This is a genomic window from Micromonospora sediminicola (assembly GCF_900089585.1).
GTDB classification, from domain to species: domain Bacteria; phylum Actinomycetota; class Actinomycetes; order Mycobacteriales; family Micromonosporaceae; genus Micromonospora; species Micromonospora sediminicola.
Window position 1 is genome coordinate 3968474 of record NZ_FLRH01000003.1, and the last position, 56928, is coordinate 4025401.

Consider the following 56928-nt stretch of genomic DNA (forward strand, 5'->3'; position numbering starts at 1 on the left):
CACCTCGCGGACTCCCGGCGTCAGTGGCCGTCCGAAGAACATCCAGTCGTACGAGTCCATGAAGGGCGCATGGATCTCGAGCCAGCTTGCGCGGTCCTTCTCCAGCACGATCCAGGGTGAGGGGACCTCGTTGAACTCGTCGGCCCACACGACCTCGGGGATCTCCCACGCCTCCTGCCAGGACCGGACCCGGTCCCGGTTGGCCAGGAACATCGCTCGCAACTCGTCGTGCCGGCGGCGCCGTCCGAACACTGTCGATCACTCCCCGTAGTCCCAGTCGAGGCCCCAGATACGGACGTTGCCCTGATAGTCGCCGGTGACGACGGTGCTGAAGGAGCCGTCGGCGCGTACCGTCTTCACCCAGACGAGGTGACCGTGCAGCGTGCGGATCCGCCGTCCCGCCCGCAGATCCCAGACATCGACGGTCTGCTCACCCGGGTCACCCGCGACCGCGAACGCACCGTCGGCGGACACCGCCAGGTTGTCGATCCGATGGACCGTGCCCTCGGGATCGTCGAGGTTTCTCCCGTCGAACACCAGGTCTCCGGTCGCGGCGTGCCAGACGACGAATCCCTTCTGGGCGGCGATGGCGGCGAGGCGACGGCCACCGGTGAAGGCCAGACGGGCCGAGGAACTGTGCTTGACCCGCTGAAGGTCGTACAGCGGGCGCCGGCCGTCGGGGCGCCACGCGGTCAGGCGGGTCATCTCGGCCATCAGCAGCACACCGGAGGCGAACCGGATCTCCGTGTGCGCGTCGACGCGGGGGAAGGTCCGCACGGACTTTCCGGTGTCCATCGACCGGACCTCCACGGTGGTCATGTCGCCCGTCCGCAGTTGCACGGCGACCAGGCGAGACGTCTCGTCGGCCGTGACACCGTCGATCGTGCCGCGCCCGGTGCGGACCGTGGCGACGCAGGCGGCGGCCTCCAGCGACCACACCGTCGCCAGGCCGTACCCGAATCCGACGGTCAGCAGGTCACCGCAGAGGTCGAGCGTCGTCTCACCCTCGTCGCGAGGCAACGCGCCGGCGACCCGGAACCGCGGCTCGAACGTCGCGGTGTCGTGGCAGGCGACCGACCCGTCCGAGTAGCCGACGACCAGGTCACGCCCACCCCTGGCGAAGCGCAGCGTGGTGGCGGGGTTCCGTTGCCGGGTCACCGAACCGGCCTTCTCGAGCGTCTCCAGGTCGAAGATCTCGACCTCGTCGATGTTGGCGGGAAAGGCGAACAGTCTCCCGTCCTCGCTGACGTCGTAGGTGCCCCGGGTGAGCATGACGTCGGACAGTTCCTGCTCCACCCAGACGCCGGCCAACGCGGTGCGCCGCAGGTCCCGGCCGGCGGCCCGGGACGCACGGCGCAGTCGGGGATGACGGCGATAGCCGGGAATGGCCCTGGCCTCGCGGATCGCGTCGGCGGCGCGCCGTCGCTCCCCGGACCGGATCAGCGCGTCGATGTCCGCCATGACCTGCTCGAACGCCCGTTCCTCGCGGGCGAGGACACCGACCGGGCGGGGCGGCGCGTACGACCACGGGGCGAGGTGCCCGCTGAGCGGCATGGGCAGGCGGGACAGCGAGGTCCGACCGCGAGGGTAGCCGCCCGACTCGGCGACGACGGCGTACCCGCAGTCGCCGCTGAACGCCGCCGCGTCTCGACGCGTACCCCGCTCCCAGTCCTTGCCGAAGGTGCGGACGCACCGACGGTTGGCCAGTTCGAGCACCTGGAGGTCGCCGGTCCCGGGGTCGAGCAGGGCCCAGCCCGCCCGGCCCGACACGCCGAGCAGGTCGTATCCCATCACCCAGGGGATCTCCCACCGTCGCGGCCCGTCCCAGACCCGCATGTCGACCGCCATCAGGGAACGGAACGCGGCCCTGAGGACCGTGGAACCGTCCGCGGCCAGGGCGACCTTCTGGTCGTCGGGCCCCAGCTCGTCCGGAGGCATCTCCAGGCCGCGCATCCGGGTCCGCCGCAACGGCCACCACTGCTCCACCCGGTGATCGACGTCGGAGTGGGCGCGCCCCAGGGAGGCCGAGACGAACACCTCGGCGTCCCGGCCGAGAATGACGCGGGTGACCCTGCCCTCGTGCGGCCGGACGTCGGCGACCGGCTCCCACGTGTCGGCGCGGAGGACGAGCACGCGACCGTCGGCGGTTCCCACGGCCGCGAAGGCACCCTCGGGGCTGAGCGCGACGGCGGTTGCGCCCTGCCACCGGCCGTCGAGATCGGCGGTGCCGTCGGTGAGACGCCACCTCTGCACCAGGGAGTCCTGATAGCAGACGAGGAGCCGGGTGCCGGCCTCGTCGACGGCGACGTCGACCGGGGTCCGGCCGGGGTCGCCGAGTTCGGCGACGACCCGGCCCGCGAACGCGTCCCAGATCCGCACCCGCCCGGAAACCTCGGCCACCACCACGTGCGTCGCGTCGTGGTCGCAGGCCATCGCCACGACCGTGCCGGACGTGCGCCCGAACACCTCCAGGGTGCCCCTCGGCTCCAGCCCGCCGCAGCGTTCGCGCGCGGCCGCGATCTCGGGCGAGCCCGGGTGTTTCCGGTCCGCCTCGGCCAGGTGGCGCGCGGCGGAGACACCGTCACCGCGTTCCATGTGCACCATCGCGGCCAGGTGGTCCGCCTCCCAGGAGTCGCCGGTGGCGCGCAGCTCCGACAGCAGGGTCTCGTCGGTGACCACGCCGTTGCCCCACCGGATCAGCCCGTGGTTGTAGACCGCGCGGACGTTGTTCGGGTCGATCGCCTTCGCCCGCTCGAACAGCTCGACCGCCCGGTCCTGCTCGCCGAGGTCCCACAGCGACAGCGCCTTGTTGGACAGACCGTCGGCCCGCAGCGACGGCGGGACCGCGTCGGGGTGCGGGTAGGGGCTCGCGGTGGCGTGGGCGTACACGTCCAGCAGGACGGCCTCCGCCTGCGCGGTGTCGCCGACCCGGGACCGAGGATCGGGGTCGAGGCAGCCCGCCAGCAGGTCGCGCAGCGCCGGCGGGAGATCGTCGCGCAGCGCCGCCAGCGCGTCCGCACCCTCGTGGCCCCACCGCCAGAGCCGGCGCCCGTGCAGCACCTCGATCACCGTCAGCGCCCAGGACCACATGTCGCTGGCCCGGCCGATCCGGCCCTCCGGATCGACCTGTTCGGGCGAGCAGTACTGCGGGGTGAAGCCGCCGAGCGTCGCGTACCCGGTCTCGTCGCCGCCCTGCGCGGGCGAGGAGACCGACGCCTTCGCCTTGGCCGTCCCGAAGTCCGTCACCCGCGCCGTCTGCCCGTCGTACATGACGTTCGAGGGCTTGACGTCCTGGTGCACCAGACCCGCCGCGTGGGCGTGCCCGATGCCGCGCAGCATCTGGATCCCCACGTCGAGGGCCCGCGGCAGGTCCCGGCACCGCCCGTCCCGGACCGCCGCGGTCAGGTCGCCGCCCGCGACCCACTCCGCGAAGATCACCGGGTACGCGCCGACGCGCTGCACGTAGTTGCAGCCGACCACGTTCGGGTGCGGGTCGAGATCGGTCCAGGCCTGCGCCTCCTGCGCGAGCAGGTCGAGGATCCCGGGCGCCGAGGCCAGGTCGGGCCGCGGCGTCTTCACCGCCAGGTCGACGCCCCAGCCGAGGTGATGCGCGCGGTAGACGAAACCCGTACCGCCGGTCTCGACCACCTCCTCGATGCGGAACGTGTCGAGAACGGTCTCCCCCGGCCGCCACCGGATGACCTGCCCCGCGTCCACGCCGAAGCCCTAGTCGACGAGCGCCACGTAGATCGGGCTGCCCAGCAGCGTGCCGTTCGGGCCCGGCTTCTCGGCCAGCCGCTTCGCGACGAACTCCACCCGCTGCGCCGGCCCCGGCAGCGCGGCCCCGATCTGCGCCAACGACTCGTGGAAACGCTCGTCGTCGAACTCGCCCGGGTCGCCCCGCAGGTCCCGGAGCTTGCGGAACAGGTACGGCGGGACCGACCCCACCGGTTCGGCGTCACCGCCACCGACCACGTGCGACGCCGACCCGCCGAGGACGACGACCTGGTCGTCGAGCGTCCCCGCGAAGACCACGATGCCGGCGGTCGGGAAGACCTGCCAGCGCATCTCCACACAGGCCTGCACGTAGGGGCGGTCCTCGTACGCGGCGCCGATCTGGTCGGCGTCCTGCAGGTGCCGGATCACCTTCTCCAGCTTGTCGAGGTCGTGGCGCTCGGGCAGCACCGCCTTGCGGCTGTAGCGGACGACCTTGAGGTCCACGGCGAGCTCGGTCTCGTGCTGCGCGGAGGAGGCGACCTGCGCGGCCAGGAGCCCGACCTTGAGATGCGACAGATAGAGGTAGTACTTCAGGCTCAAGATGCACTCCGGTTACGGGGAGACGTCCGAAGCCCACCCTACGTGGCGCACGCACGCGTCGCTGACCCGCACAATCGACGAGATCGCCGTCGTGGTCACGCCCACCCGCATGCACGGCTTGCTCGACGGTCGTCAGTCCGTGACCCGCCGCCTCGTCACGTCGTCCCGCACATCCGTGACAGACTGCCGCGGTGGACGACCTGACAGCTCAGGTGCGAGAGTTCGCCGAGGAACGGGACTGGCAACAGTTCCACACCCCCAAGAACCTCGTCATGGCCCTGGCCGGCGAGGTCGGCGAACTGGTGGCCGAGTTCCAGTGGCTGACCCCGGAACAGGCGAACGCCGTGATGGGCGATCCGGAGGCAGAGGCCCGGGTCCGCGCGGAGGTCGGTGACATCATGATCTACCTGACGCGGCTGGCGGACGTCCTCGGCATCGACCTTCGGGAGGCAGCCGTCACCAAACTGGCCGAGGTCGCCATCCGCTATCCCGTCGACGAGGTGAGAGGCTCCGCGACGAAGCGGTAGCGGAGCGTGCGAGGAAATGATCTCTTCGATACAGTCCACCCGTACAGGCGCGTAGCGACGGGCTTCCGGCCGCAACCGGACATGCCCCCCATGCGCACGATCACTTCGTGCTGCCCGGGGGCAAGTCTTGTCTGCGTTCCGCACCTCCGCCGACGGCCTGCTGCGCCTCGCGACCGACGGTGGCCTGGCCGACCGCATCGCGGACCACATCGGGCACAACGTGAGTGCGGCCGAACGCCGGTCATGGGAGCGCAGTCTCACGGTGCTCGGGCAGGATCTGGCCGACGCCGGCCTGGGTCAGGTGGAGGTACTGGCCGAGTACCAGCTACCGCTGACGAGCAAGCGGGTCGACGTGGTGCTCGCGGGCCCTGGAACGTCAAGAGCGACCGTAGCGTCGGTGACGCGCCGGGTAGCGCATTCTGGGCCACCGACCCGAACGGCTTCGGTCAGGTGGGGTGCGTCTACACGGCCCAGGGCTTCGAGTACGAATGGTCGGGCGTGATCGTCGGGCCGGACCTGATTGCCCGCGACGGCCGGCTGGTGACCAGGCGGACCGAGTCGAAGGACCCGGCTTTCCGCAGTCGGAAGCAGCTCAGCGACTTCGAGGCGGACCGACTGATCCGGAACACCTACAAGGTGTTGATGACCCGAGGCATGCGCGGCACCGTCCTCTACTCCACAGACCCCGAGACGCGCGCCTATCTGGCTTCCCTGGTCCAGGTGAAGCGGCTGGTAGAGACGACGTACGAACCCGTCGTCGACGAAGCCACGATGCACGGCTGAGGCGCCCCTGGCCCGGTGGTTCGTCCCTGAACGGCTGGACCAGAGGTGGCAGGCGGAGTGGGATGCCGCAGCCGACACCGCAGCAATGAGGCGGTATTCGGAACCCGAGCGGGGGCGTTCTTCGGCGGTGTCCTGACCGCCGACACCCCGACGACGGCCACCCGGCACGAGCTGTACCGCCTCACATGTCGTGACCGGGGCGGATGGAGTGCCATGCCGCCCGTACGTGGCTGCGCATGACCGATTCCGCCCAGTCGGGGTCGGCGGCGGTGAGCGCCGCCACCAGTTCGTGGTGGTGAGCCAGGCTGCGGCGCAGGGCCTCGGGGCTGTAGTGGGAGAACGTCCGCCAGACGAGCGGCATCTGGATCACCGAGGAGACCACGCCGGCCAGGCGGCTGTTGTCGGACGCCTCGAGGATCGTCCGGTGGAACTGGTTGTTCAGCTCGGTGAGTTCGTCCACGTCGGTCGGTCGTCCGCCCGGCGCGACCTCGTCCATCCGGTGGGCCAGCGCGTCGAGCGCGGCCAGGTCGACGGTGCCGGTGACGGCCGCCAGTCGGCAGCCCCAGGGCTCGAGCACGGACCGCAGGCCGAAGATCTCGTCGAGGTCGTGGATGCTCCAGGCCTGGACCTGCACGCCGCGGTTGCGTTCGTGCCGGACCAGCCCTTCGGCGGTGAGCCGCCGGAGCGCCTCGCGGACCGGCGTCCGGCTCACCCCGACCGACTCGGCCAGCTCGCCTTCACGAAGCCACTCGCCGGCTGACCGCTGCCCGGACAGGATCTGGTCCCGGATCAGCCGGTAGGCGTGGTCGGCGGCGTGGCCGTTGTCGGCCTCCCGCAGCCCGGTGCGGTCACTCATGATGCTCCGCACGGTAACAACGCGCCAGGTTGTATGCAATGAGCCCACGGACCATTGACACCGCAAGCGTCACGAGCCTATTTTTCCCGCACAGCCCGATGTAACGCCGGTCACAGGGCAGGCTGATTGCATGCAAAAGACGCTGATTGAGGGGTCCATGAGCACTCCACTGCCGCTTGACGACATCCGGGTGATCGAGCTCGGCCAGCTGCTGGCGGGGCCGTTCTGCGGCCAGCTCCTGGGCGACTTCGGCGCCGAGGTGATCAAGGTGGAGGACCCGGGCCGGGGCGACCCCATGCGGCAGTGGGGGCGCGAGAAGCCGTACGGGAAGTCGCTCTGGTGGCCGGTGGTGGCGCGGAACAAGAAGTCCGTGACCGCGGACCTGCGGACCGACGAGGGACAGGACCTGGTACGCCGGCTCGTCGCCCGGGCGGACGTACTGATCGAGAACTTCCGGCCGGGCACGCTGGAGCGGTGGGGCCTGGCCCCGGAGCGCCTGTGGGAGATCAACCCCGGCCTGGTCATCACCCGGGTGACCGGCTTCGGTCAGACCGGCCCCTACTCCTCCCGCGCCGGATACGGCTCGATCGGTGAGGCGATGGGCGGGATCCGGTACGTGACGGGCGACCCGGATCGCCCCCCGGCCCGAGCCGGCGTCTCCCTGGGCGACTCCCTCGCGGCGACGTTCGCCTGCCTGGGCACCCTGGTGGCGTTGCACCAGCGCGGCCGCACCGGTCGGGGCCAGGTGGTGGACTCGGCCATCTACGAGGCCGTGCTGGCGATGATGGAGTCACTCATCCCCGAGTACCAGATCGCCGGCTACCAGCGGGAGCGGACCGGGACCACCCTGCCGAACGTGTCCCCGAGCAACGTCTACCCGACCGCCGACGGCGAGATGGTGCTGATCGCGGCGAACCAGGACACGGTGTTCCGCCGCCTCGCCGAGGCTATGGGCCGGGCCGAGCTGGCCACCGACGAGAGGTACGCCACGCACGGCGCCCGCGGGCGGTGGATGGAGCAGCTGGACGGCCTGATCGCCGAGTGGAGCTCCACGCTCACCTCCGACGAGCTGCTCGAACGGCTGCACGGGCACGGCGTGCCGGCGGGCCGCATCTTCCGGGCCCGGGACATGTTCGCGGACCCGCACTTCGCCGCCCGGGAGGCGATCGTCCGGCTGACCCATCCGGACCTGGGCGAGTTCGCCATGCACAACGTCGTACCCAAGCTCTCCGACAGCCCGGGCCGGGTCCGGCACGTCGGTCCCGAACTCGGCGAGCACACCGAAGACATCTACCGCGACCTGCTGGGACTCGACGACGGCGCGATCGCGTCGCTGCGTTCCGCCGGCGTCATCTGAGGAGGAACCATGACCTACCGGCTCGGTGTGGACGTGGGGGGAACGTTCACCGACATCCTGCTGATCGACGAGGCGACGGGAGACACCTACCGGGCCAAGACCTCCTCCACCCCCGAGGACCAGTCCGTCGGGGTGCTGCGGGGCATCGAGCGGGCCTGCGCGGCGGCCGGCGTGCCCATGTCGGAGATCGCCGAGGTGTTCCACGGCACCACGGTCGCCACGAACGCGATCCTCGAGGGCAAGGGCGCGCGGGTCGGGCTGGTCACCACCGAGGGCTTCCGGCAGGTGCTCCAGATCGCCCGGTCGTTCGTGCCGGGGGGCCTCGCCGGCTGGATCATCTGGCCGAAGCCGGAGCCGTTGGCGGCCCTGGAGGACACCGTGGAGGTGCGCGGCCGGATCGGCGCCGACGGCACGGTGGTGACCGACCTGGACGAGGCGGACGTCCGCGCGAAGCTGCGCCGGCTGCGTACGCAGGGCATCGAGGCGTTGAGCGTCAGCCTCATCAACTCCTACGCCAACCCGGAGCACGAGCGCCGGGTGGCCGAGCTGGCCGGCGAGGAGCTTCCGGGCGTACCGGTGTCGTTGTCGTCGTCGGTGCTGCCGGAGCTGCGCGAGTACGAGCGGACCATCACCACCGTCGCGAACGCCGCCGTGCAGCCGCAGGTGGCGCGCTACGTGGCGAACCTCGAGGCGCAGCTGCGCGAGTCGGGGGTGGCCGGACGGCTGTGCATCCTGCGCAGCGACGGCGGTCTGGTCTCCGCGGCCGTCGCCGCGGACAACCCGGTGAACCTGCTGCTGTCCGGCCCCGCCGGCGGGGTGACCGGCGCGACCTGGGTGGCGGAGCAGGCCGGCTACCGGGACTTCCTGACCTTCGACATGGGCGGCACCTCCACCGACGTCGCCCTGGTCCAGGGGTTGTCGCCGCGGGTGGGTCGGGAGACCACCGTCGGCGACCTGAAGGTCCGGGCCACCTCCGTCGACGTTCGTACGGTGGGCGCCGGAGGCGGCTCCATCGCCCACGTGCCACCGCTGACCCAGGCGCTTCGGGTGGGCCCGCAGTCGGCCGGCGCCGCCCCCGGTCCGGCCGCGTACGCGGCGGGCGGCGACCAGCCGACGGTGACCGACGCGAACGTCGTGCTCGGCTACCTGCCCACCGACCTGGCCGGGGGCGAGATCACGCTGGACCGCGCGGCGGCGCGGGCGGCCGTGAAGTCGATCGCCGACGCCACCGGGCTGGAGTCGGTGGAGGCCGCCGCCGCGGGCATCGTCGACATCGTCAACGAGAACATGTTCGGCGCGCTGCGGCTGGTGTCGGTGCAGCAGGGCTTCGACCCGCGCGACTACGCGCTGGTGGCCTTCGGTGGAGCCGGTCCGCTGCACGCCAACGCCCTGGGCCGGCTGACCGGAGCCTGGCCGGTGATCATCCCGCCGTCGCCCGGGGTGCTGTGCGCCTACGGCGACGCGACGACCAACCTGCGCGACGAGTCGGTACGCACGCTGGTGCGCCGCTTCGGCGAACTCACCGATGCCAGCCTGCGCGCCGTCCTCGACGAACTCGCCGGCAAGGCGTGCGCCACCCTCGCCGAGCAGGGCGTCCCCACCGGGGAGCAGCGGGTCGTCTACTCCGCCGACCTGCGCTACCACGGGCAGGGCTTCGAGATCCCCGTGGCCGTCGACATCGACGCCTTCGACGGCGCCGGCGGTGGGCTCGCCGCCCTGCGGTCGGCGTTCGACGCCGATCACCAGCGGCTGTTCTCCTTCGTCCTCGACGCCGAGCACGAACTGGTGACCGTCCGGGCCACCGCGCACGGTCCGCGGCCGCAGGTCGCCGCGCCCGAACTCGAAGCCGGAGACGGTGACCCGAGCGCCGCGCTGCGGGCCCACCACCGGATCTGGGTCGACGGCGCCGAGGTCGAGGCCGGCGGCTACGACCGGGCCCTGCTGCGCGCGGGCGATGCCGTACCGGGCCCGGCGATCATCACCGAGATGGACTCCACGACCCTCGTGCTGCCCGGTCACACGGCCACCGTGCACCCCAGTGGCAGCCTCCTCATCCGTCCCGTCGACACCCCCACGGAGAGCTGACCATGGCACGCCTCATCGAGACCGCTACCGGACCACTTCGCTCCGTGGACGTCGACCTGGTCACCCTCGACCTGATCGAGAACGGACTGCGCAACGCCCGCTACGAGATGGACGAGGTGCTCTTCCGGACCGCGCTGTCGCCGGGAATCCGGGAGCAGCACGACGAGTTCCCGCTGATCGCCAACCGGGACGGAAAGATGATGGTGGGACAGTTCGGGCTGTCCATCCCCGACTTCCTGGAGAACTTCGACGGTGACATCGAGGAGGGTGACGTCCTGCTGACGTCGGACCCGTACTCCTGCGGGGCCGCGATCAGCCACGCCAACGACTGGCTCGTGGTGCTGCCCATCTTCTTCGAGGGACGGATCGTGGGCTGGGCGGCGATGTTCGGGCACATGTCCGACGTCGGCGGCAAGACCCCGGCGTCGATGCCGACCGACGCCCGCACCATCTTCGAGGAGGGCGTGGTCATCCCGCCCTTCAAGCTGTACCGCAGGGGTGTGCTCGCCGAGGACGCCCTGCGGATCATCCTCAACCAGGTGCGCAAGCCCGACTGGAACCGCGCGGACCTCAACGGGATCGTCGCGGCCTGCCGGACCGCCTCCCGTCGGGTCCAGGAGATGTGCGCCCGGTTCGGGGTCGACACCTACGACTCCGCGCTCGACCAGCTCCTCGACCGCAACTACCGGGCCATGAAGGTGCTGCTCGAGACGGTGTTCGCCGAGGGCGAGACGCTCTCGTTCACCGACTACATCTGCGACGACGGGCTCGGCTACGGGCCCTACGAACTCAAGCTCAGCCTGACCCGCACCGGCGAGAAGGTGCTGCTGGACTTCACCGGCAGCAGCCCGCAGGCGCAGGGACCGATCAACTACTACATCAACGAGAACCTCGTCCGGATGTTCTTCGGCATCTACATGATCACCGTCGCCGACCCGCAGATCCTCTGGAACGACGGCTTCTACCCGCTGGTCGACGTCACGATCCCCGACGACTCGTTCTGGAAGCCCGCGTACCCCGCCGCCCTCAACGCGCGCAACCACGGCATCGGGCGCGTCTTCGACCTGTTCGGCGGCCTGCTCGGCCAGACCAACCCAGGGCTGCTCAACGCCGCCGGATTCTCGTCGTCACCGCACTTCATGTACTCGGGCACCTACGGGCCCGGAGAGCGCAAGGGCGAATGGTTCCAGCTCTACTCCATCGGGTTCGGCGGCATCCCGGGCCGGCCCGTGGGCGACGGCCCGGACGGCCACTCGCTGTGGCCGTCGTTCGTCAACATCCCGTGCGAGTACCTGGAGTCCTACTACCCGCTGCGCGTCGAACGCTGGGAGACCGTCGCGGACACCGGCGGCGCCGGACTGCACCGCGGCGGCAACGGCGTCGACGTGGCCTACCGGTTCCTGGAGGCCGGCACGATCGCGATCCACGACGACCGCTGGCTGACGTACCCGTGGGGCGTCAACGGCGGCGAGCCGGGCGCCCGTGGCCGCAAGTGGCTCGAACGCGCCGACGGCCGCACCGAGATCCTGGGCAGCAAGGTGCACGACGTGCCCGTGGCCCCGGGCGACGTGCTGCACTTCGTCACCTGGGGCGGCGGCGGCTGGGGCGACCCGCTCGCCCGCGACCCGGAACTGGTCGGCCTCGAGGTCCGCCGGGGCCTGGTCACCCCCGCGGGCGCCCGTCGCTACGGCGTGGTCTGCGACGAGGCCGGCGCCGTCGACGTCGCGGCCACCGAGGAGGTACGGGCCGAGCTGCGCCGCGGACGCCCCGACCCCCTGCCCACGTTCGACATGGGGCCGCCGATCGGGACGGTCCTGGACCGGTGCCTGGAGGAGACGGGCCTTCCCGCTCCCCGGCCGCCCGTCGCCCGATGAGCCCCGCGCCGGCCGCCGGCGAGGACGGATTCGGGGGTGCGCTCCCGCCCGGCGCCCGTCCCGCCGTGCTCGTCATCGACCTGATGCGGGCCTACTTCGACCCGGCCAGCCCGCTGTGCCTGCCGTCCACCGACTGCCTGCGGTCGGCCGGCCGGGTCGTCGCCGCGGCCCGCGGCCACCGGATCCCCGTGCTGCACACCCGCGTCGCCTACGGGCCCGGCGGTGTCGACGGAGGTCTGTTCGTCCGGAAGGTCCCCGCCCTCCGGCAGCTCTTCGACGGCGGTGGCGCGATGGGGCAACCGATGCCGCAGGTCTGCCCCGCCGACGACGAACTGGTCCTGGTCAAGCAGTACGCCAGCGCCTTCTTCGGCACGTCCCTGGCGTCCACCCTGCGCGCGGCGCACGTCGACACCGTCGTGCTGGTCGGCGTCAGCACGAGCGGCTGCGTACGCGCCACCGCGGTGGACGCGATACAGCACGGCTTCGTCCCGCTGGTGGTCCGGGAGGCGGTCGCGGACCGCGCCGCCGGCCCGCACGAGGCGAGCCTGACCGACCTGCAGGCCAAGTACGCCGAGGTGATCAGCGAGGCCGACGCCGTCGCCTACCTGTCGGAGGACCGATGACAGCCGGCATCGACATCGTGGAGGTGTCGCCCCGCGACGGCCTGCAGAACGAGGCGACGGTCCTCACCACCGACGACAAGATCGAGCTCGTCGACCGGGCGGTACGGGCGGGCGCCCGACGGGTCGAGGTGACCAGCTTCGTCAACCCCGCCCGGGTCCCTCAGATGGCGGACGCGGACGAGCTGATGGCCGCGCTCCCCCGCCACGACGCCGTCCGGTACGCGGGCCTGGTCATGAATCGCCGCGGCCTGGACCGGGCCCTGGTCGCGGGCGTCGACGAGATCAACGTCGTCGTCGTGGCCACGGACACCTTCTGCGGCCGCAACCAGGGCATGACCACGGCGCAGGCGTGCGACACGGCGGCCGAGCTGGTGCGGACGGCCGGCGCGGCGGGGGTGTTCACGACGGTGACCGTCGGCGCGGCGTTCGGATGCCCGTTCGAGGGCGAGGTTCCGCTGTCCCGGTTGCGGGAGGTGCTCGCGCGGGTGCGGGACACCGGCCCCGACGAGCTGGCTCTCGCCGACACCATCGGGGTGGCCGTACCGTCCGACGTCACCGACCGGTTGGCGCTCGCCCGGGAGGTCACGGAATCGCGGACGCCACTGCGGTTGCACCTGCACGACACCCGGCACACCGGCGTGGCCAACGCGGTCGCGGCGGTCCGGGCGGGCGTCACCACCCTCGACGCCAGCATCGGCGGAGCAGGCGGTTGCCCGTTCGCGCCGGCGGCGACCGGAAACGTCGCCACCGAGGATCTCGTCTACCTGTTCGACCGGATGGGGCGGTCCACCGGTCTTGACCTGGGGACAATCACCTCGACCGCCTCCTGGCTGGAACGCAGACTCGGTAAGCAGCTCCCGGGCGCGCTGCTGCGGGCGGGGCCGTTTCCCGCCTGAGCCCGGCCCGGCGACGGTTCTTCCCGGTCGGCGACGGCGGAACGCTCGCACGGTGACCGGTGCACCGGTCACCGCCCACCGTCCCCGCCGCCGGAACGGCGGCCGGCCGGATCACCAGTCCCGGGTCCATTCCGGCGGCGGTACGACCGCGAGCTGCGGCTCCCCGCTGATCGGCTCCAGCGCGTGCACGATCCGCAGGTCCCCGTCGGCGGCGGCATCCTCGTCGGTCAGCACCCGGCCGCTGCTGCCGTCGGTGCTGACCAGCAGCCACCGGTCGGGATGGATGCTGCCGTCGTCGACGAGCGCCCGTACGCCGAAGGTCCGGGCCAGGGTGACGGCGAGGTCCCGCTCGCCCTGGCCGGTGGCGTCGGCGAGTGCGGTGTCACCGGTCAGGATCCAGCCGAAGCCCTCGTCCTCGTCGGGTGGCGTCAGCATTGCCACCGGGCGCGGATCGTCCACGGCCCGGTCCTCGATCCGCCCGACGTAGACGGCCTCCGACGCGACGCCGTACTCCTGGTGCAGGAACCGGCGGAGGGCATCCGCCGGCAGCTCGCCCTCGAAGTGGATCTGATACCTCACCCGCTACCCCCGGGGCCTCGGTGAGCAGACCCTACGACGCGGCAGAATACAACCCCGGCACGGTCGGTGAGGGGCCGCGAGCACCTGACCACCACACCGTGCGTGGTGCGCCACAGTGCTTGCCCCGCCGGACGATCGCGTAGTTGGCTCGACGGCATGGCCCGCATCGCGTACCACGACGCGGACGCCGAGGCGTTCGCCGCGACCCGTCACCTCCCCGACGACGGCCTCACCGCCTGGCGCGCGGCCGTCACCCGCCACCTCGACCCGCGTCCCGGCATGCGGGTGCTCGACCTGGGCGCCGGCACCGGCAGCTGGGCCCGCGCCTTCACCACCTGGTTCCCCGGCGTCGAGGTCGTCGCCGTCGAGCCGTCGGCGGCGATGCGCGCCCGCTGCGCGTTCGCCCCACTCGTCGCGGGCGACGCCCGGAACATCCCGCTGGCCGACCGGAGCCTCGACGGCGTGTGGCTGTCCACCGTCATCCACCACGTGCCCGACCTGGCCGCCGCGGCGCGCGAGCTGCGCCGGGTGCTGCGGCCCGGCGAACCCGTGCTGATCCGGTCCGCATTCGCCGGGCGGCACGAGGCGATCACCCTGTTCCGCTTCTTCCCGGAGGCGATCCGCGTGCTCGACTCCTACCCCGGCATCGCCGACGTGGAAGCCGCCTTCGCCGCCGCCGGGTTCGCCACCGTCGCGGTCGAGCCGGTTCCGCAGGTCACCGCGCCGTCGCTGCGGGAGGCGGCCGCCGGCCTGCGGCGGGAGGCGCACACCCCGCTTCAGCTGATCACCGACGACGAGTACGCCGCCGGGACGGCGCGTCTCCGCGAGGCCGCCCGGGTCGAGGTCGGACCGGTGATCGACGCGCTGGACCTGCTGGTTCTGCGCCGCGACGGCAGGTGAGTCGTTACCGATATCAGCTCGACAGGGGGCGGTGGGCCGTACCCCGCCCGGCGCGGGGCGAGCCCTCGCGGGGCTGCCCGGCGGCGGCGCCGGTTCGGCACCGGGCGCACGGTCGCGGAGCTGCCCGGCCGGGGCAGGCGCCGGACGGGCGGACGTCGACTGTGGACGCGGTTAGGGTGAGCGGATGGGAACCCGCCGATGGACGGTCGTCGGCGCGCCGTCGAGCGCCGGCGCGCACACCCCCGGTGTCGAGCGCGCCCCGGCCGCCCTGCGCGCCGCCGGCCTGCTCGACCTGCTGGGCACGGCCGTCGACGTGGAGGACGCCGGCGACACGGACGGCTTCCGGTGGCGGCCGGATCCGGCGTACCCCCGGGGTCAGAACGCGGGCGCGGTGGCCGGCGTCGCCGCGGAGGTGGCCGCGGGCGTCGCGGCGGCGGTGGGCCGGGGGCGGACGCCGCTGGTGCTCGGCGGCGACTGCACCGTGACGATCGGCCTGGTGGCGGGGTGCGCGCGGGCCGGCCTGTCGCCGGCGCTGGTCTACGTGGACGGCGGGCCGGATCTCTACACGCCGCTGACCCGGCCGAACGGGAACCTGGACGCCACCGGCCTGGCGCACCTGCTCGGGCTGCCGGGGACGCTGCCGGAGGTGGCGGCGGTCGGGCCGAGTGTGCCGCTGCTGTCGCCGGAGCGGGTGGTGGTCTACGGGGACTCCCTGCCCCGGGGAGACCACGAGCGGGAGCTCGTGGCGGAGCTGGGGCTGGCCTACGTGCCGGCCGAGGAGGTGCACGCCGACCCGGGGGCGGCGGCACGCCGGGCCCGGGTGGTGGCGGAGGGCGCGGCGGACGGGTTCGTGGTGCACTTCGACGTGGACGTGCTGCGGTTCGTCGACGCGCCACTGGCCGACGTGCCCGAGCCGTTCGGGCTCAGCCTGGCCGAGGCGGCGGCGACGTTGGCGGAGCTGGTGGCGAGCCCGCGGTTCGTCGGGTTGTCGGTCACCGAGATCAACCCCGATCACCTGCCGGACGGTGAGATGCTCCCCCAGTTCGTCCGCGCGTTGGCCGGGGCGCTGAACGGGGGCTAGGCGTCCGCAAGGTGCAGCGGCAGGACCTTCGCGGTGCTGATCGCCAGCGGGCGGTCGAGCACCTGGTCCCGGGGCACGAAGACCATCGCCTGCCCCTCGCCGAGCACCACGTCCTCCTGCCGCGCGTCGGTGACACCGCGGAAGACGTACACGGTGACGTCGTGCCCGAAGCCCTCCTCGTAGGGGCGGGGGCCGCTCCACAGCAGGTGCAACTCGCCGGCGGTCAGGCCGGTCTCCTCGCGTAGCTCCCGACGGGCGGCCTGTTCCGGCGTCTCCCCCGGCTCGATGCTCCCGCCGGGCAGGCTCCACTGGTGCGGCGACACGGTGGTGTTCCCGTCGCGGTGCTGCATCAGCACCGCGCCGGCCCGGTCGACGAGCAGGACGAGGGCGACGTCGTAGAAGGCCACGGCCCCGAGGATGCCACACTCCCCCACTTTCCTCCGATGCGGACGAAAGTTCCGATAGAAGCACCGAAAGCTATAGACATATAGACATGCCTTTTGTAGCGTCGGCCACATCCCACGACCTGCCCGACCCGTCCCGAGCAAGGAGAGGCAGTTGACTGGACGACTCGCACTCGCCGTGGCCACGCTCACCGTCACGGCCCTCGTCGCCACCCCCACCGTCGCCACCGCCGCCCCCGGCACCGCCGCGCCACCACCGGACAGCGCCTTCCAGAAGGTGACCCTCAACGACCATCCCGGCGAACCGATGGACCTGGCGGTGCTGCCCGACCGCCGGGTGCTGCACGTGACCCGCGCCGGCGAGGTCTGGCTGCACAACCCCGCCACCGGCCGCAACACGGTCGCCGCCACGCTCGACGTCTACCGGCACGACGAGGAGGGCCTGCAGAACGTCGCCGTCGACCCGAACTTCGGCCGGGGCGGCAACAACTGGGTCTACCTCTACTACTCGCCGCCGATGGACACCCCGGTCGACGACCCGGCCACTCCCGACGTCAACGAGGGCGACGCCCCGGCCTGGGGCACCGAGGCGGACTTCGCGCCGTTCCGGGGCGTGCTGCGCCTGTCCCGGTTCCGGCTGGTGAAGGACACCCTCGACCTGCGCACCGAGCAGAGGATCCTGGACGTGCCGGTCGACCGGGGCATCTGCTGCCACGTCGGCGGCGACATCGTCTTCGACGCCAGGGGCAACCTCTACCTGTCCACCGGCGACGACACCAACCCGTTCGAGTCCGGCGGCTACGCGCCGATCGACGAACGACCGGGCCGCAACCCGGCGTACGACGCGCAGCGCACCGCGGCCAACACCAACGACCTGCGCGGCAAGATCCTGCGGATCAGGGTCGGCGCCGACGGGTCGTACTCGATCCCGGACGGCAACCTGTTCCGCCGGGGCGCCCCGGGCACCCGTCCGGAGATCTACCTGATGGGCGTGCGCAACCCGTTCCGCATCGAGGTGAACCGGAACACCGGTGAGCTGTACGTGGCCGACTACTCCCCCGACGCCCGCGAGGCCGACCCGACGCGCGGACCGGCCGGGCACGGCAAGTGGCTCGCCACCCGTCGGGCCGGCAACTTCGGCTGGCCCTACTGCGCCACCGCGGAACTGCCCTACGTCGACCACGACTTCGCCACCGGAACGTCCGGGGCGCCGTTCGACTGCGCCGCGCCGGTCAACGACTCGCCGCACAACACCGGGCTGCGCAAGCTGCCCCCGGTGCAGCAGCCGCAGGTGGCGTACACGTACGGCGACTCACCACAGTTCCCCGAACTCGGCGACGGGGGCATCGGCCCGATGGCCGGCCCGGCGTACGACTTCGACCGCCGCGCCACCCGGGGCCGCACCGCGGTGGCCTGGCCGTCGTACTACGACGGGCTGCCGCTGTTCCACGAGTGGACCCGCGACTACGTCAAGGCCTTCCGGCAGGACAAGCGGGGCGCGGTGACCGGGATCGAGCCGGTGCTGCCCTCGGTCGTCTTCGACAACCCGATGGACCTGGAGTTCGGCCCGGACGGCGCGCTCTACGTGCTGGAGTACGGCGACGGTTACTTCAGCGAGAACCCGGACGCGCAGCTCGCCCGGATCGACCACATCGGCTTCACCGGCAACCACACGCCGGTGCCGGCGGCGTCCGCCACCCCCACCGCCGGGGTCACCCCGCTGACCGTCACCTTCTCCAGCGCGGGCACCACCGACGCCGACGGCGACCGGCTGCGCTACGAGTGGTACCTCGACGACGACGACCGGGTCGACTCGCGCGCGCCGAACCCGACGTTCACCTACCGGGAGAACGGCCTCTACCGGGCGACGCTGACGGTCACCGACCAGGTGGGCCGCTCCGCGTCGACCGAGGTGCAGGTCGTGGTCGGCAACGCCCCGCCGGTGGTCGAGCTGGTCGATCCGGTCGAGGGCCAGCCGTTCGCCTTCGGCGACACCGTCACCTTCCAGGTGCGGGTGACCGACGACCAGCCGGTGGACTGCGCCCGGGTCACCGTCACCTACATCCTCGGCCACGACAGCCACGGCCACCCGCAGACCACGGCCAGCGGGTGCACCGGCTCGATCACCACCACCGTCCCGGAGGGACACGACCCGGAGACCGACAACCTCACCGGCGTCTTCGTCGCCAGCTACACCGACGCCGGCAGCGACGGCCTGCCTCCGCTGACCGGCACCGACCAGGTCGTCCTGGTCCCCTCCGCGTAGGAACCGCGAAAAGGAGAAAGCCATGTGCTACGGATTCGACGGGGAGGCCGCGCTGCGGCAGTCCCTGGACCGACGCAACCTGCTGCGCGGCTCGCTGGCGGCGCTGGCCGGTGTCGGGCTGGCCTCCGGGCTCGGCGCGACCGCCGCCCAGGCCGGCGGGCACCACCACGGGCGGCGGCACGTGCCGAAGGAGCTGATCAGCATCCAGCTCTGGACGGTCCGCGACGCGCTCAACGGCTCACCCGGCTACGACGCGACGCTGGCCCACCTGGCCCGGATCGGCTACCCCCGGGTGGAGCTGGCGCTGGGCTACTTCGGCCGCACCGCCGGGCAGCTGCGCCGGTTCCTCGACGGCATCGGCATCAAGGCCAGCTCCAGCCACGACGGCATCGCCGCCGACGCGGCCGGGCTGGAACAGAAGATCGCCAACGCCCGCACGCTGGGCCAGCGCTTCATGGTGGTGCCGTACCTGAACTCCGACAAGGAGGACGACTGGAAGCGGTGGGCGGAGCAGATGAACGTCGAGGCCGCCGCGGCGCGCAAGGCCGGCCTGCGCTACGGCTACCACAACCACGCCCACGAGTTCACCATCGACTTCGGCAACGGCCGACGCCCGTGGGACGTGCTGACCGAGGAACTCGACCCGCGCCTGGTCCACCTGGAGATCGACCTCTACTGGGCGGTGACCGGCGGCATCAACTCCGGTGAGGGCCTCGAGGACCCGGAGGGCTTCGCGCTCGACGTGATCCGCTGCGCGCCGCAGCGGGTCCTGCAGTACCACGTGAAGGACCGCGACCCGGCCACCGGCGACATGGCCGACCTGGGTACCGGGATGATCGACTTCGCCCGCATCTTCCGCCGGCACCAGGTGCTGGAGTACATCGTGGAGAACGACACCCCGGACGTGACCCCGCAGCAGACCGCCGCCGTCGGCTACCGCTACCTGCGCCGGCTGACCTACTGACGCACGCCCGGCGACGCCGGGGCCGGCCCACCGCCGGCCCCGGCGTCGCGCGTGGTGGGGCCCCCGGCCGCCGCCGGACGTGGCACGCTCGGGTGGGTCACGCACCGACCGAGGGGGTACGCGATGACCGACGAGCCGGACGAGGTCCACTACGACCGTCTCTACCGCGACACCCAGCGCCCGCCCTGGGAGATCGGCGGCCCGCAGCCGGCGCTCGCCGCGGTCCTTGACACCGGGGTACGCGGCCCCCGCGTGCTCGACGTCGGCTGCGGCACCGGTGAGCTGGCTCTGGCGTTGGCCCGGCGGGGCCTCGACGTGACCGGTGTCGACCTCTCCCCGGTGGCGATCGACCTGGCCCGGGCCAAGGCCGCCGAGGCGGGTCTGCCGGTGCGCTTCGAGGTGTGCGACGCCACCCGGATCCCGGTGCCGGACACGCCGTACGACTCGGTGTTCGACTCCGGGCTGCTGCACACGCTGGACCGCCGCGGCGCGGCCGTCGGCGACTACCTGGCGCTGCTGCCACGCCTGACCGCGCCGGGCGGCGCCGTGTTCGTGCTGGCGGTGTCGCCGGAGGCCGGCCAGGACTTCGGCCTGGCCGCCGACACCCTGCGCGCGGCGTTTCCCGAGCCGACCTGGACGGGGACCACTGTCGCGCCGATCGACGTGCTGGCCCGGGTCGAGTCCGGTGAGTTGCGCCTGGCCGGCAACCTCCTGCGCACCGTGCGCTCCGAGGCGTCGTGACGGATCTCGGCAACCAGTCGCGGTACTGGAACTCGACCGGGACGTCGAAGACCTTCGGACACCCGGTCGATCCCGCGTGGCTGGACGGCGTCGACCGGCGGGCCCGCGTCCTCGACTACGGGTGTGGGTACGGCCGGCTGGCAGGGCTGCTCGCGGAGTGGGGCTTCGAGAACGTGGAGGGGGTGGACGTCGCTCCCCGCCTCGTCGCCCGCGCCCGGGAGCGGCATCCGGGCACGCGGTTCACGGTCCTGGACCGTCCGCCCCATCTGGATGTTCCTGACGGCGGTGTCGACGTGGTGCTGCTGTTCGCCGTCTTGACCTGCCTGCCCGACGACGCCGCGCAGCGGGCCCTGGTGCGGGAGCTGCACCGGGTGCTGCGGCCCGGTGGACGGCTGTACCTCAGCGACCTGTGTCTCCAGGACGACCTCCGCAACCTTGCCCGGTATGAGCGGTTCGCCGGAAAGTACGGCACCTACGGAATCTTCGAGACCGGTGACGGGGCGGTGTGTCGACACCACACCGTGGACTGGTGGGACGATCTGCTGGCTGATTTCACCCTGGTCGCCGGCCGGGAGGTCGCGGTGGAGACGATGAACGGCCACCCGGCCCGGGCCACCCAGCGACTGCTGACCAGGCCGTGAGTGCGGGACGGCGGGGCGCGCAGGCGGGTCAGCGGCGCCAGTGCTGGCGCGGGGCGTAGCCGTCGCGGCGCAGCCAGTGCTCGGTGTAGACGATCCGGTCCGCCTCGACGACGACGAGCGTCTCCTCGGGCGGCTCGGACAGGGGGCGGCCGCGCTCGACGTGCTCGTTCTGCCAGCGGAACGCCGACCAGTGGTGCGCGTGGTCGGGGTGGTCGGGGGTGAGCACCCGGGCGGTGCCGAAGACCTGCGCGCCGCGGCTGCTGGCCAGCCCGACCAGGGGCGCGAAGACGGCGACGGACACACGCGGGTCGGCGGCGATGTTGCGCATCTTCGGTGAGCGCGGCGCGGCGGTGAACATCAGCGCGAAGTCGAGCGGGTAGTAGCGCACCGGGGTGGCCAGCGGCCCGTCCGGACCGGTGGTGGCGAGCACGCACATGTTCTGCGACGACAGCAGGTTGAGGATGCGTTCCTCGAGCCGGTCCCGGTCCAGCTTCCCGGTGGGTGTCGGCCCGGCCAGCCACGGGTTCGTCACCGGCACGACGTGTCCTCGATCATGGCGGCACCCTACCGGGCCGCTCATCCACGGGTTGGCCGGCACCGGGGGTCACGCACCGAGCTTGGCGGTACTGGCTCGCACGACCACCTCGCCGTTCATGCGCACGATCCGCCGGCGGCGGCCGGTGTTCTCGGTGAGCGCCATCTCCATCGCCTTCTCGCCCAGTTGTTGCAGCGGCAGCGCCACGGTGGTCAGCGGCGGGGTCAGGTCGCGGACGACCGGGATGTCGTCGAAGCCGGCGACGGACACGTCGCCGGGCACGGACAGGCCGTGGTCGCGCAGTGCCGCGTACGCGCCGATGGCCATCACGTCGGTCAACGCGAACACGCAGGTGGCGTCCAGTCCGCGGGTGAGCAGCTCGGTCATCGCCTGGTAGCCGCCGTCGCGGGTGAACGGCCCCTCGACCACGGCGGCCGGGTCGAGCCTCACCCCGGCGGCGGTCAGCTCGTCGCGGAAGCCGCCGAGGCGGTCGATGACGGTGGTGAGCGCGCGCGGGCCGGAGAGCACGGCGAAGCGGCGGTGGCCAAGCCCCAGCAGTGTGCGGGCCATGGCGGCGGCGCCGGCCCGGTTCTCCGGGAGCACGCTGTCGACCTTGAGGCTGCGGTGCCGGCTGACCACCGCGACCCGGCCCCCGCCGTCGAGGTAGGGCTTCAGCTCGGCCTCCATGGCCCGCTCCCAGCGGGTGTCCTCGAAGCCGGAGCCGATGAGCAGGATGGCCGGGGCGCGCTCGGCGCGCAGCATCGACACGTAGGCGATCTCCCGCTCCGGGTCGCGGAACGTGCTGGCCAGCATGACCAGCAGGTCGTTGGCGCCGGCGACGCGCATGACGCCGCCGGCGACGGCGGCGAAGTAGGGGTCGGTGACGTCGTGGCAGATGACGCCGACGGTGCGGTGGGAGGCGCCGGCCAGCGCCCGGGCGTGCGCGTTCGGGGTGTAGGCGAGCTGCGCGGCGGCGGCCAGGACGCGGTCGCGCAACTGCGGGGTGACGCGCATGCCGTTGAGCGCCCGGGAGGCCGTGGCCAGCGAGACGTCGGCGGCTCTGGCCACGTCTTCCAGGGTCACGTGCGTCCGTGGCTGCATCGATATCCCCCTACGGAACGTCTTGACCCGGCTGTCGGGGCGTGGCTACCGTAACATCCTGAAAGCGCTTACTGAAAGCGCATTCAGGAGCGTGACCGACCACCCCGGAAGGACACCCACGTGGAGCGCACGTCTATCGGGATCATCCTCAACGGCGTGACCGGACGGATGGGCTACCGACAGCACCTCGTCCGATCCCTGCTCGCCATCCGCGAGCAGGGCGGCCTGCCCGCCCGCGACGGCAGCCGCATCTGGCCGGAGCTGACCCTGGTGGGCCGCAACGAGGCCCGGCTCGCCGAGATCGCCGCCCGGCACGGGCTGGACTCGTACACCACCGACCTGGACGCGGCGCTCGCCGACGACGCCCACCGGATCTACTTCGACGCGCAGGTGACCGCCCAGCGGGAGAAGGCGATCCGGGCGGCGATCGAGGCCGGCAGGCACGTCTACACCGAGAAGCCGCTCGCGGAGGGGCTGACCGCTTCGCTGGAGCTGGCCCGGCTCGCCGCGGCGAGGGGCGTGAAGAACGGCGTGGTGCAGGACAAGCTGTTCCTGCCCGGGCTGCGCAAGCTCAAGCGGCTGGTCGACGGCGGGTTCTTCGGCCGGATCCTGTCCGTGCGCGGGGAGTTCGGCTACTGGGTGTTCGAGGGCGACTGGCAGGACGCGCAGCGACCCAGCTGGAACTACCGCGCCGAGGACGGCGGCGGCATCACCGTCGACATGTTCCCGCACTGGCACTACGTGCTGGAGCAGATCTTCGGCCCGGTCACCGCCGTCACCGCCGTCACCGCCACGCACGTGCCCGAGCGGGTGGACGAGAACGGGGTCACCTACCGGGCCACCGCCGACGACGCCGCGTACGCGATCTTCGAACTGGCCGGCGGCATCGTCGCGCAGATCAACTCCTCGTGGGCGGTCCGGGTGTACCGGGACGAGCTGGTCGAGTTCCAGGTCGACGGCACGCACGGCAGCGCGGTGGCCGGGCTGCGCGAGTGCCGCATCCAGCACCGCGGCGCCACCCCGATGCCGGTGTGGAACCCGGACCTGCCGGTCACCGAACCGTTCCGCGCGCAGTGGCAGGCCGTGCCGGACAACGCCGACTACGACAACGGGTTCAAGGTGCAGTGGGAGTCGTTCCTGCGGCACGTCGTCGACGACGAGCCGTTCCCGTGGGACTTCATGGCCGGCGCCCGCGGGGTGCAGCTCGCCGAGGCCGGCCTGCGCTCCGCCCGGGAGGGCCGGCGGATCACCGTCGAGGAGATCGCCCGGTGACCGCGCGGATCACCCTCCCGCTGCCCGGCGGCGGCACCGAGTCGCGCACGCTGCGGGAACCGGCCGGCTGGCAGCGGCCGGACGGACCGCCGGCCAGCCGGATCGCGTACGCGGCGGCGCACGTGGTCGCCGATCCGTACGCCGACAACGCACCGGACGCACCCGCGCGACTGGACTGGGACGCCACCCTCGCCGTACGGCGCGACCTGTGGTCGTGGGGGCTCGGCGTGGCCGAGGCGATGGACACCGCGCAGCGCGGGATGGGGCTGGACTGGGCGGCCACCCGCGAGCTGATCCGGCGCAGCGCCGCCGAGGCCGCCGCGTGCGGCGGACGGATCGTCGCCGGGGCCGCCACCGACCAGCTGCCCGGCGTGCCCGACACGCTCGACGAGGTCGTCGCCGCGTACGCCGAACAGGTCGGGTACGTGCAGGAGTGCGGCGCGGTCGCGGTGGTGATGGCCAGCCGCCAGCTCGCCGCGCTCGCCACCGGTCCGGACGACTACGTGCGCGTCTACGAGCGGGTGCTGCGCGAGGCCGGCGCGCCGGTGGTGCTGCACTGGCTCGGCGACATGTTCGACCCGGCCCTGGCCGGCTACTGGGGCTCGACCGACCTGGACGAGGCCACCAAGACATTCGTCGCGCTGGTGCACGCCCACGCCGACGTCGTCGACGGGGTGAAGGTGTCGCTGCTGGACGCCGACCGGGAGGTGCGGCTGCGCGAGCTGCTGCCGCCCACGGTGCGGGTCTACACCGGCGACGACTACCACTACCCGGAGCTGATCGAGGGCGACGGCCGCCGGTCCAGCCACGCGCTGCTCGGCGCGTTCGCGGCGATCGCCCCGGCCGCGTCGGCCGCGCTGCGCCGGCTCGACGCCGGGGACCCGGCCGGTTTCCGGGCGATCCTCGACCCGACCGTGCCGCTGTCCCGGCACGTGTTCGCCCCGCCCACCCGCTACTACAAGACCGGCATCGCGTTCCTGTCCTGGCTGAACGGCCTGCAACCCGGCTTCACCATGGTCGGCGGCCTGCACGGCGGGCGCGGCGTCCCGCACCTGGTCGAGGCGTTCCGGCTGGCCGACAGCGCCGGGCTGCTGCTCGACCCGGAGCTGGCCGCGCGGCGGATGCGCGCGTACCTCGACGTCGCGGGCGTGGCCGGATGACCGCCGACCCGCGGCTGGCGAAGCTGTCGCTCAACCAGCGCACCACGCGACGCTGGTCGGTGCGGGAGGCGGTCGACGGCTGCGCCCGCGCCGGCATCCCGGCCATCGGGCTGTGGCGCGAGCCGGTCGCCGAGATCGGCGTACCGGCCGCCGCGACGCTCGTCGCCGACGCCGGGTTGCGGGTGTCGTCGCTGTGCCGGGGTGGTTTCCTCACCGCCGACGGCGATGCCGCCCGGGGCGAGGCGTTGGCCGACAACCGACGGGCCATCGACGAGGCGGCCGGGCTCGGCACCGACTGCCTGGTCCTGGTCGTCGGCGGCCTGCCGCCGGGCTCCCGCGACCTGTCCGGCGCCCGGCAGCGGGTCGCTGACGCCCTGGTCGAGCTGGCCCCCTACGCGGGCGAGCGCGGGGTACGCCTCGCGTTGGAGCCGCTGCACCCGATGTACTGCGCCGACCGGGCGGTGCTGTCCACGCTCGGGCAGGCGCTCGACCTGGCCGAGGCGTTCCCCGTCGAGCAGGTCGGCGTCGTGGTGGACACGTTCCACGTCTGGTGGGACCCGGACGTGTGGCGGCAGATCGCCCGCGCCGGGCACCGCATCGCGAGCTTCCAGGTGTGCGACTTCCTCACCCCGCTGCCGGCCGACGTGCTGCTCGGACGGGGCATGATGGGCGACGGGCACATCGACTTCCCACCGCTGCGGCGGGCCGTGGAGGCCGCCGGGTACACCGGCGACACCGAGGTGGAGATATTCAACGCCGAGGTGTGGGCGACCGACCCGGACCGGGTCCTCGCCACCATGGCGGAGCGCTACGTCGAGCTGGTGCTGGCCGACTGAGGCGGTCGCCGCCGGTGGCACGAGTCGGGCCTGTCGGACGAATCAGGTGGCCGCGGGGCCCGGAACGGGGCAGGATCTGATCATGACGTCCGCCCACCCCTGGATCACCACGCCCATCACCACCGACCTGCTGCGCGGGGCGCTCGACCTGGAACGCACCGCGCACGGCGTGCTGCCGCACCGGCTGCCCGCGCCGGCCCGGGCCCGCAACACCGACCCTCAGGTGGCGATGGCCGAGGCGATGCCCTCCGGCGTACGGCTGGTGTTCCGCAGCCGCGCCACCGCCGTGGAGCTGGACGTGCTTCCCACCAAGATGGTCTACCGGGGCACCCCGCCACGGCCCGACGGCCGCTACGACCTGCTGGTCGACGGGCGTCTGACCGGGCAGGCCACCGCCGACGGCGGCAAGGTGCTCACCATCGACCTGACCACCGGTACGGCGACCACCGAGCCCGGTCCGGTCGGCACCGTCCGCTTCACCGACCTGCCCGCCACCGACAAGGACGTCGAGATCTGGCTGCCGCAACGCGAGATCACCGAGTTGGTGGCGCTGCGCACCGACGCGCCGGTGGAGACCGTCGGCGGCCGGGGCCGGCGGGTGTGGCTGCACCACGGCAGCTCGATCAGCCACGGCTCGGACGCGGAGAGCCCGACCGGCACCTGGCCGGCCATCGCCGCCGGCCTGGCCGGGGTGGAGCTGATCAACCTCGGGTTCAGCGGCAGCGCGCTGCTCGACCCGTTCACCGCCCGGGCCATGCGGGACACCCCGGCGGACCTGATCAGCGTGAAGATCGGCATCAACCTGGTGAACAGCGACGTGATGCGGTTGCGCGCGTTCACCCCGGCGGTGCACGGCTTCCTCGACACGCTGCGCGACGGGCACCCGGACACCCCGCTGCTCGTCGTGTCGTCCATCCTCTGCCCGATCCAGGAGGACACCCCCGGCCCGGGCGCCGCCGATCTCAGCACCGGCACGTTGCGGTTCCGCGCCACCGGTGACCCGGCCGAACAGGCCGCCGGCAAGCTCACCCTGCGGGTCATCCGCGCCGAACTGGCCCGGATCGTCGCGACCCGGGCCACCGAGGACCCGCACCTGCACTACCTGGACGGGCTGGACCTCTACGGCGAGGCGGACTTCGCCGAGCTGCCGCTGCCCGACGAGCTGCACCCCGACCCGGTCGCGGACCGCCGCATCGGCGAGCGCTTCGCCGCGCTGGCGTTCGGCCCCGGCGGTCCGTTCGCCGCCGACGCGGGACGGTGACGACGACGTAGGCTGCGGCGGTGACGACACCGGCTCGCATCCTCGTCTACGGGGTCTACGGCGCCGGCAAGTCGACACTGGCGCAGCGGCTGGCCGAACGCCTCGACCTGCCGTGGTGCCCGGTGGACGACCTGCTGTGGCAGCCCGGCTGGGTCGAGGTGCCGGTCGACGAGCAGCGCCGGCGGATCGAGGCGGTCTGCCGGCGCGACCGCTGGATCCTCGACGGGGCGTACCACGGCTGGCGGGACGTCGTGCTGGCCCGCGCCGACCTGGTCGTCGGCCTGGACTACCCTCGCTGGCTCTCCTTCTGGCGGCTGCTGCGACGCACCGCCCGCCGCCTGGTCAGCGGGGAGGAGATCTGCAACGGCAACCGGGAGTCGCTGCGCAGCGTGGTGTCCCGCGACTCGGTCCTGGTGTGGCACGTCGCCGCGTTCGGCCGTGCCCGGCGACGGATGCGTGCCTGGCACGCCGACCCGGCCGGGCCGCCGGTGCTGCTGTTCCGCGACCCGGCGGCCCTGGACCGCTGGATGGCCGGCCTGCCCGCCACCGCCGCCGGACGGGCTGGTCGGGTCGGTCGGGCTGGTCGGGCGCCGCTCGACGGTGTGTGATGAGGGCAGGATCCGGGTGACGCCGGACCCCTCGGCCGGAGGAGGACGCATGGCACACGGCCCGGTGCTCGTCATCGGTCTCGACCCCACCCGCTTCCCGGACTGGGACCCGGAGCCGGTCCTGGCCGCGATGGCACGCGGCCACGCCCGGTTCGCGAAGCACGGGATCGAGGCGGACCTGTGCCTGACGGCGGCCGACGCGGACGGCGAGCAGACCATCGTGGCGGCGCTGACCCGCACGGAGTACGCCTGCGTGGTCGTCGGCGGCGGCATCCGCAAGCACGAGCCGCTGCTCGGCTTCTTCGAGCGGGTCGTCAACCTGATCCGGCGACACGCCCCGGGCGCAGCGATCGCCTTCAACAGCACGCCCGAGGACACCGTGGACGCCGCGCGGCGCCACGTGCGCTAGATCGCTCCGCGCGACGGCCCCGTCGGCGCGGTCTCGCCGGGCCTGGTGTGTCACTGTCCGTAACGACGCGTCGGGGCACCGTCGCTTCGCACCGATATACCGCTGGGTCATAATCATGACTGAGCGGTATATCGGTCTCAGGTGACCACTCGTTCTCACCGCGACGGTACGGTTTTGGAGTGGATCCGGGACGCTGCCTTCTCTTCCTGGACGTCGACGGCACCCTCATCCCGTTCGCCGACCGGCCGGGCGACCGGCCCCTGACGCCGACGGGACCGGACCACGGCAACCCGCTCCTGCACCGGCTCGACCCCGACGACGGGGACCGGTTGACGGCGCTGGGCTGCCGCCTGGTCTGGGCGACCACCTGGCTGGACGACGCGAACGAGGTCCTCGCGCACCGGCTCGGCCTCCCGGCGCTGCCCGTCGTGACGTGGCCGGACGACGACGAGCAGCCGGTCGGTGGGCCGCACTGGAAGACCACCCACCTCGTGCGGTGGGCGGCCGGACGGCCGTTCGTGTGGCTCGACGACGAGATCACCGACGCGGACCGACGATGGATCGCACGCCACCACCGGGCACGGGCACTGGCCCACCGGGTCGACCCGTCCACCGGGCTGACGGAGACGGACCTGGCGGTGGTGCGCCGTTGGCTGGACGCGCCCGGCCCGGTCGCCTGACCGGAGCCGGCAGCCGTCGGCCAGCCGGCCGGCGCCGGTCAACCGGCCGCCGGGGCGGGCTGCGCCTCGGCGACGCGCCGCGTGGGATCGCCTCCGCCGAGGCCGCGAAGCCGGTCGGTGAGCAGGAAGTCGGGCCACCGGAACCGGGAGGCGTGTTCCCGCTCGGCGAGCACGAACGTGCCACCACGACGGTCGGGCCGCCAGCCGTTGCGCAGGGCGTACCCGACGACGGCGCGCACGTCGGCCGGCGTCGGGTAAGCGCCGTCGGTCGCGCACGCGGACCACGGTGTGCCCCAGGCGGTGGACAACAGATCGGCCTGGAGCGCCTCGCCGGTCTTGCCGGCGCCCCACACCCGCAGCCGGATGCACCGGTGGCAGTCACCGCTGCCCGGCACGTGCCGGATCTCCGCACGCCAGGTGACCATCCGCCCGTCGATCCACAACCGCCGCAGTCGCGTACGCATGGAGGCCATGCTGCCCGGCGCGTCCGGGCCGGACCACCTGGTTACCCGGGCGGCCGATCCGGGTCAGTCCGTCGGCACCCAGGCCAGCGGCGTCATGCCGGACAGGGCGGTCGCCCTCAACCCGGCGTCGGACACCGTCCACAGCACCCCGTCGACCACCAGCGACCGGCGGATCGGCGTCCACTCCCCGCCGTCGCGCAGGGACGTCGGATGCTCGACCGTGCCGGCCACGGTGAACCCGGTGTCGGTGACCCGCAGCACCAGCACGCCGTGGCTCGGCCGGCCCTTGCCGCCCTCGGCGCCGGCCCGGTCGGTCGCCACGCCGGGCCGGCCCACCGGGACGGCCACCAGCCGCTCCGGCGCCCAGTAGAGGAACGCGTGCGGGTCGGACTCCACCTCGGACCAGCCCCCCGCGACGTGGTGCTGGGCGATCCGGGACGTGTGGGTCGGGTCGGCCACGTCGAAGAGGGACACCTGCGTGCCCTGGACCTGACCCCGGGCGGACGCCTCCTGCCCGACCCCCAGCAGCCGACCGTCCCCGGCCGGATGCAGGTACGACGAGTAGCCGGTGATCTTCAACTCGCCGGTCACCCGGGGCGCCGCCGGGTCGCGCAGGTCCACCGTGTACAGCGGATCGACCTGCCGGAACGTCACCACGTAACCGGTGTCACCGAGGAACCGGACGGAGTGGATCCGCTCGCCCCGGCCCAGCCCGGTGACCTGACCGACCCGGGTCAGCGCCGGGCCGTCGGCGCGCAGCACGTACACGCCCGACTCGGAGCGGCCGCCGCCGCCCCAGACGTCGCCGGTGGTGGTCGCCACCCGCAGGTGGCCGTTCCACTCCGACAGGGCGTACTGGTTGATCAAGAAGCCCGGCACGGAGCCGGCGGCGACGTAGCGCGGGGTGCCAGCGGAGGTGTCGAACTGGAAGATCTCCGTGCCGGTCGACCCGGACCCGCCGTCGCGCGCCCGCCAGCGCTGGTCGTTGACCACGTAGAGGCGCGGGCCGGTGCCGTAGACGGTGTCGCCGTCGGCGACCACTGTCACCGGGTCGCCCGTGCCGAGGGCGCCCGCGCCGAGGTCGAAGCTGAGCACGGTCACCAGGGAGGCCCCGGAGAACCGGGGCGGCCGGCTGACCCGGTCGCAGCCGACCTGCCCGGTGGTGGTGCGGCCGCCCTCGCGGACCTCGTACCGGGGCAGCCAGTCGTCGATCGTGGCCCGGTCGACGACGGCGCGGTTGGCGGCGGTGCGCTGCGCGTCGGTGCCCTTGCGCGGCTGCGGGAACGTCAGTCGCGGCGTCGACCGGATCACGACGCGGGCGGTCGCGCCGACCTGCCGCGCGTCGACCAGGCTGCCGTCGATCCGGTACTCGGCGACGATCCGCGGCGCGCCGGCCAGGTCGACCAGCACCAGGCGGGGCCGACCCACCTCGGCCGGGCCCGGACGCGCCCGGTCCGCGGCCGGCTTGGTGACCCACGGGGCGCGCAGCAGCACGAGCGCGCGGTCGCCGTGCAGCAGCAGATCGCCGTCGGCACGGGCGAACCGTTCGGTGGTGCGGTCGAGCGCGAGCCGGCCGGTCAGCCGGCGGCTCACCGGGTCGATCACGGACAGCACACCGCGCCCGAGCGTGACGATGCGTCGTCCGTCGGTCTTGACCAGGTCCGGCTCGTCCACGCCGGCCTCGTGCACGGTGGTGCCCGAGTAGCCGCCCGCGCCCGCCGCCGGGGCCTGCTTCGCCACGGCCCCGTCGGCCCGCTCCGCCGCGGCCATCGGCACGGCACTACCGAACGGGTCGAGGCCCCACGGGCCGACCGCGGCCTTCGCCGCGGTGCGGAGCTGCCGCAGCGCCTCGGCACAGGAGTCGAAGGCGACCAGCCGCAGCCCGCCGGCCGGCAGCACCCGCTCCCGCGGCGGGGGCGGAGCGGGCGCGGGCCCGGTGCAGCCGGCGAGGGTCAGCGCGGCGACCACCGCCCATCCGATGGCTCGGGTTCTCCCACAGGTCATGACTCGTCAGACGACGTCACACCGGGCGCGGTTCCCGCGCGGCGCGGTTCAGCCGCCGGCCATCGCGCCGAGCACGATGAACGGCTCCTTGCCGGCGACCACCTCCTCGGGCAGCGGCGCGTCCGGCGACTCGTGGGACAGGTCCAGCTCGCAGGCGTAGAAGCGGACGAACGGACGACGCTCGCCGCTGTGCCGGTCGCGGATCGTGCCCAGCAACATCGGGTACGCGGTCTCCAGCGCGTCCAGCACCTCCCGCTGGGTGGGCGGGCCGGCCACCTCGACGCGTACCTCGCCGGTGACGTGCGCCAGGTTCTTCAGGTGGGCGGGCAGCACCACCCGGATCACGGCAGCACCTGGACCTCGACGGAGAGCACCGCCGGCAGGTCCCGCACGATCGGCGCCCAGGTGTCACCGGCGTCGGCCGAGTGGTAGACCTGGCCACCGGTGGTGCCGAAGTAGATCCCGCACGGGTCGAGGGTGTCGACCGCCATGGCGTCGCGCAGCACGTTGACGTAGCAGTGCGACTGCGGCAGGCCCTCGGTCAGCGGCTCCCAGTGCTCGCCGCCGGTGCGGCTGCGGTAGACGCGCAGCTTGCCCTCCGGCGGGTAGTGCAGCGAGTCGCTGGTGATCGGCACCACGTAGATCGTCTCCGGCTCGTGGGCGTGCACCGCGATCGGGAAGCCGAAGTCCGTCGGCAGGTCGCCGCTGACCTCGCGCCAGCTCGCGCCGGCGTCGTCGGTGCGCATGACGTCCCAGTGCTTCTGCATGAACAGCGTGTCCGGCCGGGACGGGTGCTGGGCGAGGCGGTGCACGCAGTGGCCGACCTCGGCGTCGCCGTCGGGGATCTCCCCCGAGCGGAGGCCCTTGTTGATCGGCAGCCAGCTCGCGCCGCCGTCGTCGCTGCGGAACGCGCCCGCGGCGGAGATCGCGACGTAGATCCGGTCGCGGTCGGCCGGGTCGAGCAGGATCGTGTGCAGGCACATCCCGCCCGCGCCAGGCTGCCAGGAGGGGCCGGTCGGGTGCTGGCGCAGGGCGGTCAGCTCCGACCACTTCTGCCCGCCGTCAGTGGAGACGTAGAGGGCGGCGTCCTCGCCGCCGGCGTAGACCGTCTCGGGGTCGTGGCGGGAGGGTTCGAGGTGCCAGATCCGCTTGAACTCCCACGGCCGGGGAGTGCCGTCGAACCAGAGGTGCTGCCCGACCTCGCCGTTGTAGGCGAAGTCGTTGCCGACCGTGTTCCAGGTCCGGCCGCCGTCGTCCGAGCGCTGGATCAGCTGCCCGAACCAGCCGCCGGACTGGGACGCGTAGAGCCGGTCCGGCTCGACCGGCGAGCCGGTCAGGTGGTAGATCTCCCAGCCACCGAAGTGGGGGCCGTCCACCGTCCAGTCGTCGCGCCGACCGTCCGACGTCAGGATGAACGCGCCCTTGCGCGTGCCGACAAGTACCCGTGTGGTGGTCACGTCTTCGCCTCCGTTCGACCGTTCTCCAGGGTCTGACCGTGCGCCGTGCCGAAACTCATCGCTGTCGTACTCCCCGGGTACGACAATCGGCGTGCGGACGGGCGGCGGCAAGGCTGCCGCGCCGGCCGTCCGGTCTGTCGGTGGGGGCCGTTAACCTGCGTCGCATGAGCGGCCCCGGAGACGTACCGTCCGCATACCTCGACCGCCTGCGGCCGGTCTGCCTCGGCCTGCCGGAAACCTACGAGGAGCCGGCCTGGGTGGGCACCCGCTGGCGGATCCGGTCGCGCACGTTCGCCCACGTGCGCACCGTCGGCCCCGACCACCAGACGGCCGACGCCCGGGCCGCGACGGGCGACGGTCCGCTCTGCGTGCTGACGTTCCGCTCCCCCGGCGACGAGATCGCCGGGCTGCTCGCGGTCGGGCCACCCTTCTACTCACCCGGCTGGGGCGCCGACGTGGTCGGGATGGCGCTCGACGACGCGACCGACTGGACCGAGGTCGCCGAACTGCTCACCGAGAGCTATTGCGTGCTGGCGCCGAGGAAGCTGGTGGCGCTCGTCGACCGGCCGGGGTGAGTCAGCCGAGCTTCCTGCGCAGCGTCTCGAACGCCAGGTCCGGCCGGCGTGGCAGGCCGAAACGCTCGTCGCCGTAGGGGAACGCGCTCCGCTCGCCGGTGCGGGTGTAGCCGCGCCGCTCGTACCAGGCGATCAGGTCGTCGCGCTGGACGATGACGGTCATCCGCATCTCGCCGGCGTGCCACTGCTCCCGGGCGTACCGCTCCGCCTCGGCCAGCAGCTCCCGACCCAGCCCGCCGCCCTGCCGTCCCGGCGACACCGCGAACATGCCGAAGTAGACGTGATCGTCGCGGCGTTCCAGCTGACAGCAGGCGACCGGGGCGTCCTGCTCCGCCAGGACCAGGACCACGCCGTCCCGGGCGGTCACCGCGGCGGACACCATCTCCGGGTCGGTGCGCTGCCCGTCGAGCAGGTCCGCCTCGTGGGTCCAGCCCGCCCGGGCGCGCTCGCCCCGATAGGCCGACTCGATCAGGTCGACGAGCGCGGTGACGTCGGCGGGTCCGGCGACCCGGACGGCACGGGGTGCGGGGCTGGTCATCGCTGGTCTCCACGGTCGCGGCGGCGTACCGGGCCAGCGTACGCAGGCCGCGGTGCGGCGCACCCGGCGGCACGGGGCGGCCGGGACCGGCGCGGCATGGTTGACTGCCCGGCATGGAGGCGACCGTCGGATCCCTCGGCCTGCCGGCCGTGCTCGACCTGCCGGCCGGGCCGGTCCGGGGCGGCCTGGTGGTGCTGCACGGCTCGCACGCCGACCAGCGGTCCTATTTTCTCTACGCGCACCTGGCCCGGCTGCTGCCCCCGGCCGGCGTCGCGGTGCTGCGCTACGACCGCCGCCCCCGCGTCGACGGGCACGACGTGCCGTTGGCCGACCAGGCCGAGGACGCGGCGGCCGCCCTGGCGGAGATGCGCCGGCACGTCGGGGCGGTCCCGGTCGGCATCTGGGGGTTCAGCCAGGGCGCGTGGGCGGCGGCGGTGACCGCCACCCGCGACCCGGTGGACTTCCTGGTCCTGGTCGGGTGCAGCGGGGTCAGCCCGGCCGCGCAGATGCGCTACGGCACCGCCGAGCAGTTGCGCCGGCACGGCTACGGCCCGGCCGACGTGGCCGAGCTGGCGCGGCTGCGCGAGGTGGCCGAGGGCTTCCTGCGCGGCGACGTGCCCCGGTCGGTGGCGCAGGCGGAGCTGGACACCGCCGTGCGACGGCCCTGGTTCCCTCTGGCGTTCCTGCCCGACGAACTGCCCGGGACGCCCGGCACCTGGGCCGACATGGACTTCGACCCGGCCCCGGTCCTCGCCCGGCTGACCTGCCCGGTGCTGCTCTGCTATGGCCAGACCGACGCGTGGACCCCGATCGAGGCGAGCCTCGCGGTGTGGCGACGGGAGGCCCGGGACGCGGAGCTGACGGTGGCCCGGCTGGCCGGCTGTGACCACGCGCCCACCCTGGGCGGGGGCGACGACCCGGGCAGCGTGAGCCCGCAGTACGAGGCGGTCCTGCTCGACTGGCTCGACCGGCGGCTGTCGCCGGCCGGCTGAGCCCGACGGCTCAGTCGCGGACCCGCAGCCCGTCCAGGAGCAGGCCGACCACCCGGCGCGCGTCGTAGCGGGGGTCGCTGTCCGCGCCGACGCACAGGTTCCCGACCGCGCGGAGCAGCTGGTAGGCGTTCACGTCCGCGCGGATCTCGCCGGCCGTCGTGGCGGCGTCGAGCAGGCCGGCGCAGACGGGCACCAGCCGGTCGACGAAGTAGGTGTGCAACGCCTCGAACTGGGCGCTGTCGGCGCGCAGCGCGGCGGCCAGGCCGTGCTTGGTGACCAGGAGGTCGACGAACCGGTCGATCCACCCGGTCAGCGCGGCGTGCGGGCTCTGCGCCTCGGCGAGGCAGGTCGGCCCGGCCTCGGCGCACGCCTCGACCTGGTGCCGGTAGACCGCCACGACGAGGTCGGCCCGGGTCGGGAAGTGCCGGTAGACGGTGCCGACGCCGACGCCGGCCGCGGCGGCGATGTCACGGACCGGGGCCTCGACGCCGGACGCGACGAAGACCGCGGCGGCGGCGTCCAGCAGGGCCTGCTCGTTGCGGCGGGCGTCGGACCGTCGTCGGGCCTGGCCGGTGGTGTCGGTCACACCGTCCGTCCTCTCCTCGGGGTTGGCAAAGCGGAACAGCGTTCCGTATCGTTACCGGAGCAACGTTCCGCCTAGCCATGATGCCAGGCGGGAGGGCGATCCACCCAGGCAGGGCCGCGAACCACCGTGGCCGTCGGAAGGGAAACACCATGCAGTACCGCACCCTCGGCCGCACCGGCGTGCAGGTCAGCACGCTCGCGCTCGGCACCATGAACATCGGCCCGATCGGGGGCACCACGCAGGCGGAGGCCGACGCGCTGGTCGGCGCCGCGCTCGACGCCGGCGTCAACCTCGTCGACACCGCCGACGTCTACGGCAACGGACTCTCCGAGGAGATGGTCGGGCGGGCCCTCGCCGGACGGCGCGACGACGTGGTGCTGGCGACCAAGGCGGCCCTGCCGATGGGCGAGGACCGCAACCGCCGGGGCGGCTCCCGGCGCTGGCTGGTCACCGCGCTGGAGGACAGCCTGCGCCGGCTCGGCGTCGACCACGTGGACCTCTACCAGATCCACCGTTGGGACCCGACCACCGACGACGAGGAGACCCTGGCGGCGTTGACCGACCTGCGTCAGGCCGGCAAGATCCGCTATTTCGGCACCTCCACCTATCCGGCGCACCGCCTGGTCGAGGCGCAGTGGACGGCCCGCGAGCACCACCTCGGCCGGTACGTCACCGAGCAGCCCAGCTACTCGATCCTGCAACGCGGGATCGAGGCGCACGTCCTGCCGGTCACCCAGCGGTACGGGCTCGGCGTGCTGGTCTGGAGCCCGCTGGCCTCCGGCTGGCTCTCCGGCGCGATCCGGGCCGACCGGGAGATCGCCACCCACCGGTCCACGTTCATGCCGCAGCGCTTCGACCCCGCAGTCCCGGCCAACCGGGCCCGGATGGACGCCGTGGAACGGCTGGCCACGGTCGCCGACGAGGCGGGCCTCACGCTGATCCAGCTCGCCCTCGGCTTCGTCACCGCGCACCCGGCGGTGACCGGCGCGCTCATCGGTCCCCGGACGACCGAGCACCTGCGCGCGCAACTGGCCGCCGCGGACACCGTGCTCAGCCCCGACGTGCTCGACGCGATCGACGCGATCGTCGCCCCCGGCGTCGACCTGGCGCCGCACGAGAAGAACGACACCCCGCCGGCCCTGCTCGACCCGGCGCTGCGCCGCCGCTGACGTCGCGCCCGGCTACGCTGCCGCCGTGGACGACGCGCTGCCCCCGTACGAGTTCGCCTTCCCGGGCCCGCTGCGCGACCGGCTGGTCGCCGCGGTGCTCGACGGGAGCAAGACCAGCACCACCGGGCTGCTCCAGGACTACGAGATCGAGGGCGAGCCGCTGCCGTCGGCCGGCACCCGGCACGCGGTGGTCGACTCCGCCGGCCGGCCGGTGGCCGTGATCGAACTGGTCGAGGTCCGCGTCGCCCGACTCGGCGACGTGGACCTCGACCACGCCCGCGCCGAGGGCGAGGGGTACCTGTCGGTCGCGCAGTGGCGGGCCGGGCACGAGGCGTACTGGCACGGCGCGGACTACCGGGCCTGGCTGGGCGACCCGGGGTTCACCGTGGACGACGACACGCCGGCCGTGCTGGAGCGGTTCCGGTTTGTCGAGCCGCGGTGACGCGACTCAGACCGGCGTGCCGGGCGGGGACTTGAGCAGTGACGCGGCCTCTGCGAGATGACCGCCGCGCCCCGAGCGCCGGGCGGCCGCCGCCATCCGGACCAGGTCGATGTTCACCCCGGCGGCCCCGCTGGGATCGTGCACCGTCAGCCGCACGTCCAGGCTGACCGCCGTCTCCCCCCAGCCCCGCGCCTCGAGGTTGAGGTGCGCGACCTTCCGGGAACCGAGGTGCGGCAGGTAGCCCAGCGGCGCCATCTCCACCCGGTCGGAACCCAACGCGTTGAGCTTCGACTGCGTCTTGGTGTTCGCGCGGCGGGACGGCGTCGGACCGTCGTCGCACGGTCAACCACGGCTGCACCTGACCGTCGGCACCGTCAAGACCCACATCGGACGCCTGCTGGCCAAGCTCACCGCACGGGACCGGGCCCAACTGGTCATCACCGCCTACGAGACGGGTCTGGTGACGCCGGAACGCCGGTGAGCGGACGGGTTCAGTCCGGCGGCAGGTGGGTGGCGACGTCGACGCGACCCTGGGCGCGCGCCCGCGGGTCGGGGCGCGGCGAGGTCCACCACGGCCCCGGGTCACGGGCGACGACCAGGTCCTTGTCGCCGACGGGCCGCACCGACCACCGGTCCGCCGGCCACGACAACCCCCACGACCGGGGCACCAGTTGCGCGCCGAACACGTCGAGGACGCCCCGCTCCTCGAACTCCCGCTCGTCGACGGCGGTCGGCAGCACGCCGGGCCGGTCCTCCGGCCGGTGCCACGGCCCACCCAGGTCGAGCAGGCCCCGGGCGCGGCGCGCGAAGCCGTACCGGGACCGGGGAGAACCGACCTCCAGGGCCTGGACGATCCGCGCGGTCGCGTCGGTCGCGTCCGGCCCGAGGTGGTCGGCGGCGCCGGTCGCGAACACCAGATGGCCGGTCTCCGGCACGAACCTGACCAGGCGGAACCGCCGGCCGTCGGCCACCAGGATCTGGGCGGGATGCCGCGGCGACACGGCCAGGCCGGCCGGCACGAGGTCGAGGACGAGGTCGGCGGCGGCCCGGGACCAGGGGACCGCGCCGATGCTGACCCCCACCGTGGACCAGTCGGTCACGGCGAGCCAGGACAGGGCGGCCGTGAGGCCCTCGCGCAGCCCGCGTTCCGGGGCGGGATCGACGGCGAGCCGGCACTGCACGATGTCGGCGTGCCACCAGGAGGCCGGCGGTGGCGCGTCCGGGACGGGATAGGGCACGAGGGCGCCTCCGACGCCCCGGCGGCCGAGCTCGGCGGCGATCGGTTCGAGCCGGGGGCGCAGCTCCGCGCCGTCGACGGCGCCGAGGCAGACGCCGTCCGGCGTCGGCACGACCTCGTCGATGTCCGCCGGATCCTCCACCCCGTCCGGCGGGGCGAGGAGGGAGCGGTCCACCACCTCGCGGACCACCGGCAGCAACGCCGTCACCGGTCCCGCGTCGGCGAGCAGGATCGCGATCCCCGGCCCCTCCCGGTCGTCGTCGTACCAGCGGTCCCAGACCGCCTGGTCGATCACCGTCACGGCCGTGTCCGCCCCGCGCCCGGCCGGACCACCGGGCCCGGGTGCGCGAACCGGACGGCATGCGGGGCGGCCGGGCCGGCCTCGACGGACATGACGCGAGCGTAGTCGGTCCGGCACCCGGCGCGCCGCCCCGACGGCCGGCCGGAGACCTGGGCATCACCGGTCAGTCGCCGGCCAGCCAGGCGCGCAGCTCCGGGCCGTGCGCGTCCAACCCGGGTGGTGGCAGGTCGTAGCTTGGCGGGCTGTCCGACAGGCCGATCGGGTGGCGGATCCCCGGCACCCCGCCGACCGTCACCACCGGGTCCAGCCCGAGCCCTTCGGCCAGCGCCACCCCCTCGGCGACCGAGTTGATCGGGCTGCACGGCACGCCCGCCGCGCGCAGCTCGCCGAACCACCGCGCGCTGCCCCGCCGGGACAGCGCCGCCACCAGCAGCGGGCGCAGCTCGTCGCGGTGCGCGGTGCGGTCGGCATTGCCCCGGAACCGCGGGTCCGTCGCCAGCTCCGGCACGCCGAGGACCCGGCAGAGGGTACGGAACTGGCCGTCGTTGGCGGCGATCACCACCAGCTCGCCGTCGGCGGTGGGCAGCGGCTCGTACGGCACGATGCTCGGGTGCGCGTTGCCCATCCGGTGCGGCACCACTCCCCCGGCGACGTGCGCGCTCGCGTGGTTGACCAGCCCGGACAGTGCCGAGGAGAGCAGGTCCACGGTGACGTGCTGCCCGCGTCCGGTGGACTCCCGGTGGCGCAGCGCGGCCAGGATCCCGAGGGCCGCGTGCAGCCCGGCGATCACGTCGAGGACCGCGACGCCGGCCTTGACCGGCGGGCCGTCGGCGGCGCCGGTGAGGCTCATCAGCCCGGCGGCGGCCTGCGCCATGAGGTCGTACCCGGGCAGGTCGGCGCCCCCGGCGGCGCCGAAGCCGCTGATCGAGGCGTAGACCAGGCGGGCGTTGCGCGCGGTGGCCGTGTCGTGGTCGAGGCCGAAGCGGCGCAGCGCGCCGGGGCGGAAGTTCTGGATCAGCACGTCGGCCCGGTCGGCCAGGCCGTGCGCCAGCACCAGGTCGTCGGGGTCGGTCAGGTCGAGGACCACCGAGCGCTTGTTGCGGTTGACCGCGAGGTAGTAGGTGGAGACGTCGCCGCGCAGCGGCGGACGCCAGTGCCGGGTGTCGTCGCCGTGCGGCGACTCCACCTTGACCACGTCCGCGCCGAGGTCGGCCAGGAGCATGGTCGCGTACGGGCCGGCCAGGACCCGGGAGAAGTCGGCGACGAGCACCCCGTGCAACGGACCCGGCATGCCGTCCCCCTTCTCGCCCGGCCAACGATGGCACACCGGAAAGTGAGGGGCGAATTCAGGGGTTGCCTTTCGCACCCCCTGAGGACATTGACGTTCCTTGCCGGGTCGTCAATTCCGCGGATACGTTTCGACAGTCGCGCTCACGCATCGACGCGAAGGAGAGCACGCGTGGACCTCACCCTGACCTTTGACAACGCGTACGCGGCGCACGCCGCGGTCGTGATGTCGACCGTCGCCGAGTCGAACCCGGGCGAGGAGCTCCGGTACTGGCTGGTCGCCGCCGACGACGTGCCGGCCGGAGCCCGGGCCACCCTCACCCGGATCGCCGGCCCACACGCGACGGTGGAGTTCCTGCGGGTGGACGCGTCCCGGGTGAACCTGTCCAAGGGCAGCGACCCGCTGATGGCGTACCTGTCCCCGGCGATGTACCTGCGGCTGCTGGTCCCCGCGGAGCTGCCGGCCGACGTGGGCCGGGTGCTCTACCTGGACTGCGACACGCTGTGCGTGAACAGCCTGAAGCCGCTGTTCGAGGTGGACATGGGCGGCGTGCCGCTCGGCGGCGTACGCGACCCGTTCAACCGCCGGCTGCTGGACATGGGCGGGATCCCCGGCCTGGCCGGGTACGACCATCTCGACCCGCACGGGCACTACTTCAACTCCGGGGTGCTGCTGATCGACGTGCGGCGGTGGAAGGAGTGCGAGGTGACCGAGGTGTCGCTGGACTACCTGCGCCGGCACGCGCACGAGTCGCGCTACCCGGACCAGGACGCGCTCAACTTCGCCGTGTTCGACAACTGGCTGCGCCTGCCGCACCGGTGGAACGACCTGATGGCGTGGCGGCGGGAGCCGGAGTTCGGCGGCAAGCTTTCCGACTCGGCGATCATCCACACGGCCGGTCCGGTCAAGCCCTGGCAGCCCGGCTTCCCGAAGGGCGCACGGCGGGACCTCTACTGGCAGCACCGTCGGCGCAGCGGTGGCGGCCTGGGCTCGACGCTGCGCCGCTGAGCGGGTCGGCCGCACGCGACGGCCCCGCCACCTCGTCGGTGGCGGGGCCGTCCGGTCGTCGTCGGGCGCCTATCCGGGGTTCGCCCCGGGCACCGCCCAGCGCAGGCCGGCCGGGTCCCGGAACACCACGCCCGCCGGCGGGCCGCCGTTGGCCGACTCCAGCGTCGCGCCGGCGGCCAGCGCCCGCTGCACGAGCAGGTGCGGGTCGGCCGGGGTGAGCGGCAGCGGGCCGCCCGCCCCGCCCGGGTCGACCGGCGGGTCACCCCACTCGCTGACCGTCAGTCGGTGCCCGTCGACCACCAGTTCGGCGTGCAGGACGCGGCCGTCCAGCAGACACTCCCGCTGCACCGGCACGGCCTCGAAGACCTCCGCGTAGAACGCGGTCACCGTGGCCACGTCGGTCACCGTCAGGTGCGCACCGTTGCGCGGATCCCCGACGCCCATCGCGCTACCGCCTCTCGCTCACTCCGCGATACGGGTACGGCCGGTCCAGCGGAACACCGCGGGCGTGCCGTCCACGGCGCCGCCGGGATCCCGCTCGAAGTGCTCGTAGCCCCCGTAGTGCCGTACCTTGATCTTGGATTCCACCGGGGACACCCGGTGGCTGCGCAGCTCGGCCGGCAGCGTCGCCGGCCCGCCCTCCAGCACCGCCTCGACGATGCCGCTTGCCTCGGCGCCTATCCGACGGGCCGTCACCGACCCTCCGGCGGGATCGGAAGAAGCTGTCATGACACGACCTCCGTCGCTCGTCGTTCCGCCTCGCCATGCGCGCGCCACAATTGCCGCGCGCATTCTCCGAGCGGACCGTCGCCGTTTTCGACGTACGCCGGGAATTGGCGATCCGACAGTTCCGGAGACGATCCCTCGAGTCAGAACGTAATCCAGCTCACACTTCCGAAGAACCCTTAGCCACCCCCTAGCGGAGCGGCGGCGGCCCTATTCCCAGCGGAACAGGCGGGTGGCGAGCAGACAGCCCACGACGGCGGTGCCGGCCAGCACGAGCAGCTGCGACACGGCGGGGGTCTGCCCCGCCCACGCGGCGGAGATGGTGTCCACGGTGGCGCCCAGCGGTGAGTACTCGCCGATGCGGGCCAGCACCGTGGGCATCTGGTCGCGGGGCAGCCAGGCCCCGGCCAGGAAGAGCAGCGGGAAGAACAGCGTCGGCCCGATCGACTGCGCGGCCCGCGCCGACGGGGCGAGCGCCGCGATGAGCAGGCCGATCGCGAACAGGCAGGCGACCCCGAGCAGGAACGCCAGCACGAAGCCGGGCACGTTGGCCGGCGCCGGCTGGTCCAGCAGCAGGCGCACGCCGAGCGCGGTGACCACCGCGCCGGCCACGCCCATGACCAGGTTGACCACCACCTGCGCGACGAGCAGCAGCGCCGGGCTGACCGGCGTGGTGGCCAGCCGCCGCAGCACCTTGCGCTCGCGGTAGATGCCCAACGCCATCGGCAGCGTGAACAGCGCGAGCATTCCGATGGTCAGGGACAGCGCGATGGACGGCAGGAACGTCAGCTCGCCGTGCTGCCCGGTGGCCGCCGCCGGCTGCGCCCCGCGCTGCGGCAGCCCGAAGACCAGCATCAGGCCCAGCGGCAGCGCGAAGACGAAGAACAGCGAGACCGGCTCGCGCAGGAACAGCTTGGCCTCGACGGCGACGAGCTTGGACAGGGCGTTCACGATGACCTTCCGTCGAGCGCCGGCGGGGCGCCGGCGTGACCGGTGAGGGAGACGAAGGCGTCGTCCAGGGTGGGCTGGTCGACCCGCAGGCCGGCGTAGCGGATCTTCCGCTCGGCCAGCGCCGACAGCACGGCCTGGAGGACCTCCTCGGGACCGGTGACGGTGACCTCGTCGCCGTCCCGGCGCACCGAGGTGACCTCGGGCAGGGCGGTGAGCACCGCGTCGTCGAGCCGGTCGACCGGGCGGAAGTGCACCCGGGTCTCGCCGTCCACCCGCGACATCAGACCGGACGGCGTGTCGATGGCGACCACCCGGCCGGCGTCGATGACCGCGAGCCGGTCGCACAGCCGCTCGGCCTCGGCCATGAAGTGGGTGACCAGCACGACCGTCACACCCCGGTCGCGGATCCGCTCGACCAGGTCCCAGGTGTCCCGCCGGCCCTTCGGGTCCAGCCCGGTGGTCAGCTCGTCGAGGATGGCGATCTCGGGTCGGCCGACCAGCGCCAGCGCCACCGAGAGGCGTTGCTTCTGGCCGCCGGAGAGCTTGTGGAACGCCGTGTCGCGCTGCTCGGCCAGCCCCAGGTCGGCCAGCAGCTCGTCGATGTCGGCCCGGTTGCGGTAGAAGGACCGGTAGAGGTCCAACGCCTCGCGTACCCGCAGCTTGTCGGGGAGCTGGCTCTCCTGCAACTGGGCACCGACCCGCTGGCGCACCTCGGTGCGGTCCCGGACCGGGTCGAGGCCGAGCACCCGCACCGTGCCACCGTCGGCGCGGCGCAGGCCCTGCACGCACTCCACGGTGGTGGTCTTGCCGGCGCCGTTGCGGCCGAGCACCCCGAAGATCTCACCCTGCTCCACGGTGAACGAGACGTCGTCGACGGCCACCGTGTCGCCGTATCTCTTGTGCAGGTGCTCGACCTCGATGACCGGCATCTGGCGGGGTCCTCCGTCGCGTGCGGGTGCCGCCGGGCCCTTGAGGTGTCGCGGCGTCGGGTGCGGGAACGGGCCGGCCCGCACCGCGGGTCGACGCCGCCCATCATCCGGGCAACCGAGGCGTGGTTCAACCCATCGGTCGATGAATCGGGGGTGTCGGGCGCCCACCAGGGGTATCGTCCGGTCACCCGGCGTGTCGGGCGGCGGGCGGCCGGCGGCGACGTGACGCTAGGGGTGGTCCGCTCCCGGGCGGGCCGGTTACGGTCGGGCGTCCGGAGGACGGCGCCGGCCGTACCGGGACCGGCGCGCCGACCGCGCGCGAGAGGGGCGTCCGTGCCGCTGCTGAGCTGGCTCGCCGGGACCACCGACGAGCGTCCGGACGCGGTCCGCGTCGACGACCGTTCACTGTCCTGGGTGGAGCTGCGTCGGGCGGCCGCCGCGGTCGCCGACGACCTGCGCGGCGCCGGCCGGGTCGCGGTGCCGGCCACGACGAGCCTGGAGACCGTGGTCGGCGTGGTCGGCGGGCTGCTGGCCGGCGCGGCGGTGGTGCCGGTGCCGCCGGACGCCGGGCCGGTGGAGCGGGACCACATCCTGCGCGACTCCGGCGCCGAGGTGCTGCTCACGTCGCCGGACGCGCCCCCCGTCGACGGCGCGGCGACGCCGCCGGTCGTGCCCGTCGACGTGCGCCGGCTCTCCGACACCCGACATCCCGAGCCGAACCCGGCGGCCACCGCGCTGATCCTCTACACCAGCGGCACCACCGGCGCGCCGAAGGGCGCCGTGCTGTCCCGCCGCGCGGTGGCCGCCTGCCTGGACGGGCTCGCCGACGCCTGGGCGTGGACGCCGGACGACCTGCTGGCGCACGGCCTGCCGCTGTTCCACGTGCACGGGCTGGTGCTCGGCGTGCTGGGGCCGCTGCGCATCGGCAGCCGCCTGCACCACGTCGGTCGGCCCCGCCCCGACCGGTACGCGGCGGCGGCCGGATCGCTCTGCTTCGGCGTACCCACGATCTGGTCGCGGATCGCGGCGCAGCCCACGGCGGCCCGGGCCCTGCGCGGCGCCCGGCTGCTGGTGTCGGGCAGCGCCGCGCTGCCCGAGCCGGTCTTCACCGCCCTCGCCGGGTTGACCGGGCACCGGCCGGTGGAGCGGTACGGGATGACCGAGACGCTGATCACCGTGAGCGCCCGGGCGGACGGGCCCCGGCGGCCGGGCACGGTGGGCGTGCCGCTGCCGGGCGTGCGCACCCGGGTGGTCGACGAGCACGGCGACCCGCTGCCGGCCGACGGCGCGGCGATGGGCGAACTCCAGGTACGCGGCGACACCCTCTTCGACGGCTACCTGCACCGGCCGGACGCCGACGCGGCCAGCCGCACCCCGGACGGCTGGTTCCGCACCGGCGACGTGGCCACCGTCGCCCCCGACGGGTGGCACCGGATCGTCGGCCGGGCCGCCACCGACCTGATCAAGAGCGGCGGGTACCGGATCGGTGCGGGCGAGGTGGAGGACGCGCTGCTCGCCCACCCGGGGGTACGCGAGGCGGCGGTGGTCGGCACGCCCCACCCGGACCTGGGTCAGCAGGTCACCGCGTACGTGGTCGGTGACGGGCTGGGCGAGGCGGAGCTGATCGACTTCGTGGCACGGCAGCTGTCCGCGCACAAGCGTCCCCGGCAGGTGCGGCTGGTCGACTCGCTGCCCCGCAACGCCATGGGCAAGGTGCAGAAGAGCCGGCTCGCGCGGGAGTGACGGGCCGGGTCAGGCGCCCGGGGCCGGCACCGTGACGGCGGTGAGCACCAGCCCCCGGTCGACCAGGAACCGGCCGTCGAACGCGGTCAGCTCCGTGCCGCCGACCCGTGGACCGGGCACGAGCAGCCGGGCGGTGAACGTCCCGTCCGCGTCGACGGCGATGTCCGCCTCGGCGAAGTCCAGGAAGCGCCCGGTCAGCGGGAACCAGGCCTTGTAGACGGACTCCTTCGCGCTGAACAGCAGGCGGTCCCAGCAGACCTCGGGGCGCGCGGCGCGCAGCGCGGCGGTCCGGGCGCGTTCGGCGGGCCGGGCCACCGCGTCCAGCACGCCCTCCGGCAGCGGCGCGTGCGGCTCGGCGTCCACTCCCAGGCTGCCGACCGCCCCGGCCCGGGCCAGGGCGGCGCCCCGGTAGCCGTCGCAGTGGGTCATGCTGCCGACGACGCCGGCCGGCCAACCGGGCGCGCCTCGGACGCCGGGCAGGATCGCCGCCGGCGGCACGCCGAGTCGGGCCAGCGCCCGGCGGGCGCAGTGCCGGACCGTGGTGAACTCCTGGCGGCGCTTCGGCACCGCGTCGGCGACGGCCGGCTCCTCGTCCGGGTGCGGGCGCAGCCCGGCGGGGTCGCTGAAGCACTCCTCCACCACCACGGCCGGCGGCAGGATCCGTTCGATCACGCCAGAAGGCTAGGCGGCCGGGGTCGGCGCGGCCCACCCGTGGCCCGTCGTTAGGGGTCGGGTACGGGGGCGGGCCCGTTGCGGCGGATGAGCAACGACTTGCGCACCCGCCCCACCGCGCTGCGCGGGAGTTCGTCGACGAAGTGGACCCGACGCGGACGGGCCGCCGCCGACAGCAGCCGGCCGACGTGGTCGATGAGCGCCTGCGCGGTCAACCCGGCCGCCGCCACGACGTACGCGACGACCTGCTCCCCCCGGGTGCGGTGCGGGGCGCCGACCACCGCCACGTCGTACACCCCGGGGTGGGTGAGCAGCACCTCCTCGACCTCGCGGGCGGCCACCCGCCGGTCACCGCAGCGGACCACGTCGGCGCCACCGCGGCCGAGGACGCGGTGCCCGCCGGCCGGGTCCACGGTGGCCAGGTCCCCGGTGGGGTGCCAGCCGCCGGCGGGCGGCGGGGAGCCGGGCCGGTCGAGGTAGCCGCTGAAGAGCGTGGGGCTCCGGACGCTCAGCTCGCCCACCGAGTCGCCGTCCGCGGGCACCGGCCGGCCGTCGCGGCTGAGCACCCGGGTCTGCACCCCGGGCAGCGGGCGGCCGGCGGCGCCGGCCGGACCGGTGAGCACGACCAGGGTCTCCGTGGTGCCGTATCCCTCCACGGGACGGTGCGAGGTGAGCAGCCGCAGCCGCTCCCCCACGGCCGGGGCGAGCGGCGCGTCGCCGGAGACGAGCATGCGCGCCGCGGACAGCGTCCGGGCCCGGGACGCGTCCCGGGCGATGTGCGCCCACTGCCGGGGCACCGCGAGGTAGATGGTGCCGGTCGGGCCGGCCGCGGCGTGCCGGTCCAGGTGGACGAAGCGGCTGCCCACCCGCAGCGCGCCCAGCAGGCCGACGACCAGCCCGTACGCGCGGAACAGCGGCGCGCCCTGGACCAGGACGTCCTCGGCGCTCCACCGCCAGGCGGCGGCGAGCAGGTCGAGGTCGGCCGCGATGGCCCGGTGGGAGATGCGGACGCCGCGGGAGGGCCCGCGCACGCCTCCGGTGTAGAGGATCACCGCGTCGCTGGCCGGGCCCGGCTCGGGGTGCGTGGCCCAGGACCGCTTCCGCAGGTCCACCGGGACGACCGGCAGTTCACCGCCGACGGCGCCGCCGAGCAGCACGTCGGCGCGGGACTCCCGCAGGATCCGGCGGCGTTCGTCGGCGTCGGCGCCGGGCGGCAGCGGTACCAGCGGCACGCCGGCCTGCACCGCGCCCACCATCGACACCATGGACTCCAGGCTGGGCCGGGCCTCGACGGCCACCGCGCGGGCGCCCCGGATCCGGTCGGCGACCGCGTTCGCGCAGCCGAGCAGGTCCTCGGCGGAGAGGGTCCGGCCGGCGACCCGGAGCGCGTCGGAGCGGTCCGCCCCGGACCCCCGCAGCCCGGGCAGGAGCGTCATCCGACCTGACCCCGGTGTCTCGGTGGTGGTTGGCAGATCACGCACGAACCCTTCACGTCCCGGACGCGCACGGCCCGTGGCCGCTCTCCCCGTCGGTGCGGCGGATTGCGTCCGCCGACCACGGCGGACAGTCCGAAATTAGGCGTACGGCTGGCCGCAGACAACCCCTACCACCGCCTCGGGCACCCGTCCCGGCGGGCGGCGACCGGGAGCGGACCGGCAGGTGGGAAGGCGGACGACCACATCGGATGAAATCGATTCGCATTGATTGACAACGGCGACGCCGGCCCCCGAAATCGGAGTTGCCGAATCGTGCGTCGGCGCTGCCGGCGCCGCGGTCACGCACCGGCAATTGCGATTCCCGGTTTCATTCTTGCGCAGTTAGCGATCCGCCGGACTGCGTTTCGTCCGACGGGCCGTACGGCGAATTTCTTCTTTAACAACAAGTTGCGCCAAAGGGCTTCCAGACGGACTGAAACGGGCAAGTGGGACGAGGGTCGGAAACTGGCCCGGCGCCCGCCGGGAATCGCCCGCGGGAAGCGTCGGCGACAATCGGCCAATGCGGTCGCCACGCCAACCCCCGCGCGGCGCCCCGCCGGACGACGACACTCCGTCGGCAGGCGCGCCCGGCCGACCCGGTCCGCCCGACTCGACCGTGCCGTCCCTCCAGCGGCTCCGACCAGCGCCGAACGAGCAGGGAAAACGCTCTCCCGGACAGGTGAACGCGCCCGGGTCCACCCCGGATCGCCTCGCCGGCGACCCGCGCCACAGACCCACTCTCCCCATTGCCGGCATGCGCGGAAAACGTCACCAACCGGCCGGTCGCGCCGTCGGGGTCACGTTCCGGATTAGTCGGATGACTATCCGTTGTCACGGCACCCGTGCCGCGCTCCGCCGGACCGACCCATGTTTGCTCATCCTTTACATCCGCCGACTTGCCGCCCAATTGCCGGGCTGACATACTCCACTCCATGAATCGGGATCGATAGAGGCGGCCCGCGTCGTTCCGCCCCGAATTGCGACACCGCAGGTGGCGGCGGATTCTCGGCGCACGAGACCAGGCACGACGTTCGATGAAATCCCCGCGCCGTGCCACCGTTGTCGGTATTCGCCGATTGGAATGGGTCAAGGATTTGTGGGTCTCTGACTGTAGCGGGTGTCACCGGAGACCACGGCGGGCGGCCCGCCCGCAGGCCGGGGCCGGGCGGAGGCCCACCCGATGACGATGGCCGAACGGGACCGGCAGTTCGACGTCCTGACCGATCGGCTCGCCGATCTGCACCGCGCCGACGGCCCCGCCGACACCTCGGATCTGATCACCGTGGTCACCGGGCCGGTGGGCGTCGGCAAGACCGCCCTCCTGCAGTCCCTCGCCCGCCGGTGCGCCGAGACCGGGGTCGCCTACCTCGGCGCCAGCGCCTCGCGCAGCGAGCGGACGGTGCCGCTGGAGGTGATCCGCCAGCTCGTGCGGCGGGCCACGTGGGACGAGACCGACCGGGAGCGGGTGGGCCGCTTGCTCGACCGCGCGGTGCTGCGGTGGGGCGAGACGACCGACGAGGAGGCGCTCGCCCCGCTCACCGCCGCCATCGGCGGCGAACTGCTGGACCTCGCCACCCGAACCCCCACGCTGATCGCCGTCGACGACGTCCAGCACGCCGACGTGCCGTCCCTGCGCTGCCTGGACCACCTGGCCCGACGGGTCACCGGCCTGCGCGTGCTGATCGTGCTGACCGAGGCACCGCGTACCCGTGCGTGGCACCCCACCGCGTACGCCGAACTGCTCCAGCCGGCCCGGCTGCACCGGATCCGGCTGCCCCTGCTCTCCGCGGACGGGACGTTCCGGATCCTGGCCGACCGGCTCGGGGTGCCGGTGGCGCGGCGCGTCGCCGACGAGGCGTACCGGATCAGCGGCGGCAACCCGCTGCTGGTGCACGCCCTGGCCGACGACCACCCGGCCGGCGCCGACGCCCCGGTTCCCGGCGAGGCGTTCCGGGAGGCGGTGCTGAGCTGCCTCTACCGCTGCGAGCTCCTGGTGCTGAAGACCGCCCGGGTGCTCGCGGTGACCGAGGAGCCGCTGCACGGACCGCTCCTGCCCCACCTGCTCGACCTGCCCACCGAGCCGAACCTGTCCGCGGTCGATCCGTCCACCAGCGCCGGCCTCGTCACCGCCGACGGCCTCCGGCACCCGGCGGTGCGCCGGGCGGTGCTCGACGGCATGACCGTGGAGGAACGGGCCCGCCTGCACCGGGCCGCCGCGCAGCTGCTGCACGACGACGGCGCCCCGCCGACACGGGTGGCGCCGCACCTGCTCACCACCGACGAGCTGACCGAGCCGTGGATGGCCCAGACCCTGCTCGACGCCGGCGAACAGGCACTGACCGACGGCGACGTGGACACCGCCCGGCGGTACCTGCGCCGGGCCAACCGGGACTGCCCCGACGAGTGCCTGCGCGCGCGGATCCGCTCCGCCCTGGCCCGGGCCGAGTGGCGTCTGGACCCCCAGGCCGCCGTCCCGCACCTGCACGGCGTCGCCACCGCGGTCCGCGCCGGGCACCTGGGCAGCCGGCAGGCCGCCGGCCCGATCCAGTACCTGCTCTGGCACGGTCAGCCCGACCGGGCCGTGGAACTCATCCACCACCTCGGCGAACGCGCCGACAGCCTCGACACCCACACGGCCGTGGACCTCATGATCATTCGCGGGTGGATGGCGACCCTCTACCCGGGCGCGCCGGTCGACGCCCCCGCCTGGCCGGTCCCGACCCGGGACCCGCTCGCGCTGGCCCGGGTCCGGCACCGGCTACGCGGCGTCCTGCTGCTCCGCACGGTGCTGGAGCGCGGCGACCTCGACGCCCTGGAGGACGCCGAACGCACCCTCGCCACGCTCAGCCTGGACGACGAACCGAGCATGTGGAGCGCCGTCTGCGCGGTGATCGCCATGATCTACGCCGACCGGCTGGACCTGGCCGACGAGTGGTGCGACCGGCTGGACCGGATCGCCTCCGCCCGCCGGCACCGCACGCCGCGGGCCCTGCTCACCGCGGTCGCCGCCACGGTGGCCGGTCGGCGCGGCGACCTGCACCGGGCGCGCGAGTTGGCCGACTCGGCGCTCAACCGGTTGTCGCCGAAGGGCTGGGGAGTCGCGATCGGCGCCCCCCTGGCCGTTCGACTCTGGACGCTGACCCGCCTCGAGGAGTGGGAGGAGGCGGCGGCCTGCCTGCGTACGCCGGTGCCGCCGGCGCTGTTCGAGACGCCGTTCGGGCTGCACTACCTGCACGCCCGCGGGCTGCACGCGATCGCCGCCGGCAGTCCCGAGGCGGCCCTGGCCGACTTCCAGCTGTGCGGGCAGTTGATGACGTCGTGGCGGCTCGACCTCGCGCCGCTGGTCCCCTGGCGCACCGAGTCGGCCCGGGCACTGCTGCAACTGGGCCGCCGGCAGCAGGCCGAGAAGCTGGTGCGGGAGGAACTGGACCGACTGCGCCCGACCGACCTGCGGTGGCGGGGCATCGCGCTGCGGGTGCTCGGCACCGCGTCGGAAGGGCCGGACCGGATCCGGTACCTGCGTGGCGCCGTGCGGCTGCTGCGCCAGTGCGGCGCCCGGGTGGAGTTGGCGCACGCCCTCGGCGACCTCGGCCAGGCCCTGCAGCAGGCCGGCGACCTGCGCCAGGCGCGCAGCACCTCGCGGGCCGCGCGGGACCTCGCCGAGGACTGCGGGATCCCCGCGCTGCGCCCGGCGGTCGCGGCCGGCCGGACCGCCGCGGCCGACCCGGACGCCGACACCGGGCTGCTGCTCACCGGCCTCAGTGACGCCGAGTCACGGGTGGCCGCGCTGGCCGCGCAGGGGCACACCAACCGGGAGATCGCGGAACGGATGTTCCTCACCGTCAGCGCCATCGAGCAGCGGCTGACCCGGATCTACCGCAAGCTCGACGTCCACTCCCGCAGCGAGCTGGCCGCCCGCCTCCGCTTCGACCGCTGACCCGGTCGGCCGCCCGTTCCGGTCCGGCCCGACCGACCGTCCGACCCGGACGGCCGTTCGGCATGCGTGGCCGGGCCATGGTGTGATCGGATGTCCTCGATCGGCGTCACCGGCTGTCCATCGTGGCGAAACGTGCTCGTCACCCGGCCGGCTGACGTCCCCCTTCCGGTCAGGGGCGCAACCCCTACCCGCCCGTCGGCACCGCAGGTTTACCGCCGAAACGGTGGGGTCCCGGACCCGTTGTCGCACGCCAGGGGCGGTGCCAGACTCGCCAGCAACCGGATCACGCGTCCGACGACGCGCTCCGGTGGGGAGGATTTCCAGGTCCACCCGGCCGGCGGCCCGGTGCGCCTCACCCCTGTCCCGCTCCATCGACAGGTGTGGTGAGGGGGCCGCCGACGGCACCGGGTGGAACGGCGCGTCGGCGACGGTGACCCCGTCGCGGCGTCCGCGGACGAGAAGGGCTGACAGGACACGTGCTGGTACAGCGAGAAGAACAGCTCGACCTGCTGCGCGACACCTTCCGGAACTGCGATCGGCAGCGGAGGGGGCACGTCTCACTCGTCACCGGCGCGGTGGGCAGCGGCAAGACGAGCGTGCTGGAGTCGTTCGGCGACTGGGCGGCCACCGCCGGGGGCCGGGTGCTGAGCGCGGCCGCGTCCCGGGCCGAACAGGAGCTGCACCTGGGGGTGCTCGGCCAGCTCCTGCAGGGGGCGCGGCTCGCCCCCGAGACAGGTGTGCGGGTGGAACGCCTGCTCCGCGACGCCCCGCCGGCGCCCGGGCACGACGGTCCGGACGGGCCCGTCGGCGCCGACCGGATCTCCGCGCCGGTGCTGCACGGCCTGTTCAGCACGCTGCTCGACCTCGCCGAGGCGGGACCGCTCGTGCTCACCGTCGACGACGTCCACCACGCCGACCCGGCGTCGCTGCACTGCCTGCTCTACGTCGCCCGCCGGCTGCGACACACCCCGATCATGGTGGTGCTGGCCGAGGCCCGGACGCTGCGACCACCGCACCCGCACTTCCGGGCCGAGCTGTTCAGCCAGCCGCACTTCACCCGGATCTCCCTTCCACCGTTGACCGTCGAGGCGATCACGCGGCTGGTCGACGACGGGGTGGAGCCGGCCGCGCGGGAGACCGCCGAGCGGTGCCTGCGGATGACCGGCGGGAACCCGCTGCTCACCCGGGCGCTGATCGAGGAGCGGCCCCGGGCCGAGGCGGGCGAGGAACCGCCGTCGGATCCGACCCTCGGCGACGTGTTCGACCAGGCCGTGCTCGGCTGCCTGTACCGGCACGAACCGGGGGTACGCCGGGTCGCGCAGGCCATGGCCGTGCTGGACCGGCCGGGCCCGGCGGATCTGCTCGGCCACCTGCTCGACGTGGTGCCCGAGTCGGTCAGCCCGATGGTCCGGGTGCTGCGCACCACCGGCCTGCTGGACGAGGACCGGTTGCGCCACCCCCGGATCCGGCGCTCCATCCTGGCCGACATGTCCGTCGACGAGCGGCGAGAGCTGCACCAGCGGGCGGCCGAGGTGCTGCACGAGCACGGCGTCGAGCCGTACGCCGTGGCCGAGCACCTCGTCGCCGCGGGCTGGGCGGAGGCCGGCTGGACGGTGCCGGTGCTGCACGACGCCGCCGCCCAGGCCCTCGCGGTCGGTCGGCCCGACGTGGCCGCCGGCTGCCTGCGCCTGGTCGGGCGGGCCGACGTGGACGACGAGCAGCGGGTCGCCACCACCGCGATGGTGGTCCGCGCCCGGTGGCAGATCAACCCGTTGACCGTGAGCGGCCAGCTCGACCAGCTCGTCGGCGCCGCCCGGGCCGGCGGTTGGCCCGCGGGCGCCGCTCTGTCCACCGTGCCCTACCTGCTGTGGCAGGGGCGGGTCGAGGAAGCCGACGAGGCGATCGCCGGGTGCGGTGGGGACGACGAGCAGGCCCACGCGGCCACCGCGAGCCGCCGGCGGGCGATGCACCTGCTGCTGGGGCTCTCCCACCCGGACCACCTGACCGCCGTGCGGGAGGCGGCCGGCGCGCCCCGAGCGTCCCTGCTGGCCGGCGGCTCGTCGCCGGTGCAGGCGCTGTCCCTGCTCGGCGCGGCGCTGACCCCGACCGGCGACCACGACCCGGTCGCCGGCGCCGAGCAGGTGCTGCACCGCCACCACGGCGAGGACGGCATGCTCCCGTTGCTGACCGCACCGTTGCTGGCGCTGCTCTGGGCCGGCCGCGCGGACCGGGTCGCCGCCTGGTCGGCCGCGCTGCTGGACCGGCCGGCCGTGCGGCACGCCCCGCTCTGGCGTGCGGTGCTGCGCGCCCTGCGCGCCGAGGCGGCGCTGCGCCTGGGTGACCTGACCGTCGCCGAGCAGCAGGCCCGCGCCGCCCTGGACGACCTGCCGCCGGCCGCGTGGGGCGTCGCCCTCACCGGTCCGCTCGCCACGCTCGTCGCCTGCGCCACCGAGTCCGGACGGCACGCCGAGGCCGAACGGTGGCTGGCGCAGAGCCTGCCCGCCGGCGCCTTCCGCACGCCGCTCGGCCTGCACTACCTGGCCGCGCGGGCACGCCACCACCTGGCGCTCGGCCGGGCCCACGCGGCCACCGCCGACCTGCGCCGCTGCGGCGAGCTGATGCGGGCCTGGGGCGTCGACGTGGCCGGTCTGGTGCCCTGGCGGCTGGAGCTGGCCCGGGTGCAGCTGGCCGTGGGCAACAAGGCGCACGCCACCCAACTGCTGCAGGAGCAGCTGCGGGTGCCGCACGGGGTGGACGACCGCACCCGGGGTCGTACGCTGCGGCTGCTCGCCGGCACCACCGCGCCGGACCACCGGCGCAAGCTGCTCTCCGAGGCGGTGAACCTGTTGCAAAGCTGCGGCGACCGGCTGGAGCTGGTCCGCGCGCTCGGCGACACCGGGCAGACGCTGCAGCGGGCGGGCGACTCGGCGCAGGCCCGGCTGCTGGTCCGCCGGGCGTACCAGCTGGCCCAGGACTGCGGCGCGTCGGTGCTGGCCCAGCGGCTGGTCCGGCGCGAGCCCGGCGGCGTGCCGGCCGGGCCGCCGGCCGAGACGCCGGAGCCGGAGGACGGGCTGAGCGAGGCCGAACGCCGGGTGGCGGCGCTGGCCGCGCAGGGCCACACCAACCGGCAGATCTCCAGCAAGCTGTTCATCACGGTGAGCACCGTGGAGCAGCACCTGACCCGGGTCTACCGCAAGCTCGACGTCAAGCGCCGTTCCGACCTACCGGCCCGGCTGGTGGCGTTCGCGGAGCCGCTGGGCGAGGAGATCCAGCCCGCGGCCTCCTGAACACCTGTCACAAGGAAGGGCCCCTTCTTAACACCCGGGTGTTAAGAAGGGGCCCTTCCTCTACCGAATGCGTTAATAGGGGGCCCTTCCTTACAAGCTCAGCACGAGGTCGGCGGCGGCGGTCACGCCGCCCGCCCGGCGCAGGCAGTCGCGCCACCGCGCCGCCCGATCGCGGAAGGACGGGTCGGACAGCAGCCGGCCCAGCTTGTCCACGACGTCGTCGACGTCGAGCGGGTCCTCGTGCTCGACCGCCAGCGCGATCCCGGCGTCGACCACCCGCACCGCGCCGTCGTAGCAGTCGAACCAGAACGGCATCACCAGCTGCGGCACGCCGAACCAGGCCGCCTCGTGGATCGCGTTGGCGGCGGCGTGGTTGAAGAACACCCGTACGTGCGGGTGCGCCAGCACCTCCACCTGCGACGGCAGCCACGACTCGACCCGCAGGTTGGCGGGCAGCTCGCCGGCCGGGGGCAGCAGCGGGTGCCGGGCGGCGGGCAGTTTCCACAGCACCTGGTGCTCGGGGCCGAGGCGGGCGGCCACCTCGACCAGCGCGGCCACCTGGGCGGCGGTCGGACGCATGATCGTGCCGAAGCCGACGTAGACGACGGACTCGTGGGCGTCGAGCCAGGCGCGCAGCTCGGCGCCGTCCGCGCTGGGCACGATGTCCCGGGGGACCATCGAGCCCACCGTGCGCAGGTTCGCCGGCGCGGTGTCGAACGGGTACTCCAGCCCGAACACGGTGTAGGCGAGCAGCGCCCGGGCCGCCTCGGCGTACTGCGAGGGACGCAGCTCGGCGTTGCGGATCCCGGCCTCCGCCCGCCGCCGGGCGGCGGCGGTGCTGCGGGCGAGCCGCTCCGGTTCGGTGAGCGTGGCCAGCAACGCGGCCCGGTAGCTGTCGTTCGCCGCCCGTTGGCTCGGGTTCATCGCCAGCGGCAGCCCGGACAGCGACATCGGGTACGACGGCGGCAGGCTGTCCTGGAGAAAGTTCGACGGCGGAACCGTGACGCTGATGACGTAGGGCACGCCCCGGGTGGTGGCCGCGTCCATGCCGAACGAGGCGAACGAGTCCACCACCGCCAGCGCCGGGCGCACATCGTCGACGACGGCCAGGCACCGCTCGTACAGCTCGTGCAGGTGGTCGAAGTCGGTCGAGGCGTCGACGTAGCTGGCGAAGTTCACCACCCGCGAGCCGGTGGACATCCGTCGGTGCGTCTCGTCGTCCCAGTGCTCCGGGCGGACCTCCACCCGGGGCGGCCCGAGGGAGACGAAACGCAGGTCGCCGTCGCCGGGCAGGGCCTCGATCTCGGCCCGCCGCTCGTCGGTGCAGGCGAACCGGACCGGCCGCACGGCCCGGCGCTTCAGCTCGCCGGCCAGGGTGAGCAGCGGGTTGAACAACCCCGCGCTGCCGGAGCTGACCAGCAGCAGCGGTCCGTCGTCGAGGGTCATCGCGGCCGACCCCTAGTCCATCGCCCGGCGCATGAAGCCGCGGATGCCGACGGCGGTGAAGACCACGAACACCACGGCGAGCACGAGCAGGTCCAGCCAGAGCGGGACGGACTGCACGCCCGGCGGCGCGACCAGTGAGCGGGTCGCCTCACTGACGTAGGTCAGCGGGTTGATCGCGCAGACCACCTGGAACCAGGGCAGCGAGTCCAACGCGCGCAGCGGGAACTGGGTGGCGCCGGTGAACATCAGCGGCGTCAGCGTGACCGTGAACATGATCTGGATCCGTTGCGGCGGGACGAGCGTGCCGAAGGTCAGGCCCATGGCGGCACCGACCAGCGCGCCGGCCGCCAGCACGCCCACGATCGGCAGCAGCGTGGACAGCGGCCACGTGACGCCGAGGATCAGCATGCCGACCGGGATCAGCACCAGCCCGGCGACGAGGCCCCGGATCGCCCCGAAGACGATCTTCTCGAACGCGACCAGCGGGATCGCCATCGGCGACAGCAGGCGGTCCTCGATCTCGCGGGTGAAGGAGAAGTCCATCACCATCGGCAGCGCGGTGTTCTCCAGGCCGATCAGGAACGCGTTGAGCGCGATCACGCCGGGCAGCAGCACGTTGGCGAAGTCGTCGCTGGCGTACCCGAGGTCCTTGAGCACCTTGCCGAAGATGAGCAGCATGAACAGCGGCTGGAGGAAGACCTGGGCCAGGAACGCGCCCACCTCGCGGCTGGTGACGAACATGTCCCGCCAGAGCACCGCCCGGAAGGTGGTGAGCTGGTCGCGCAGGCGTACCGGCGGGGGTGCGACGGCGGCCGACGGGGCCGGGACGGCGGGGGCGGTGACGGTCACCGAAGTTCCCTTCCGGTCAGGTGGATGAAGACGTCCTCCAGGCTGGGCTGGCCGACGCTGAGGTCGCGGACCTCGCAGCCGAGGTCGGTGAGGACC

General features: G+C 73.7%; 54 protein-coding genes and 1 pseudogene (2 of these 55 only partly in view). 29 read left to right on the forward strand and 26 right to left on the reverse strand.

The features are described 5' to 3' along the window. The 3 genes in view from GA0070622_RS18945 to GA0070622_RS18955 are tightly spaced (at most 9 nt apart) and all read right to left on the reverse strand, a layout consistent with a single transcriptional unit that may run on beyond the window. Positions 1-252: the 5' portion of a hypothetical protein gene (locus tag GA0070622_RS18945; RefSeq protein ID WP_141684591.1), read on the reverse strand. The gene continues 363 nt to the left of window position 1, outside the view; 252 of the gene's 615 nt are visible here — the first part of the coding sequence; it begins with the start codon at positions 250-252; the stop codon falls past the left edge of the window. A gap of 6 nt (positions 253-258) precedes the next feature. Then, positions 259-3717 (reverse strand): protein kinase domain-containing protein, encoded by a 3459-nt coding sequence (locus GA0070622_RS18950; protein ID WP_091574683.1) that lies wholly within the window; start codon positions 3715-3717, stop codon positions 259-261. Positions 3718-3726: 9 nt separating this feature from the next. Continuing rightward, complete coding sequence (locus tag GA0070622_RS18955; protein WP_091574687.1) at positions 3727-4317, reverse strand: DUF7019 family protein; 591 nt, start codon at positions 4315-4317, stop codon at positions 3727-3729. 191 nt (positions 4318-4508) lie between these two features. Here GA0070622_RS18955 and GA0070622_RS18960 point away from each other — a divergent pair, with 191 nt between their 5' ends. Beyond that, positions 4509-4844: a nucleotide pyrophosphohydrolase gene (locus GA0070622_RS18960; RefSeq protein WP_091574691.1), complete on the forward strand. Its 336-nt coding sequence runs from the start codon at positions 4509-4511 to the stop codon at positions 4842-4844. A 243-nt stretch (positions 4845-5087) separates the two neighbouring features. Further along, positions 5088-5627: a DNA/RNA helicase domain-containing protein gene (locus GA0070622_RS18965; protein WP_245666411.1), complete on the forward strand. Its 540-nt coding sequence runs from the start codon at positions 5088-5090 to the stop codon at positions 5625-5627. Positions 5628-5808: 181 nt separating this feature from the next. Here GA0070622_RS18965 and GA0070622_RS18970 read toward each other — a convergent pair whose 3' ends face one another. After that, entirely contained in the window at positions 5809-6483 is a 675-nt protein-coding gene (locus GA0070622_RS18970) for a GntR family transcriptional regulator (RefSeq protein ID WP_091574694.1), read from the reverse strand. A gap of 157 nt (positions 6484-6640) precedes the next feature. Between GA0070622_RS18970 and GA0070622_RS18975 the strand changes: the two genes are divergently transcribed. From GA0070622_RS18975 to GA0070622_RS18995, 5 genes are read left to right on the forward strand one after another with little or no spacing between them, the layout of a single operon-like run. After that, entirely contained in the window at positions 6641-7840 is a 1200-nt protein-coding gene (locus GA0070622_RS18975) for a CaiB/BaiF CoA transferase family protein (protein WP_091574698.1), read from the forward strand. A 9-nt stretch (positions 7841-7849) separates the two neighbouring features. Continuing rightward, positions 7850-9925, forward strand: coding sequence for a hydantoinase/oxoprolinase family protein (locus GA0070622_RS18980; RefSeq protein ID WP_091574701.1), 2076 nt, complete (start codon positions 7850-7852; stop codon positions 9923-9925). 2 nt (positions 9926-9927) lie between these two features. Then, positions 9928-11799 carry a hydantoinase B/oxoprolinase family protein gene (locus tag GA0070622_RS18985; protein ID WP_091574705.1) on the forward strand — a complete coding sequence of 624 codons (1872 nt, stop codon included), beginning with the start codon at positions 9928-9930 and terminating at the stop codon, positions 11797-11799. Continuing rightward, a complete protein-coding gene (locus GA0070622_RS18990; protein ID WP_091574709.1) occupies positions 11796-12422 on the forward strand; it encodes an isochorismatase family protein in 627 nt (208 codons plus the stop codon). The genes GA0070622_RS18985 and GA0070622_RS18990 overlap by 4 nt, the downstream gene beginning before the upstream one ends. Beyond that, positions 12419-13318, forward strand: a complete 900-nt coding sequence (locus GA0070622_RS18995; protein WP_091574712.1) for a hydroxymethylglutaryl-CoA lyase — start codon at positions 12419-12421, stop codon at positions 13316-13318. The genes GA0070622_RS18990 and GA0070622_RS18995 overlap by 4 nt, the downstream gene beginning before the upstream one ends. 111 nt (positions 13319-13429) lie before the next feature. Here GA0070622_RS18995 and GA0070622_RS19000 read toward each other — a convergent pair whose 3' ends face one another. After that, positions 13430-13897: a hypothetical protein gene (locus tag GA0070622_RS19000; RefSeq protein ID WP_091574715.1), complete on the reverse strand. Its 468-nt coding sequence runs from the start codon at positions 13895-13897 to the stop codon at positions 13430-13432. A gap of 156 nt (positions 13898-14053) precedes the next feature. Between GA0070622_RS19000 and GA0070622_RS19005 the strand changes: the two genes are divergently transcribed. Next, a complete protein-coding gene (locus tag GA0070622_RS19005; protein ID WP_091574719.1) occupies positions 14054-14797 on the forward strand; it encodes a class I SAM-dependent methyltransferase in 744 nt (247 codons plus the stop codon). A 184-nt stretch (positions 14798-14981) separates the two neighbouring features. Beyond that, positions 14982-15878, forward strand: a complete 897-nt coding sequence (locus tag GA0070622_RS19010) for an arginase family protein (protein WP_091574722.1) — start codon at positions 14982-14984, stop codon at positions 15876-15878. Here GA0070622_RS19010 and GA0070622_RS19015 read toward each other — a convergent pair. After that, the gene (locus tag GA0070622_RS19015) at positions 15875-16285 is read right to left on the reverse strand and encodes an NUDIX hydrolase (protein ID WP_091574725.1); all 411 of its coding nucleotides are present in this window, start codon (positions 16283-16285) and stop codon (positions 15875-15877) included. The genes GA0070622_RS19010 and GA0070622_RS19015 overlap by 4 nt on opposite strands. 151 nt (positions 16286-16436) lie before the next feature. Between GA0070622_RS19015 and GA0070622_RS19020 the strand changes: the two genes are divergently transcribed. The 4 genes from GA0070622_RS19020 (at position 16437) to GA0070622_RS19035 (ending at position 20894) form a co-directional block, all read left to right on the forward strand. Continuing rightward, the gene (locus GA0070622_RS19020; RefSeq protein WP_245666413.1) at positions 16437-18548 is read left to right on the forward strand and encodes a PQQ-dependent sugar dehydrogenase; all 2112 of its coding nucleotides are present in this window, start codon (positions 16437-16439) and stop codon (positions 18546-18548) included. 22 nt (positions 18549-18570) lie between these two features. Next, a complete protein-coding gene (locus GA0070622_RS19025; RefSeq protein WP_091574728.1) occupies positions 18571-19512 on the forward strand; it encodes a sugar phosphate isomerase/epimerase family protein in 942 nt (313 codons plus the stop codon). A gap of 123 nt (positions 19513-19635) precedes the next feature. After that, on the forward strand, positions 19636-20253 hold the full coding sequence (locus GA0070622_RS19030; protein ID WP_091574731.1) for a class I SAM-dependent methyltransferase: 618 nt from the start codon (positions 19636-19638) through the stop codon (positions 20251-20253). After that, positions 20250-20894 carry a class I SAM-dependent methyltransferase gene (locus tag GA0070622_RS19035; protein WP_091574734.1) on the forward strand — a complete coding sequence of 215 codons (645 nt, stop codon included), beginning with the start codon at positions 20250-20252 and terminating at the stop codon, positions 20892-20894. The genes GA0070622_RS19030 and GA0070622_RS19035 overlap by 4 nt, the downstream gene beginning before the upstream one ends. 28 nt (positions 20895-20922) lie before the next feature. Here GA0070622_RS19035 and GA0070622_RS19040 read toward each other — a convergent pair whose 3' ends face one another. Both GA0070622_RS19040 and GA0070622_RS19045 read right to left on the reverse strand, forming a co-directional pair. Then, on the reverse strand, positions 20923-21432 hold the full coding sequence (locus GA0070622_RS19040; protein WP_091574736.1) for a pyridoxamine 5'-phosphate oxidase family protein: 510 nt from the start codon (positions 21430-21432) through the stop codon (positions 20923-20925). A gap of 66 nt (positions 21433-21498) precedes the next feature. Beyond that, positions 21499-22497: a LacI family DNA-binding transcriptional regulator gene (locus tag GA0070622_RS19045; protein WP_245666415.1), complete on the reverse strand. Its 999-nt coding sequence runs from the start codon at positions 22495-22497 to the stop codon at positions 21499-21501. A 153-nt stretch (positions 22498-22650) separates the two neighbouring features. Here GA0070622_RS19045 and GA0070622_RS19050 point away from each other — a divergent pair, with 153 nt between their 5' ends. The 7 genes from GA0070622_RS19050 (at position 22651) to GA0070622_RS19080 (ending at position 28756) form a co-directional block, all read left to right on the forward strand. Further along, positions 22651-23802: a Gfo/Idh/MocA family protein gene (locus GA0070622_RS19050; protein ID WP_091574741.1), complete on the forward strand. Its 1152-nt coding sequence runs from the start codon at positions 22651-22653 to the stop codon at positions 23800-23802. Further along, entirely contained in the window at positions 23799-24962 is a 1164-nt protein-coding gene (locus GA0070622_RS19055) for a dihydrodipicolinate synthase family protein (protein WP_091574745.1), read from the forward strand. The genes GA0070622_RS19050 and GA0070622_RS19055 overlap by 4 nt, the downstream gene beginning before the upstream one ends. Continuing rightward, positions 24959-25798: a sugar phosphate isomerase/epimerase family protein gene (locus GA0070622_RS19060; RefSeq protein WP_091574749.1), complete on the forward strand. Its 840-nt coding sequence runs from the start codon at positions 24959-24961 to the stop codon at positions 25796-25798. Before GA0070622_RS19055 ends, GA0070622_RS19060 begins: the two co-directional genes overlap by 4 nt. 82 nt (positions 25799-25880) lie before the next feature. Continuing rightward, positions 25881-27059, forward strand: coding sequence for an SGNH/GDSL hydrolase family protein (locus GA0070622_RS19065; RefSeq protein WP_091574753.1), 1179 nt, complete (start codon positions 25881-25883; stop codon positions 27057-27059). Between the two features lie 20 nt (positions 27060-27079). Next, entirely contained in the window at positions 27080-27667 is a 588-nt protein-coding gene (locus tag GA0070622_RS19070; RefSeq protein WP_245666417.1) for a P-loop NTPase family protein, read from the forward strand. 49 nt (positions 27668-27716) lie between these two features. Next, a complete protein-coding gene (locus GA0070622_RS19075; protein WP_091574756.1) occupies positions 27717-28076 on the forward strand; it encodes a hypothetical protein in 360 nt (119 codons plus the stop codon). A gap of 179 nt (positions 28077-28255) precedes the next feature. Continuing rightward, positions 28256-28756 (forward strand): HAD domain-containing protein, encoded by a 501-nt coding sequence (locus tag GA0070622_RS19080; protein ID WP_091574759.1) that lies wholly within the window; start codon positions 28256-28258, stop codon positions 28754-28756. 38 nt (positions 28757-28794) lie between these two features. Here GA0070622_RS19080 and GA0070622_RS19085 read toward each other — a convergent pair whose 3' ends face one another. The 4 genes from GA0070622_RS19085 to GA0070622_RS19100 form a co-directional block, all read right to left on the reverse strand. After that, positions 28795-29220, reverse strand: a complete 426-nt coding sequence (locus GA0070622_RS19085; RefSeq protein WP_091577665.1) for an integrase — start codon at positions 29218-29220, stop codon at positions 28795-28797. A gap of 63 nt (positions 29221-29283) precedes the next feature. Continuing rightward, positions 29284-31224, reverse strand: a complete 1941-nt coding sequence (locus tag GA0070622_RS19090) for a beta-propeller domain-containing protein (RefSeq protein WP_245666419.1) — start codon at positions 31222-31224, stop codon at positions 29284-29286. A 48-nt stretch (positions 31225-31272) separates the two neighbouring features. Then, positions 31273-31569: a MoaD/ThiS family protein gene (locus tag GA0070622_RS19095; RefSeq protein WP_091574766.1), complete on the reverse strand. Its 297-nt coding sequence runs from the start codon at positions 31567-31569 to the stop codon at positions 31273-31275. Further along, complete coding sequence (locus tag GA0070622_RS19100) at positions 31566-32681, reverse strand: WD40/YVTN/BNR-like repeat-containing protein (RefSeq protein ID WP_091574769.1); 1116 nt, start codon at positions 32679-32681, stop codon at positions 31566-31568. Before GA0070622_RS19100 ends, GA0070622_RS19095 begins: the two co-directional genes overlap by 4 nt. 164 nt (positions 32682-32845) lie before the next feature. On the opposite strand from GA0070622_RS19100, the gene GA0070622_RS19105 reads away from it, so the two are divergent. Then, on the forward strand, positions 32846-33256 hold the full coding sequence (locus GA0070622_RS19105; protein ID WP_091574773.1) for an MmcQ/YjbR family DNA-binding protein: 411 nt from the start codon (positions 32846-32848) through the stop codon (positions 33254-33256). Between the two features lies 1 nt (position 33257). Here GA0070622_RS19105 and GA0070622_RS19110 read toward each other — a convergent pair whose 3' ends face one another. Next, positions 33258-33794 (reverse strand): GNAT family N-acetyltransferase, encoded by a 537-nt coding sequence (locus GA0070622_RS19110; protein WP_091574776.1) that lies wholly within the window; start codon positions 33792-33794, stop codon positions 33258-33260. Between the two features lie 113 nt (positions 33795-33907). Between GA0070622_RS19110 and GA0070622_RS19115 the strand changes: the two genes are divergently transcribed. Further along, positions 33908-34786 carry an alpha/beta hydrolase family protein gene (locus tag GA0070622_RS19115; protein ID WP_091574779.1) on the forward strand — a complete coding sequence of 293 codons (879 nt, stop codon included), beginning with the start codon at positions 33908-33910 and terminating at the stop codon, positions 34784-34786. A gap of 10 nt (positions 34787-34796) precedes the next feature. On the opposite strand, the gene GA0070622_RS19120 is transcribed toward GA0070622_RS19115, so the two are convergent. Then, a complete protein-coding gene (locus GA0070622_RS19120) occupies positions 34797-35372 on the reverse strand; it encodes a TetR/AcrR family transcriptional regulator (protein ID WP_091574782.1) in 576 nt (191 codons plus the stop codon). Between the two features lie 149 nt (positions 35373-35521). Here GA0070622_RS19120 and GA0070622_RS19125 point away from each other — a divergent pair, with 149 nt between their 5' ends. Beyond that, positions 35522-36541 carry an aldo/keto reductase gene (locus tag GA0070622_RS19125; RefSeq protein WP_091574786.1) on the forward strand — a complete coding sequence of 340 codons (1020 nt, stop codon included), beginning with the start codon at positions 35522-35524 and terminating at the stop codon, positions 36539-36541. Between the two features lie 25 nt (positions 36542-36566). Next, entirely contained in the window at positions 36567-36983 is a 417-nt protein-coding gene (locus tag GA0070622_RS19130; protein WP_091574790.1) for an ASCH domain-containing protein, read from the forward strand. Positions 36984-36989: 6 nt separating this feature from the next. Here GA0070622_RS19130 and GA0070622_RS19135 read toward each other — a convergent pair whose 3' ends face one another. Beyond that, a complete protein-coding gene (locus GA0070622_RS19135; RefSeq protein WP_245666421.1) occupies positions 36990-37259 on the reverse strand; it encodes a hypothetical protein in 270 nt (89 codons plus the stop codon). 76 nt (positions 37260-37335) lie between these two features. On the opposite strand from GA0070622_RS19135, the pseudogene GA0070622_RS19140 reads away from it, so the two are divergent. Continuing rightward, positions 37336-37464, forward strand: a pseudogene (locus tag GA0070622_RS19140) (LuxR C-terminal-related transcriptional regulator); the annotation flags it as partial. Positions 37465-37474: 10 nt separating this feature from the next. Here the strand turns inward: GA0070622_RS19140 and GA0070622_RS19145 are convergent. Beyond that, positions 37475-38521 (reverse strand): hypothetical protein, encoded by a 1047-nt coding sequence (locus tag GA0070622_RS19145; protein ID WP_091574795.1) that lies wholly within the window; start codon positions 38519-38521, stop codon positions 37475-37477. Positions 38522-38684: 163 nt separating this feature from the next. After that, the gene (locus GA0070622_RS19150; protein WP_091574799.1) at positions 38685-39812 is read right to left on the reverse strand and encodes a CaiB/BaiF CoA transferase family protein; all 1128 of its coding nucleotides are present in this window, start codon (positions 39810-39812) and stop codon (positions 38685-38687) included. A 168-nt stretch (positions 39813-39980) separates the two neighbouring features. Here GA0070622_RS19150 and GA0070622_RS19155 point away from each other — a divergent pair, with 168 nt between their 5' ends. Next, a complete protein-coding gene (locus tag GA0070622_RS19155; RefSeq protein WP_176558791.1) occupies positions 39981-40817 on the forward strand; it encodes a glycosyltransferase family 8 protein in 837 nt (278 codons plus the stop codon). 69 nt (positions 40818-40886) lie between these two features. Here the strand turns inward: GA0070622_RS19155 and GA0070622_RS19160 are convergent, their stop codons facing one another. From GA0070622_RS19160 to GA0070622_RS19175, 4 genes are all read right to left on the reverse strand, one after another. Then, a complete protein-coding gene (locus tag GA0070622_RS19160) occupies positions 40887-41261 on the reverse strand; it encodes a VOC family protein (RefSeq protein WP_091574805.1) in 375 nt (124 codons plus the stop codon). Between the two features lie 18 nt (positions 41262-41279). Then, complete coding sequence (locus tag GA0070622_RS19165) at positions 41280-41546, reverse strand: DUF5988 family protein (RefSeq protein ID WP_091574808.1); 267 nt, start codon at positions 41544-41546, stop codon at positions 41280-41282. Positions 41547-41753: 207 nt separating this feature from the next. Next, positions 41754-42494 (reverse strand): ABC transporter permease, encoded by a 741-nt coding sequence (locus tag GA0070622_RS19170; RefSeq protein WP_091574810.1) that lies wholly within the window; start codon positions 42492-42494, stop codon positions 41754-41756. Then, entirely contained in the window at positions 42491-43423 is a 933-nt protein-coding gene (locus GA0070622_RS19175; RefSeq protein ID WP_091574813.1) for an ABC transporter ATP-binding protein, read from the reverse strand. The genes GA0070622_RS19170 and GA0070622_RS19175 overlap by 4 nt, the downstream gene beginning before the upstream one ends. 333 nt (positions 43424-43756) lie before the next feature. On the opposite strand from GA0070622_RS19175, the gene GA0070622_RS19180 reads away from it, so the two are divergent. Then, complete coding sequence (locus GA0070622_RS19180) at positions 43757-45166, forward strand: acyl-CoA synthetase (protein WP_091574815.1); 1410 nt, start codon at positions 43757-43759, stop codon at positions 45164-45166. Between the two features lie 9 nt (positions 45167-45175). Here GA0070622_RS19180 and GA0070622_RS19185 read toward each other — a convergent pair whose 3' ends face one another. Continuing rightward, positions 45176-45838 (reverse strand): 4'-phosphopantetheinyl transferase family protein, encoded by a 663-nt coding sequence (locus GA0070622_RS19185; protein WP_091574818.1) that lies wholly within the window; start codon positions 45836-45838, stop codon positions 45176-45178. Between the two features lie 50 nt (positions 45839-45888). Beyond that, the gene (locus GA0070622_RS19190) at positions 45889-47274 is read right to left on the reverse strand and encodes an AMP-binding protein (RefSeq protein ID WP_091574821.1); all 1386 of its coding nucleotides are present in this window, start codon (positions 47272-47274) and stop codon (positions 45889-45891) included. 1219 nt (positions 47275-48493) lie between these two features. On the opposite strand from GA0070622_RS19190, the gene GA0070622_RS19195 reads away from it, so the two are divergent. Both GA0070622_RS19195 and GA0070622_RS19200 read left to right on the forward strand, forming a co-directional pair. Further along, on the forward strand, positions 48494-51250 hold the full coding sequence (locus tag GA0070622_RS19195; RefSeq protein WP_091577668.1) for a helix-turn-helix transcriptional regulator: 2757 nt from the start codon (positions 48494-48496) through the stop codon (positions 51248-51250). A gap of 476 nt (positions 51251-51726) precedes the next feature. Next, positions 51727-54537 carry a helix-turn-helix transcriptional regulator gene (locus tag GA0070622_RS19200; RefSeq protein WP_091574825.1) on the forward strand — a complete coding sequence of 937 codons (2811 nt, stop codon included), beginning with the start codon at positions 51727-51729 and terminating at the stop codon, positions 54535-54537. 90 nt (positions 54538-54627) lie between these two features. Here the strand turns inward: GA0070622_RS19200 and GA0070622_RS19205 are convergent, their stop codons facing one another. The 3 genes in view from GA0070622_RS19205 to GA0070622_RS19215 are tightly spaced (at most 12 nt apart) and all read right to left on the reverse strand, a layout consistent with a single transcriptional unit that may run on beyond the window. Then, positions 54628-55983: a glycosyltransferase gene (locus tag GA0070622_RS19205; protein WP_091574828.1), complete on the reverse strand. Its 1356-nt coding sequence runs from the start codon at positions 55981-55983 to the stop codon at positions 54628-54630. 12 nt (positions 55984-55995) lie between these two features. Continuing rightward, positions 55996-56832: an ABC transporter permease gene (locus GA0070622_RS19210; RefSeq protein ID WP_091574832.1), complete on the reverse strand. Its 837-nt coding sequence runs from the start codon at positions 56830-56832 to the stop codon at positions 55996-55998. Next, positions 56829-56928, reverse strand: the final stretch of a protein-coding gene (locus GA0070622_RS19215; RefSeq protein ID WP_091574836.1) for an ABC transporter ATP-binding protein. The gene runs 935 nt beyond the window's last position; only the last 100 of its 1035 coding nucleotides appear in the window; its start codon lies off the right edge, out of view; it ends in the stop codon at positions 56829-56831. The genes GA0070622_RS19210 and GA0070622_RS19215 overlap by 4 nt, the downstream gene beginning before the upstream one ends.

What these genes read in the sequence shown, in the direction of transcription:
- GA0070622_RS19160 (WP_091574805.1), bottom strand. Translation starts at nt 41,261, where the DNA reads ATGGGCGTCGGGGATCCGCGCAACGGTGCGCACCTGACGGTGACCGAC.
- GA0070622_RS18995 (WP_091574712.1), top strand. Translation starts at nt 12,419, where the DNA reads ATGACAGCCGGCATCGACATCGTGGAGGTGTCGCCCCGCGACGGCCTG.
- GA0070622_RS19075 (WP_091574756.1), top strand. Translation starts at nt 27,717, where the DNA reads ATGGCACACGGCCCGGTGCTCGTCATCGGTCTCGACCCCACCCGCTTC.
- GA0070622_RS18970 (WP_091574694.1), bottom strand. Translation starts at nt 6,483, where the DNA reads ATGAGTGACCGCACCGGGCTGCGGGAGGCCGACAACGGCCACGCCGCC.
- GA0070622_RS19065 (WP_091574753.1), top strand. Translation starts at nt 25,881, where the DNA reads ATGACGTCCGCCCACCCCTGGATCACCACGCCCATCACCACCGACCTG.
- GA0070622_RS19110 (WP_091574776.1), bottom strand. Translation starts at nt 33,794, where the DNA reads ATGACCAGCCCCGCACCCCGTGCCGTCCGGGTCGCCGGACCCGCCGAC.
- GA0070622_RS19105 (WP_091574773.1), top strand. Translation starts at nt 32,846, where the DNA reads ATGAGCGGCCCCGGAGACGTACCGTCCGCATACCTCGACCGCCTGCGG.
- GA0070622_RS18975 (WP_091574698.1), top strand. Translation starts at nt 6,641, where the DNA reads ATGAGCACTCCACTGCCGCTTGACGACATCCGGGTGATCGAGCTCGGC.
- GA0070622_RS18985 (WP_091574705.1), top strand. Translation starts at nt 9,928, where the DNA reads ATGGCACGCCTCATCGAGACCGCTACCGGACCACTTCGCTCCGTGGAC.
- GA0070622_RS19085 (WP_091577665.1), bottom strand. Translation starts at nt 29,220, where the DNA reads ATGCGTACGCGACTGCGGCGGTTGTGGATCGACGGGCGGATGGTCACC.
- GA0070622_RS19060 (WP_091574749.1), top strand. Translation starts at nt 24,959, where the DNA reads ATGACCGCCGACCCGCGGCTGGCGAAGCTGTCGCTCAACCAGCGCACC.
- GA0070622_RS19030 (WP_091574731.1), top strand. Translation starts at nt 19,636, where the DNA reads ATGACCGACGAGCCGGACGAGGTCCACTACGACCGTCTCTACCGCGAC.
- GA0070622_RS19005 (WP_091574719.1), top strand. Translation starts at nt 14,054, where the DNA reads ATGGCCCGCATCGCGTACCACGACGCGGACGCCGAGGCGTTCGCCGCG.
- GA0070622_RS19090 (WP_245666419.1), bottom strand. Translation starts at nt 31,224, where the DNA reads ATGACCTGTGGGAGAACCCGAGCCATCGGATGGGCGGTGGTCGCCGCG.
- GA0070622_RS18990 (WP_091574709.1), top strand. Translation starts at nt 11,796, where the DNA reads ATGAGCCCCGCGCCGGCCGCCGGCGAGGACGGATTCGGGGGTGCGCTC.
- GA0070622_RS19205 (WP_091574828.1), bottom strand. Translation starts at nt 55,983, where the DNA reads ATGACCCTCGACGACGGACCGCTGCTGCTGGTCAGCTCCGGCAGCGCG.
- GA0070622_RS18965 (WP_245666411.1), top strand. Translation starts at nt 5,088, where the DNA reads ATGGGAGCGCAGTCTCACGGTGCTCGGGCAGGATCTGGCCGACGCCGG.
- GA0070622_RS19175 (WP_091574813.1), bottom strand. Translation starts at nt 43,423, where the DNA reads ATGCCGGTCATCGAGGTCGAGCACCTGCACAAGAGATACGGCGACACG.
- GA0070622_RS19150 (WP_091574799.1), bottom strand. Translation starts at nt 39,812, where the DNA reads ATGCCGGGTCCGTTGCACGGGGTGCTCGTCGCCGACTTCTCCCGGGTC.
- GA0070622_RS19190 (WP_091574821.1), bottom strand. Translation starts at nt 47,274, where the DNA reads ATGACGCTCCTGCCCGGGCTGCGGGGGTCCGGGGCGGACCGCTCCGAC.
- GA0070622_RS19010 (WP_091574722.1), top strand. Translation starts at nt 14,982, where the DNA reads ATGGGAACCCGCCGATGGACGGTCGTCGGCGCGCCGTCGAGCGCCGGC.
- GA0070622_RS19195 (WP_091577668.1), top strand. Translation starts at nt 48,494, where the DNA reads ATGACGATGGCCGAACGGGACCGGCAGTTCGACGTCCTGACCGATCGG.
- GA0070622_RS19165 (WP_091574808.1), bottom strand. Translation starts at nt 41,546, where the DNA reads ATGACAGCTTCTTCCGATCCCGCCGGAGGGTCGGTGACGGCCCGTCGG.
- GA0070622_RS19125 (WP_091574786.1), top strand. Translation starts at nt 35,522, where the DNA reads ATGCAGTACCGCACCCTCGGCCGCACCGGCGTGCAGGTCAGCACGCTC.
- GA0070622_RS19025 (WP_091574728.1), top strand. Translation starts at nt 18,571, where the DNA reads ATGTGCTACGGATTCGACGGGGAGGCCGCGCTGCGGCAGTCCCTGGAC.
- GA0070622_RS19115 (WP_091574779.1), top strand. Translation starts at nt 33,908, where the DNA reads ATGGAGGCGACCGTCGGATCCCTCGGCCTGCCGGCCGTGCTCGACCTG.
- GA0070622_RS18980 (WP_091574701.1), top strand. Translation starts at nt 7,850, where the DNA reads ATGACCTACCGGCTCGGTGTGGACGTGGGGGGAACGTTCACCGACATC.